This window comes from Enterobacter sp. SORGH_AS_0287 (assembly GCF_031453695.1).
Taxonomy (GTDB): Bacteria; Pseudomonadota; Gammaproteobacteria; order Enterobacterales; family Enterobacteriaceae; genus Enterobacter; species Enterobacter ludwigii.
The window spans coordinates 57,672-115,342 of sequence record NZ_JAVIZW010000002.1 but is presented as its reverse complement, the minus strand read 5'-3'; the positions used below and the strand labels follow the sequence as shown (position 1 = coordinate 115,342).

The 57,671-nt window shown below is 47.7% G+C and carries 46 protein-coding genes and 2 pseudogenes (1 of these 48 only partly in view); 23 read left to right on the top strand and 25 right to left on the bottom strand.

Annotated features, from left to right (window positions below; translation table 11 throughout):
- Window positions 1–1,367: 1,367 nt before the first annotated feature.
- The gene (locus tag QE396_RS23045) at window positions 1,368–2,357 is read left to right on the top strand and encodes a tyrosine-type recombinase/integrase (protein ID WP_134179995.1); all 990 of its coding nucleotides are present in this window, start codon (window positions 1,368–1,370) and stop codon (window positions 2,355–2,357) included.
- A 173-nt stretch (window positions 2,358–2,530) separates the two neighbouring features.
- Here the strand turns inward: QE396_RS23045 and QE396_RS23040 are convergent, their stop codons facing one another.
- Window positions 2,531–3,040 carry a phenolic acid decarboxylase gene (locus QE396_RS23040; protein WP_134179997.1) on the bottom strand — a complete coding sequence of 170 codons (510 nt, stop codon included), beginning with the start codon at window positions 3,038–3,040 and terminating at the stop codon, window positions 2,531–2,533.
- A 541-nt stretch (window positions 3,041–3,581) separates the two neighbouring features.
- Window positions 3,582–3,941, bottom strand: coding sequence for a hypothetical protein (locus QE396_RS23035; protein WP_134179999.1), 360 nt, complete (start codon window positions 3,939–3,941; stop codon window positions 3,582–3,584).
- A gap of 1,355 nt (window positions 3,942–5,296) precedes the next feature.
- On the opposite strand from QE396_RS23035, the gene QE396_RS23550 reads away from it, so the two are divergent.
- Entirely contained in the window at window positions 5,297–5,530 is a 234-nt protein-coding gene (locus tag QE396_RS23550; protein WP_134179815.1) for a type II toxin-antitoxin system YhaV family toxin, read from the top strand.
- Between the two features lie 156 nt (window positions 5,531–5,686).
- Here QE396_RS23550 and QE396_RS23030 read toward each other — a convergent pair whose 3' ends face one another.
- Together QE396_RS23030 and QE396_RS23025 are read right to left on the bottom strand one after the other, a co-directional pair.
- Window positions 5,687–6,295, bottom strand: a complete 609-nt coding sequence (locus QE396_RS23030; RefSeq protein WP_309952829.1) for an MFS transporter — start codon at window positions 6,293–6,295, stop codon at window positions 5,687–5,689.
- 31 nt (window positions 6,296–6,326) lie between these two features.
- Window positions 6,327–6,938 (bottom strand): MFS transporter, encoded by a 612-nt coding sequence (locus QE396_RS23025; protein WP_309952827.1) that lies wholly within the window; start codon window positions 6,936–6,938, stop codon window positions 6,327–6,329.
- 1,237 nt (window positions 6,939–8,175) lie between these two features.
- Here QE396_RS23025 and QE396_RS23020 point away from each other — a divergent pair.
- From QE396_RS23020 to QE396_RS22970, 11 genes are all read left to right on the top strand, one after another.
- A complete protein-coding gene (locus tag QE396_RS23020; protein WP_185791727.1) occupies window positions 8,176–8,814 on the top strand; it encodes an EAL domain-containing protein in 639 nt (212 codons plus the stop codon).
- A 252-nt stretch (window positions 8,815–9,066) separates the two neighbouring features.
- The gene (locus tag QE396_RS23015; RefSeq protein ID WP_104440529.1) at window positions 9,067–9,564 is read left to right on the top strand and encodes a spore coat protein U domain-containing protein; all 498 of its coding nucleotides are present in this window, start codon (window positions 9,067–9,069) and stop codon (window positions 9,562–9,564) included.
- Between the two features lie 2 nt (window positions 9,565–9,566).
- The gene (locus QE396_RS23010) at window positions 9,567–10,343 is read left to right on the top strand and encodes a molecular chaperone (protein ID WP_134179819.1); all 777 of its coding nucleotides are present in this window, start codon (window positions 9,567–9,569) and stop codon (window positions 10,341–10,343) included.
- Window positions 10,264–12,555 (top strand): fimbria/pilus outer membrane usher protein, encoded by a 2,292-nt coding sequence (locus QE396_RS23005; RefSeq protein WP_199802873.1) that lies wholly within the window; start codon window positions 10,264–10,266, stop codon window positions 12,553–12,555. The genes QE396_RS23010 and QE396_RS23005 overlap by 80 nt, the downstream gene beginning before the upstream one ends.
- On the top strand, window positions 12,546–13,499 hold the full coding sequence (locus tag QE396_RS23000; RefSeq protein WP_134179821.1) for a spore coat protein U domain-containing protein: 954 nt from the start codon (window positions 12,546–12,548) through the stop codon (window positions 13,497–13,499). The genes QE396_RS23005 and QE396_RS23000 overlap by 10 nt, the downstream gene beginning before the upstream one ends.
- Before the next feature lie 668 nt (window positions 13,500–14,167).
- Window positions 14,168–14,914, top strand: coding sequence for a winged helix-turn-helix domain-containing protein (locus QE396_RS22995; protein WP_134179823.1), 747 nt, complete (start codon window positions 14,168–14,170; stop codon window positions 14,912–14,914).
- On the top strand, window positions 14,911–15,390 hold the full coding sequence (locus tag QE396_RS22990; RefSeq protein WP_104440524.1) for a hypothetical protein: 480 nt from the start codon (window positions 14,911–14,913) through the stop codon (window positions 15,388–15,390). The genes QE396_RS22995 and QE396_RS22990 overlap by 4 nt, the downstream gene beginning before the upstream one ends.
- Before the next feature lie 706 nt (window positions 15,391–16,096).
- A complete protein-coding gene (locus QE396_RS22985; RefSeq protein WP_104440523.1) occupies window positions 16,097–16,366 on the top strand; it encodes a DUF1778 domain-containing protein in 270 nt (89 codons plus the stop codon).
- Window positions 16,367–16,370: 4 nt separating this feature from the next.
- The gene (locus QE396_RS22980) at window positions 16,371–16,901 is read left to right on the top strand and encodes a GNAT family N-acetyltransferase (RefSeq protein WP_134179825.1); all 531 of its coding nucleotides are present in this window, start codon (window positions 16,371–16,373) and stop codon (window positions 16,899–16,901) included.
- A 146-nt stretch (window positions 16,902–17,047) separates the two neighbouring features.
- Window positions 17,048–17,290 (top strand): hypothetical protein, encoded by a 243-nt coding sequence (locus QE396_RS22975; protein WP_185791726.1) that lies wholly within the window; start codon window positions 17,048–17,050, stop codon window positions 17,288–17,290.
- 831 nt (window positions 17,291–18,121) lie between these two features.
- A complete protein-coding gene (locus tag QE396_RS22970) occupies window positions 18,122–19,654 on the top strand; it encodes a cyclic diguanylate phosphodiesterase (RefSeq protein WP_185791725.1) in 1,533 nt (510 codons plus the stop codon).
- A gap of 28 nt (window positions 19,655–19,682) precedes the next feature.
- On the opposite strand, the gene QE396_RS22965 is transcribed toward QE396_RS22970, so the two are convergent.
- The 3 genes from QE396_RS22965 to QE396_RS23545 form a co-directional block, all read right to left on the bottom strand.
- Complete coding sequence (locus tag QE396_RS22965; RefSeq protein ID WP_104440520.1) at window positions 19,683–20,684, bottom strand: Kdo(2)-lipid IV(A) acyltransferase; 1,002 nt, start codon at window positions 20,682–20,684, stop codon at window positions 19,683–19,685.
- 620 nt (window positions 20,685–21,304) lie between these two features.
- The gene (locus QE396_RS22960; RefSeq protein WP_185791724.1) at window positions 21,305–21,577 is read right to left on the bottom strand and encodes a hypothetical protein; all 273 of its coding nucleotides are present in this window, start codon (window positions 21,575–21,577) and stop codon (window positions 21,305–21,307) included.
- Window positions 21,578–21,643: 66 nt separating this feature from the next.
- Window positions 21,644–21,820: a YnfU family zinc-binding protein gene (locus QE396_RS23545; RefSeq protein WP_234047622.1), complete on the bottom strand. Its 177-nt coding sequence runs from the start codon at window positions 21,818–21,820 to the stop codon at window positions 21,644–21,646.
- A gap of 154 nt (window positions 21,821–21,974) precedes the next feature.
- Here QE396_RS23545 and QE396_RS22955 point away from each other — a divergent pair, with 154 nt between their 5' ends.
- Window positions 21,975–22,208, top strand: a complete 234-nt coding sequence (locus tag QE396_RS22955; RefSeq protein ID WP_104440688.1) for a hypothetical protein — start codon at window positions 21,975–21,977, stop codon at window positions 22,206–22,208.
- A gap of 19 nt (window positions 22,209–22,227) precedes the next feature.
- On the opposite strand, the gene QE396_RS22950 is transcribed toward QE396_RS22955, so the two are convergent.
- The 8 genes from QE396_RS22950 to QE396_RS22915 all read right to left on the bottom strand — a co-directional run bounded on the left by QE396_RS22950 (window position 22,228) and on the right by QE396_RS22915 (window position 36,610).
- Window positions 22,228–30,810 (bottom strand): GH36-type glycosyl hydrolase domain-containing protein, encoded by an 8,583-nt coding sequence (locus QE396_RS22950; RefSeq protein ID WP_185791723.1) that lies wholly within the window; start codon window positions 30,808–30,810, stop codon window positions 22,228–22,230.
- A 171-nt stretch (window positions 30,811–30,981) separates the two neighbouring features.
- Complete coding sequence (locus QE396_RS22945) at window positions 30,982–31,146, bottom strand: YnfU family zinc-binding protein (RefSeq protein WP_265095328.1); 165 nt, start codon at window positions 31,144–31,146, stop codon at window positions 30,982–30,984.
- A gap of 63 nt (window positions 31,147–31,209) precedes the next feature.
- The gene (locus QE396_RS22940) at window positions 31,210–31,407 is read right to left on the bottom strand and encodes a hypothetical protein (RefSeq protein WP_185791722.1); all 198 of its coding nucleotides are present in this window, start codon (window positions 31,405–31,407) and stop codon (window positions 31,210–31,212) included.
- Window positions 31,408–31,974: 567 nt separating this feature from the next.
- Window positions 31,975–32,163 (bottom strand): hypothetical protein, encoded by a 189-nt coding sequence (locus tag QE396_RS22935; protein ID WP_104440518.1) that lies wholly within the window; start codon window positions 32,161–32,163, stop codon window positions 31,975–31,977.
- A gap of 560 nt (window positions 32,164–32,723) precedes the next feature.
- Window positions 32,724–33,131, bottom strand: a complete 408-nt coding sequence (locus tag QE396_RS22930; RefSeq protein WP_104440516.1) for an NUDIX domain-containing protein — start codon at window positions 33,129–33,131, stop codon at window positions 32,724–32,726.
- A 1,004-nt stretch (window positions 33,132–34,135) separates the two neighbouring features.
- On the bottom strand, window positions 34,136–34,600 hold the full coding sequence (locus tag QE396_RS22925) for a PACE efflux transporter (RefSeq protein WP_185791721.1): 465 nt from the start codon (window positions 34,598–34,600) through the stop codon (window positions 34,136–34,138).
- Between the two features lie 319 nt (window positions 34,601–34,919).
- On the bottom strand, window positions 34,920–36,188 hold the full coding sequence (locus QE396_RS22920) for a Y-family DNA polymerase (RefSeq protein ID WP_185791720.1): 1,269 nt from the start codon (window positions 36,186–36,188) through the stop codon (window positions 34,920–34,922).
- A 2-nt stretch (window positions 36,189–36,190) separates the two neighbouring features.
- Complete coding sequence (locus QE396_RS22915) at window positions 36,191–36,610, bottom strand: translesion error-prone DNA polymerase V autoproteolytic subunit (RefSeq protein ID WP_104440513.1); 420 nt, start codon at window positions 36,608–36,610, stop codon at window positions 36,191–36,193.
- Between the two features lie 924 nt (window positions 36,611–37,534).
- Between QE396_RS22915 and QE396_RS22910 the strand changes: the two genes are divergently transcribed.
- Window positions 37,535–38,275 carry a carbonic anhydrase gene (locus QE396_RS22910; protein WP_185791719.1) on the top strand — a complete coding sequence of 247 codons (741 nt, stop codon included), beginning with the start codon at window positions 37,535–37,537 and terminating at the stop codon, window positions 38,273–38,275.
- Window positions 38,276–39,088: 813 nt separating this feature from the next.
- On the opposite strand, the gene QE396_RS22905 is transcribed toward QE396_RS22910, so the two are convergent.
- The gene (locus tag QE396_RS22905) at window positions 39,089–39,574 is read right to left on the bottom strand and encodes a hypothetical protein (RefSeq protein ID WP_185791718.1); all 486 of its coding nucleotides are present in this window, start codon (window positions 39,572–39,574) and stop codon (window positions 39,089–39,091) included.
- A 1,040-nt stretch (window positions 39,575–40,614) separates the two neighbouring features.
- Between QE396_RS22905 and QE396_RS22900 the strand changes: the two genes are divergently transcribed.
- From QE396_RS22900 to QE396_RS22890, 3 genes are all read left to right on the top strand, one after another.
- Window positions 40,615–41,001, top strand: a complete 387-nt coding sequence (locus QE396_RS22900) for a DUF4354 family protein (protein ID WP_185791717.1) — start codon at window positions 40,615–40,617, stop codon at window positions 40,999–41,001.
- Window positions 41,002–41,404: 403 nt separating this feature from the next.
- Window positions 41,405–41,779 (top strand): hypothetical protein, encoded by a 375-nt coding sequence (locus QE396_RS22895; protein WP_185791716.1) that lies wholly within the window; start codon window positions 41,405–41,407, stop codon window positions 41,777–41,779.
- Between the two features lie 397 nt (window positions 41,780–42,176).
- On the top strand, window positions 42,177–43,001 hold the full coding sequence (locus QE396_RS22890; RefSeq protein WP_185791715.1) for a helix-turn-helix transcriptional regulator: 825 nt from the start codon (window positions 42,177–42,179) through the stop codon (window positions 42,999–43,001).
- A gap of 11 nt (window positions 43,002–43,012) precedes the next feature.
- Here the strand turns inward: QE396_RS22890 and QE396_RS22885 are convergent.
- The 6 genes and pseudogenes from QE396_RS22885 to QE396_RS22860 all read right to left on the bottom strand — a co-directional run bounded on the left by QE396_RS22885 (window position 43,013) and on the right by QE396_RS22860 (window position 50,721).
- Window positions 43,013–43,342: pseudogene (locus QE396_RS22885) on the bottom strand (cyclophilin-like fold protein).
- Window positions 43,343–43,782: 440 nt separating this feature from the next.
- Entirely contained in the window at window positions 43,783–44,301 is a 519-nt protein-coding gene (locus QE396_RS22880; protein ID WP_185791713.1) for a DUF523 domain-containing protein, read from the bottom strand.
- A gap of 445 nt (window positions 44,302–44,746) precedes the next feature.
- Complete coding sequence (locus QE396_RS22875; protein ID WP_185791712.1) at window positions 44,747–45,496, bottom strand: hypothetical protein; 750 nt, start codon at window positions 45,494–45,496, stop codon at window positions 44,747–44,749.
- Between the two features lie 12 nt (window positions 45,497–45,508).
- Window positions 45,509–49,546, bottom strand: a complete 4,038-nt coding sequence (locus tag QE396_RS22870) for a YadA-like family protein (RefSeq protein ID WP_309952808.1) — start codon at window positions 49,544–49,546, stop codon at window positions 45,509–45,511.
- A gap of 315 nt (window positions 49,547–49,861) precedes the next feature.
- Window positions 49,862–49,912: pseudogene (locus QE396_RS23540) on the bottom strand (ESPR-type extended signal peptide-containing protein); the annotation flags it as partial.
- Between the two features lie 212 nt (window positions 49,913–50,124).
- A complete protein-coding gene (locus QE396_RS22860) occupies window positions 50,125–50,721 on the bottom strand; it encodes a hypothetical protein (protein ID WP_185791820.1) in 597 nt (198 codons plus the stop codon).
- A gap of 346 nt (window positions 50,722–51,067) precedes the next feature.
- Here QE396_RS22860 and QE396_RS22855 point away from each other — a divergent pair, with 346 nt between their 5' ends.
- Both QE396_RS22855 and QE396_RS22850 read left to right on the top strand, forming a co-directional pair.
- Window positions 51,068–51,907, top strand: coding sequence for a winged helix-turn-helix domain-containing protein (locus tag QE396_RS22855; RefSeq protein WP_185791819.1), 840 nt, complete (start codon window positions 51,068–51,070; stop codon window positions 51,905–51,907).
- On the top strand, window positions 51,880–52,380 hold the full coding sequence (locus tag QE396_RS22850) for a hypothetical protein (protein ID WP_185791818.1): 501 nt from the start codon (window positions 51,880–51,882) through the stop codon (window positions 52,378–52,380). The genes QE396_RS22855 and QE396_RS22850 overlap by 28 nt, the downstream gene beginning before the upstream one ends.
- 133 nt (window positions 52,381–52,513) lie before the next feature.
- Here the strand turns inward: QE396_RS22850 and QE396_RS22845 are convergent, their stop codons facing one another.
- Window positions 52,514–53,062, bottom strand: a complete 549-nt coding sequence (locus QE396_RS22845; protein WP_309952803.1) for an ABATE domain-containing protein — start codon at window positions 53,060–53,062, stop codon at window positions 52,514–52,516.
- Window positions 53,063–53,190: 128 nt separating this feature from the next.
- Between QE396_RS22845 and QE396_RS22840 the strand changes: the two genes are divergently transcribed.
- On the top strand, window positions 53,191–54,117 hold the full coding sequence (locus QE396_RS22840) for an alpha/beta fold hydrolase (protein WP_185791816.1): 927 nt from the start codon (window positions 53,191–53,193) through the stop codon (window positions 54,115–54,117).
- A 214-nt stretch (window positions 54,118–54,331) separates the two neighbouring features.
- Here the strand turns inward: QE396_RS22840 and QE396_RS22835 are convergent, their stop codons facing one another.
- Window positions 54,332–54,715 (bottom strand): hypothetical protein, encoded by a 384-nt coding sequence (locus tag QE396_RS22835; RefSeq protein ID WP_104440682.1) that lies wholly within the window; start codon window positions 54,713–54,715, stop codon window positions 54,332–54,334.
- Window positions 54,716–55,398: 683 nt separating this feature from the next.
- On the opposite strand from QE396_RS22835, the gene QE396_RS22830 reads away from it, so the two are divergent.
- Window positions 55,399–56,229 carry an alpha/beta hydrolase gene (locus QE396_RS22830; protein WP_309952798.1) on the top strand — a complete coding sequence of 277 codons (831 nt, stop codon included), beginning with the start codon at window positions 55,399–55,401 and terminating at the stop codon, window positions 56,227–56,229.
- A 158-nt stretch (window positions 56,230–56,387) separates the two neighbouring features.
- Here the strand turns inward: QE396_RS22830 and QE396_RS22825 are convergent, their stop codons facing one another.
- Window positions 56,388–56,816: a MerR family transcriptional regulator gene (locus QE396_RS22825; protein WP_185791814.1), complete on the bottom strand. Its 429-nt coding sequence runs from the start codon at window positions 56,814–56,816 to the stop codon at window positions 56,388–56,390.
- A gap of 105 nt (window positions 56,817–56,921) precedes the next feature.
- On the opposite strand from QE396_RS22825, the gene QE396_RS22820 reads away from it, so the two are divergent.
- Window positions 56,922–57,671, top strand: partial view of an NAD-dependent epimerase/dehydratase family protein gene (locus tag QE396_RS22820; RefSeq protein WP_185791813.1) — the 5' portion only. The gene runs 204 nt beyond the window's last position; the window shows 750 of its 954 coding nt (coding positions 1–750); it begins with the start codon at window positions 56,922–56,924; its stop codon lies beyond the right edge, outside the window.

Genomic DNA, 57,671 nt, shown 5'->3' with positions numbered 1-57,671 from the left:
TATATTCTTCCTTCGTTTAAATCGTTTAAAATTGTATAAATCAAGTAACCACACCCAATGAATCCCCATAGGCAATATCTTAAATAATATTTAATAGTCATTTTGTATAAGTCTTAAGTGTTTAATTCACTATCATTCTATCTGAGTTTGGCGAGAGAGGCAACAACGGTTTAGTAAGCGAAGTATAATGCGCAATTAAAAATATAATTTATATGGCGAGATGTTTTTATAATGTGCTTACGTATGCTTCTAGGGTTCTATTAATATATCTGATTAGCCACATTATATATATAAACGATATGAACTATCTGTTCCTGATAGTAAAGATAGTTCATCTGGTAGCTCGTTCAGACATGCCTCAAAGATGAAAATGACTATTTGGTGTACTAGACAATTCATTACGGTTACGGCAGATGTGTTTGAACAGCAGGTCAAGATGCTCACCCCCTATCCCCGCGAGGCCGTGGCGAGTATACCGGCGGCGATGTACAGGAACGATACCATGTCCTGCCAGCTCCGAGGAGAATTCAGGTAAAGCCGGGGGACAGTGCAGTCGGGACATCCTTATACAGCGGAATGACGACTGCGGCAGACCCAGCTTAGTTCATCGCCTGGCCCGGTCCGGCCGGAAAACAGCTAACGAGTTGATTGAAAATGGAGGTTAATAATGATTTAACTTGCCCGGGCTGATAAAAGTCTACTTATTAAAAGTTCTTTTTTCGCGCTGATCCATCACTACATAAAATGGCATCTCATCCCGTCCAGTTATTCATTTCTCAGTAGTCCCGTTCCATAGTCATTATTTACTGAAGCACTGGACGGCCACGCTGGAATATTTTCCCAAGCTATCATTATTTTCTGGCTAATAATTAGCTGCCATATAGACACGCTGTTAAAGTACCGGAAGCATGTCTCGCGTTGATCAGATTTTTGCGTTATTTCGCAGTTTCGGGAAGCGTACCACGATCATGGAATAAGCAAAGCGGCCTTTTTTACCCCAGCAGGCCGGATTGCGGGGCAGGGGGGTAACACAATATGTAGATGAAAACGGCGCTGACGGCGTGTCACATGTTGTGTTTCCGCGCCGCAGCACGCCGGTGCGTTTCCGGCTGATCCGGAACAACCATTTTTCGGATCTCAGGAGAGGAAAAGAAGCTTAGCAGCGTTACAGAGTACAGGCACCTACCCGAATCTGACCATCAACAGCTGTTCGTGCTGCAATGTCCGAAGAATGGTTTCAGTCTCTTCTACTTATTAAAATGTACCTTTGAAAAAGTAGACTTTCACACAGCTCTTCTGGCAGGATCACTTCCCCCGTTTTTTTCATAGCGCACTCCGGACATTTGCCGGCTGGACGAGATACCGTAATGAATTTTCCGAAGGATGATCCGGAACTGAGCCGCCTGGCGGTGATAAATTATCCTGATCAGGAATACCTTCCCGCAGTGACAGGACAAAATGTCTCCCTGAATCCAGTCAGGGCATATCTGCTCTCGCTCAACTCCCCGCGCAGCCGGCAGACGATGAGCTCATTCCTCGGTATTGTTGCCAGATTACTGGGGGCGGAGAGTATCGATACCTGTGGCTGGGGAAGCCTCCGCCGACATCACGTAATGGCGGTCACAGAGCTTCTGAGAGATACCGGGCGTGCGACAGCCACCATCAATACCTATCTCTCAGCACTGAAGGGCGTCGCTAAGGAAGCCTGGATGCTGAAGATGATCGATGTTGAAAGCTATCAGCATATTATTGCTGTCCGCAATCTAAGGGGAACACGGCTACCTCGCGGACGAGCACTCAAGGCTGGTGAAATCAGGCGTCTTTTTTCTGTCTGTGAAACTGACAAGAGTTATATTGGCCCCCGTGATGCGGCTTTACTGGCGGTCATACTGGGATGTGGGCTGCGTCGTTCAGAGGCAGTAAGCTTAGATATAAGTGACATTGTCACTTCTGAAAGGGCGCTGAGAGTACTGGGAAAGGGAAATAAGGAACGACTGGCCTATATGCCTGCCGGGGCCTGGCATCGTCTGCAGGTCTGGATCGAAGAGGTGCGTGGTGAACAAAATGGGCCACTTTTCAATCGGATACGACGTTTTGATACCCTGACCAATGACAGACTGACCGACCAGGCGGTGTACCATATCCTGCAGGTGCGCCAGAAGCAGGCCAGCATTGCGCAATGTGCCCCGCATGATTTGAGACGAACTTTTGCGACCGCGATGCTGGATAATGGCGAAGATTTAATTACTGTTAGGGATGCGATGGGGCACGCGAGTGTTACCACCACACAACAGTATGACCGTCGTGGGGAAGAAAGATTACGGGCGGCGCGTGAAAGGTTGAATCTGTTCGGGTGAGGAAGATAAATCCACTTCCTGGGGGAGATAAAGGCCTGAATAACTAGAGTAGGGGAATGCTGGCGTTACTCCCCTTTTCCTTTAATGAGACAAAATCCACGGATAAAAACGGTGAGATTAAGGCTGCAATGACACAGCCTTTTTTAATTAGTTACATTAGTAATACTAAAGGACTATTTTTTTAGGTTATTTGGAAAATCATCGGGCAACTGATCAGGCGGGCAATTAATAACAGATTCATTATTCACGCCGCTGTCATTTACGAATGTGATGGTTGCAAACTCGTCAATGACTTCAGTCGGGTAGGCAGGACCAGCGCTGCGATACTCTTCCATTTTATCGAGGTGATCGTTCTGAAAACAAACCGTTTTTTCTGGATTGTTTATAACCCAGCGAGGGAAGAAAATGGTTCCATGGAAAAGCTTGTCTCCCAGATTGGCAATCAGACTCACATCTGTACCGGTTGGCTCAGTCCAGGATACCTTATAGCTCTCCTTACCGACACGAACGATGTAGACGTGCTGGTCCTTGACCCAGCGGCCGCCAACCATACCGCTGTGAATACGGTAATCAATAGTATTTTCATTTTTAATGTAAAGCTCATAATTCCAGCCGTTGTCATAAGTATAGACAAGATGTTTGCCAGTAAAGCCGGAGAGATCATCTTTATTAAAGTCTGTCATGTCACATCTCCTAGATACGTAAATATAGTACCCGCAATGGGAATTAATAGTATAAAAGCTTTTTGAAAAAAATCGTTTAGGTATGTAAGAGCATGTAAATCGCAGAACTAAATATTAGTTAGTATTGTGGTGTATATAAATTCATGCCGCTTATGTTATTGGATGAGTTGTTAGTAATTACAGTGCAAGAAACTATTTAATGAATGTAATTTTTCATCTTAAAAATTGGCTTTGTTGTTAAGGTTGATCCATGTCAATTATTTATCATGCCATCTTAACAGAATATCTTATTGTCTATAAGAGAGTAGGGGGGGATATTACATCAATGCTAGAAGGGGTAACGAACATTGTTATAAAGTACATATAGTGTACCGCAGGCATATTGCCGACGTTTGCTTGGTGACTTTCATAGTAGTAAAGGTGTAGTGAAGGAAGTCGAGAGGCTCTATCCAATATGGATCCACAATAACCTAGTGGAAAGATTACACTACCTTCACACCATATAACCGTCTAAGAATCCCTTCCTTTAGGGAGGGTAGTATCAATCGCGGAGATAAGATATATCGACAGGGAAAGTTTTTGTGAGACTTATCAGGCGGCAACTTACCAGTTTTTCCCTGTCTGCGTACCAGAAAGAAAATTGCCCGGTGGTCTGGTTAAAAACCATCTGATCAAGATTAGCGAATGGGAACATAAGAAGTGGTCCCTTGCGAAAGTGTCCTCCTCCTGTTTCAAACTGATTCACACCCCATGATTCCTGCGAGTGTTCGTAAAGGTGAAGTATGACTTCGATCTGGCCACGCATTGGGCAAAGCAACCTTACATCTGAATTTTCGAGGGATAAGGCATACGATGTTACTGAATAAAAAAAGGCTAAAGCGAGAGTGATTACGTATTTCATTAAGGAAAGTCCTTTGACATCCTCTCCGTCCTATAGGACGGAGGTTGCTACTGCCAGGCGGCGAAGCCCTGCCGCGAGAATGTTTTTTTGCGGCGGTTAGTGTTAACCAAAAAAGGATCGAACGCCGTTCTGGCGCTTCGCTCTGCCCTGAAAAGGAAGATGCTTCCCGCAAAAAATCTGGTGAAATTAAATTGCTGGCGATTTAAAAAAAGCCCTGCCGCCATACGCCCGCAAGCGGCAGGTTCTCATCAGCACGTTTTGGATGACAACATTGATGAGAATTAAAGTCCACCGGAGGTGGTGGAGACACTACGACGAGTTTTCATTATAAAAACCCCCGCCAGAGGCTAGCTAACAGGGAAGTTACTAAATGTCGAAGACCATTGTTACGCATGATGTCTGGTGGATTCAGACCAGACGGCAAGACTATACCGGTAAAGGTATTAAATAGGTATTGTTTATCTATTAGAAAAATTTAATCTTCGTAAAATCATGTAATTCATGTAATGAGATTGGAGCGAATGTTAATAAAAAATATAGAGTGGTAAAATGTTGCTATGTGAAAGATAATGTCAATTATAATTTCGCAAGAACGTTATGTGTTTTTTAAAAATTAGGGGTGTTAAACTAGATTTATATCGTTTGAGCTTATTTTCAGTGTTATGTATTAAGTGGTCTGATTAATCATACATCAGCCAAATATTGGACCCACCCAAAATTTTCTCCAGCATGTGATTCATTTCTCGATCGCATTTGCTGGCCCAGTTAGTCGTTCTAACTGGGCTCCGTTTGGGAAACAGAAACGGAAAAAGAAGCTGGCAGAAGGAAAGTATCGTCCTTTAAGATCTGCTGATGTTAGTCAGTACAAAAAACAACCTTAACGTACAATATTTTCCGTTTCCCAAACGGACCCTTAACTGCATGCTGAAGCTGTATTTTCGTCGCAAAGGCAAACAATATCTGCCGGTACGGAACCCATCGCCGCTGACCACACCTGAAGCGCTAAACTAGAGCGGGTCAGTCGGTTTATGCATATGAGAGACAACCCATCTATTTAACTAGTTGATTTTAAATATATAAAATAATGAATTTAACATAATCTTTGTTATGCGCACTGTTTGTGAGGTGGCTAAATTTACAGGAACATGGGTCGCTTTCACTTGTCAATCGTCGCTGTGGCCATCTTAACAACCGATATTGGATGCCGGGCCTCGCTGAACGTGCACTGTGTATGATTCGCAAAAGCTACACTGATTTGGTCCGACTTTAGCCTGCAAGAAGCTCGCCGAGATTCATGAGCTGTATCTGGCCAAAGTGACAGTACGCAGGCTGGTTTAAGGATCTCCACGCGAGTTATGGCCGCCACGTGTCCATCAGCAACGCCAGCGTCGGGCCTTTACCGGATGTGTTGGCAGATTGGTGCGGGACGTTATCGTTTATTTATCCGGTATAACATGGCTCAAAAAGTCATTGTGTTGGGTTGGATGAATAACGAAAGTACTCTGCGGGCTTACAACAGCAAAACGGACACGTACCCTTGTTTTGCAGCCATTATCCCCTTCGTCCCGTGCCACGAGCAGTCCAGTTAACAGCCATGCTATAACCGTTCCCGCGCCACGTTAAAGGCACCATCCAATCAATCAAATGCGTCTACACGCATCAGCCGTTATGGTTGTCCCATATGAACGAGAAGTGGTCATTTTGAGGCTGAATGCAATGCCCTGCCCTAATAGAATCTATCAGTATTATGGATCCTGAAGACGTGCAAGCATGCTGATCCTGCAGACATAGATAATTGTACAAAGCAGTACACTAAGTAAGGCGGTACATATAAAAACTCCTGCCCCGGTCATGGCCAGCATCACGCCACCAATTAACGGCCCGACAGCAACGCCCAGTGTGGACAACGTGGAGGCACCAAGATAGGCTCCGCGATGTTCAACGGGTGCCAATTGATCGAGCATAATATTGAGGTTTGGCATCAGAATTGCCTCCCCCACGCTGAACACAGCAGTTCCCATTAGCCATGCCCACATTTCCGTTGAGTGTGTGAAAAAAAAGCAGAGCTGAGAGATAGCGAAAATTATTCCCCCCAAAAGAATACGTTTGGGTAGGCTGACTTGCGTCAGAAAGCGCATAATAAAACTTTGAAATAAAAGTACCGTACAGGCATTCGTAACCAGAATTACGGTGATCAACTTAACCGCCGCATTGCCGTCAAGCAACATCAGGTATTGAGGCAAAACGGCTTCATAATGGATATAAACGACACTGCATAACATGCTGCACAGCAATGCTGCAATATAAATTCTGTCCCTGGCAATAATCCCTATCACCTGATGCAGTTTAATCACTGGAGCGCTGTTTTTCTGCTCGCCAGACAGTTTACCCGCAGGAATAAAAAAGCAGCACGTAGACAAAAAACGGCAGATAGGTTAGTCCGGTTAACAGGAATGTTCCCTTCTGCGAAGTCAAGCCAAAGACTATCCCTATCAGTGGACCAAACACTGCCGCGACGTTGATCAGGTAGTAACGCATTTGAAGGGCTAGCGCGCGACGACGGCTATCAACCAGCAAATCACTCATCAGGGCTCTGACCGGGGGATCAACCCACGCAAAACAAACTCCGATGATCATCAGGCCAGTAATAAACAGCCCCATCCCGGTGGCTTGCGCCAGAGTAATATAACCCACGGCGGAAAACCCACAGCCCAGCAGAAGTATAATCCGCCTTCCCAACCTGTCAGAAATCTGCCCGCCATACATACCGAGCACCACTGAGATCAGGGCGCTGCTGGTCATCACCACACCAATAGCGACAGGCGACATATGGTAATTCTTCGTCATGATGACTGCGATAAATGGCCATGCCATAAAATAGCTAAACCGTATTACAAATGTAAAAAAGAGCAGTGCATGGACAGTCGCCGGGAAGGTTTTTAGCGTTTGAAAAAGACCTGGTGCCACACTAACTTCAGCGGCAGGTTTTGTTGTCATAAGTTTTCCTAATCATTACCTATTATTAATAGATCAAGGCGCTATAGATTATAAGGGATTAATATTAATAAAGTTATCAGGCGTCAACCGCAACACAAATGTTAAAAAATTGTATAATATGCAATCTTATTATGTGAAGATGCTTCTTTATAGTGAATTATATATGAAAAGATAAGGCAGGCCACAAATTGCGATACTTAATACCAAAGCAACCGCTATCCTAACCAGGGCGCAGGCCTGCCGTTTCTCTGAGAACAATGATCCGGTATGGAACATGCGAAGATTTGTGACTTACACTGTTTGATAATGGCAAATCTGACATCTTTGTAAGAATAAATAACAGGATTAGGACGGATTAACAGGCGTTCATTTTTACCATGGCAATCAACATAGCTCTGGAATTGTAAACAAATAGCTCATTCAAATAATTTTTTAAATATCAGATGCCTTCCTCCACCTTAATAACCCTCTTTAATTTTACTGGTTGCCAGTAACTGAAGTAAAGCATTCTTGTTGTACTTATTAAACTTTACAAGATCAGGTTATGATAGATCCTACATAGTTATCTTCCTAAACTTTATTTAAAAAAATCCAGGTGATTTTCAATGGATCTTATTTAACTGCTAATGCTGATATAAACATATCTTCCACATTACTAAATAAGACCATGTTTACGATAATTAATGTATTTAGATATCAACTGTCGCAGGTCTCAAGTCTATAATCCCCTCCTTCATACATTCGATGTGAGTACAGCATCGGAACGTAGAAATTTTATTATTAATTAGATTTCAGTGGATAAGGGAGCTTCAGGCTCCATGTTTTTACACTGTAAATCTTGCCACGAATTAATTTCTTAATGAGCCGTTTTTATGGCTATACCTGTGGTGTGGTAATCCCGGCAATTTATGAAAACTTTCATTCAATATTATCCGCAAGCTTCAAACGTATTGAGGACCGCCATGAACATGGGAAATTGTGCAGAATGGGATATTGTTTATCAGTCCCGGGCAAAATTTGTGCGCAAATAGTCCAGTCAGGGAGGCAGGTCTCCCGTAACAGAGACTTGGTCTGCTAAAAAACACTCGTTGTTAAATTATAAAAAGCTTTAAAATGGTTTTTATGCGATATATAAACCTATATATTGTGTTATTTGTTATATAAAATGCGATTAAAGTGGCTTTAATGTAGAGTTTCTCGCTTCTGATTTGGCGGGCAGGAGTATTGTACTTTCATCATGTTAACTGGCTATAAATACGAATCCATCAGGATACTCAGTAGTGAAGACGTGATTGCGTGGGAGCTCCTCTCTACGGCAGAACCGCACGTTGATCTGGAAGAGCACTTTGGATTAATGGCCGTGCCAGAGCAAAAAAAACATTTTTTTGCCCAACTCAGTCATGCCACGTTTTCTGCAGAGGGTGAGAAATATCATCTTAATGCCACATCCTCTTTACTGCTGGAAACGGATTTCCTGGAACGGCTATGTGAAGAAACTCTTTACCTTGATAAACTGGTTATTGAGATCACCGATCTTGAAAACATGATTGAATCAGACCCTGTTCGTATTTTTTCATTACGCAAATGTATCGCTACGTTGCGCCAGAGGGGAAGCGAAGTATGGGCTGATGATGTAACTGAAACTATTCTGTGGAAATTGTTTGAATGTGCAATCCACTTTGATGGCATCAAAATTGACAAATATACCTTCTGGAATGGACGTAAAGAGCGGAATGAGTTTCTTCAACTTGCGCAGTGTTGCACGTATTTAACTAATAAGCTTCTGATAGAAGGTATTGAAACGGAGAGTGATTTGGCATTAGCGCGTGCTAGTGTTGCTGAGTTTGGTCAGGGTTATCTCTGGAGAAACGCATGAATGCCATTTAACTGTATGCCTGCTTTTAGGTAGGCAGAGTATCAGCCGTATCTTATGGTTTACCAGGAATATTTAGGGATCGTTTTTCTTGATATGCGTGTCCCGGTATATTTCTGAAACTGTCTGCTTTCATATCAGCGCGCAGTGAATATTTAACTGTCAAATCAGATGGAATTGTATCGCATTCGTCGTCGGCTTAAACAACCGACATCTAGTTGTCATTGTACTGTTGTTAATCTAAGGAAAAACATCATGAGAATTATTTCCGCTATTGTATGCGGTTCCATTTATCTGCTTCCTGTAGTCGCTAACTCTGCAGACAACACGGAAACTGCGTCAATGCACGTTTCTCTTGAAGTCGTAAAATCTTGTACGCTTAATGCAAATGACCTGAATTTCTCTCGGCATAGCTCGGATGAGGCAGGGGAAATTAAAGCCAGTACGCAGGTCGATATCATTTGCACCAACGGTACTCCTTTTACACTGTTTGCCGCTAGCAGCGACGCCAGCGAAAATGGAACCTTCTGGCTAAAACCCGAAAATAATGAGGCAGGTGCAAAAACTATTGCGTGGAAACTCTACGCTGACGAAGGTAAAAAGGCGCAAATCACCAGTATCCAGGGGCTAACCGATACCGGGACAGGTTCCAGACAAACAGAGACTTTGTATGGGGTCATTGATGCGGGCGCGCTCACCACTGCCCAGGCTGGCACATACGCTGATGATGTCACATTGAACCTGGTGTACTAAGCATGTTTCGTTTTCTTTCCCTGCTCTTTTTCTGGTTAGTGATATTAATCCCGCTATCCCGCTATACATCCGCCGCTACGCTTCAGGTTGCCCCTGTGACGCTTGAGCTGCAGAGTCAACAGAAAGCAACGGCGTTATACGTCACAAACACCGGGGCGACATCGATTCATGCGCAGATACGAGTCTATGAATGGTCGCAGGAAGACAATAAAGATGTCTTAAGGCCAACTGATAAGTTGATCAGCAGCCCTGCTATGACTTCTCTTTCACCGGGCGAGCGGCAACTGGTGAGGATCATCGTCCTGCAACCCGGGTCGAGTGTGAAGGAGCAAAGCTATCGTCTGGTGATCGATGAGTTGCCAAACAGGGCTTCTGGCTCATCCAATCCTAACGCTGTGCATTTCCTGCTGCGTTACTCGATTCCCGTCTTTATTACCGGACGCGAACATAAACCTGCAGAACAGGATGATATCAGTTGTGAGCAGACGAAGAATATAGCGACGATTCGTTGCTATAACTCAGGAGCACGTCACTTACGCCTCAGTAATCTTCAGGCTTTGACAGCTGAGGATCGCGTTGTTGGCTCTATCCATGGACTTGCTGGGTATGTGCTTCCGGGACAAACCACCCTTCTTACAATCAAGCAAACCTCTCAAGATAAGCTCAGCGCTCTGCGCGTATACCTCAATGATGACCATCATGCCAGCCATATTCCGTTGCATCCGATCGCCACTCGTGCGTCTGCTGTGGCTACCGCTGATTCTGCCAGCCCACGCTGAGCCTTCAGCCGTTGACCAGCAATGGCTGGCAATTACCGTAAATCACTCCCCGCGAGGGGAGTTATGGGCCTGTCGGGTGGTTGGGGATTCTCTCTGGGTTAGTCGTGCCGATATAAAGAAACTGGGACTTCACGCTCCGGATGGCCAAAGCGAATGGATTGAGCTGACGGCACAACCCGGTCTGAAAGTAAGTCTTGATGTACTTTCTCAGCACGTCAGCATCACCGCCGATGCGAAGGCACTCGACAGCCGGCAACATCTGCTTCTTGATACGCCAACGCTGCTTTATCCCTATCCTGAAGCGCAGCCAATACGCGCTTTTACACTTGGTTACTCGCTTTATGCCAATGACTCTCAGGGACAACGTAGTGTTAACGCCCTGACTACGCTAAGTACTTCTGGGGGGCTCCCGGGGGTAATCAGTAGCAGTTTTGCAAGCCATGCAGGAGATGAAAACCGCGCTGGAGGTGGGGCTAACACCCGTCTCGATACGAACTGGCAGTGGGATGACACAAAGTCATTAACCACGCTCGCGCTGGGGGACAGTATTACTACAGGCACCAGCTGGAGCCGGCAGGTACGTTTTGGTGGGCTGCACTGGGCACGCAATTTTGAAATTAATCCGCAACTTAACACCGAACCGCGGAGCCGATACAGTGACAGCGCAGTTCTTCCCTCAACAATTGATCTTTACGTCGATGGCCTCAAGCAGACCAGCCAGCATGTTACACCCGGAGATTATCTGCTGGACACCCTGCCCTCCTTTACTGGAAGCGGGCAAGCCCAGGTGGTCATCACCGACATCAATGGTCAACGTCGTACTGTTCAACTCGATTTGTATGGTGCGCCCGGGATGCTGGCTGAGGGACTCAGCAGCGGTTCGCTGGATCTCGGCTGGATGCGGAAAAATTATACGCTGCGTTCGGATGATTATTCCGCTTCGCCAATGCTTGATGCCGGATGGCGGTATGGCATGAGCAACCAACTGACACTGGCTGTGCATACCGAACAACAACGTAATCTGCACAACGTAGGCACGGGAACTGACTGGTTAATCTCGCCAGGGATAGGAATTATCAGCCAGCACGTAGCGGTAAGTGACAGCCCCTACGGCCAGGGGACTAAATGGGGACTCGGCTGGCAGTGGAATGGTAACGGGACCGGCCTTTCCGCCAGCACTGTTAGCACCGATGATACCTTTGCCGACAATGCCAGAATGAGCGGGGCTTTACCCGTTAAGCGCAGCAATACGTTATGGGCAAGTCATTCATTTAACGGTTTCGGTACGCTGGGGGCAGGCTGGGTACAACAAACTATTCAGGGCAGCAAACATCGCTATTTGAATGCGTCCTGGTCCGCTTCATTGCCGCACAATCTCTCAGCAACCCTGAACTTTACACGTTCATTCGAGGAGTCATCAAACTCTGTTCAGCTCATGCTTACGGTACCGTTAGGCCGCAGAGATTCGTTTTCTGTACAAGCCAACCGCAAGACGCCCCGACTTGACTATCGTCACCAACCGGATGGCCAGACTGGTGGCTGGTCATGGCAGTTTGGGAAAGGCGAACGCAGCGAAAAGTATGCCGATGTAGGCTATCTGGGGCGTTCTGGAGAGTGGCACGTTGGGCTGGAACATGGCGATAACCAGCGAAACCAGTATGCCTCCGGCGAAGGCAGCCTGACGTTACTCGATAATACTGTACATGCACTGCGTTACAGCCAGCAGGGAACGGGCCTGGCACTGATATCGACGAACGGCATCGGCCATGTACCGGTGAAGCTGGAAAATCGCCCGGCAGGTGAGACCGATGACAAAGGTTATCTTCTGCTGACGGATCTGCCGCGTTATCACAACAGTAAGGTCACCATCAATCCGCTGGATCTGCCTGCAGACATCGTTGCCCCTGTTACCGATATGTACGCCAGACCGGGGAATGGCAGCGTAGTAAAAGCCCATTTTAATATACATCAGGCGGTGACTGTACAGGCCAGACTGGTGGATGCCGGGCATCGTCCGTTGCCGCTGGGTAGCGTGGTTTCGACCCCTCATGGTGCCACTATCGTTGGACATGATGGATTCATCTGGCTTGAAGACCCGCCACAGCCTGGTCAGCTGGTCGTGAAGACTGGTGAGACAGCATGCCGGGTCGCCCTTTCTGCGCCACGTACAACCTCCGCGATACAGAATATTGGAGAACAAGTGTGTTATTGAGAATATCGTTATTATTTCTGCTGTTGCTTTCTTTAAAGGCAACCGCGGCGGGATGCTGGATAACTTCAGGTGCAACCATGAATTTTGGCGAGGTGGCGGCCGGTGAGGCGGCCTCTACAAATACAGAGGTAAAATTCAGCTGCCAGGCCGACTATGGAGCAAAAGAGTATATAAACGTCTGCCTGAGTAGTGTTGACACCCCTCCTTTTAAGATGCTGTCTCTTGGGGATACAGAGGGCAGACAATACCCTTTATTTTTTCGGATCTTTAATGGAATTGCCCGTTCACAGGAGCTGGGGACCGCTACCAGTGGTAGCCTTATCCAGCAAACACTGCTCGCCGAAAGTAATACTAACGTGAATGGCCGCTTTCCACTCGTTGCCACACTCCCCGCGGGACAGAGTCACCTCCCGGCGACACACTATTACAACTATAATATGAATCTGCGCATTTCCTGGAACAGTTCCTCCCGTCAGGAGTCTTTAAAAAGTTGCGCAGATGGCTCGGCGGAAGGAGAACAAATTCAGGGGGGGAGCCACGCAGAGGCCGTTATCGGAGCAAGTTGCAATATAGAATACGTCACACCGATGAACTTCGGCGTCATCACAAGTGCCGCGACGTTAAACCCAACGCGTTCAACGGCTACTCTAAGCATAAACTGTCCGGCCGGTATGTCCTATTCACTTGCTATGGGCAAAGGGAATCATGCCAATGGAAATCAGCGACAGCTGTGTAATATGGAAGGTCAATGCCTGCGATATGGGATCTGGCAAGATGCAGGTGCAACACAACGCTGGGGCGATCAAAGTAGTGGTGATACGTTAACTACATCCAATAATGCCGGAGGCACGAAAAATGTCACCGTCTACGGCGAGCTTCCAGCTCAAACCATGACCGGGACGGGAGAGTTTGCTGATGACGTGATAATTACGTTGACGTATTAACGTATACCCAGGCCCTCATTCTACTCGTTAGGATATTAAGATAAATTTGCTGAAAAGGCCGCCTGCGGCCTTATTCAGTTTTGGGATTATTGCATTTCAATTTCGAGTGAAATGGTTTAGTGGTAATTATATAATTATGTGCGGTTTTATAGCGTATATATTACCATCGGAAATTAAACATTGCTTAAACAAGCATTAGGTTGTTCTTGTTGCGAACATTAACGAGGTGAGAACTATTTTATAACATTGTATTGGTTAATGTTTTATCTTGTAAATTATAAATAACTGCGTTGTATAAAATATGTGACGCTGTAAATTCTATCCTGGCGATTTTCACGCCTCATCCGCCGTTTATTGTTTCAGCTTTGCCCTGCTCGTTCTATGTAATAAATCTGGCACTCTCTTTTTTGACGTAAAGTGCTATTAAGCTTGCTGGGTTAAGTACATTCATGTTTATATTGCAAAATAATAACTCATCATGCGCGGAGAAGACGGCAAGCATTGACAATAGTTAATGTAAAACATTAGCATATTATATTATTATTCAATTTAAAGTGTTGGTTTCAGATTGTGTCAAGATGGCATGCTTTACTTTCTCCAATGACTTAATTAATTGATTGAATGATAATCATTTAATACATTAAATTATCCCAGAAGAGGCTTGCTTTATGTACCACATCCTGAATAAAGAAGTTGTTTTTTCTCCGGATGATGGCGCTATCTGGTTGAAAGAAAAAGCAGATGATAAAATTATTTTGACACCTACTTTAAACCGTTTGCTGCAATGCCTGATTGAAAATCATGGAAAAGTGATCACGCGTGAAGAAGTTTTTCAGCATGTATGGGACCGCTGGGGAAAAGAGGGTTCAAATAACAGTCTGAATCAGTTTATTTCACAACTTAGAAAAATATTTCACAATTATGGTTTTTCTGACGATACAATAACCACGGTGCCTCGTATTGGATTCATTCTTAATAATGATATCGCAATTCAAACTCTGCATGAGCAAGTTCCCGCTCTTTTTAAAAAAAACGTAATTTTAAATACTAATCATAAGATTTTTTTTATGTGTTCAATGCTGCTGGTTTTCGCGAGCATGTTTTTCAAACTTTACCCACAACAGTCTGATAACCTTAATCTTTCTCCAAAATTTACGGGAGCTATCGATAAATGTAGGGTATATGCATTAACTGAATACGATGATTCACTATCGGATACACTTATTAGTAATATACAGCGCTTTATTACCCAAACACATTTTTCGTGCAGTTCTCCGGGTACCTTATTTTTTTTCCTTGATTCAAAGGTGCTTGCAGAGCAATCCGGAAATTTATACGTCTCCACCTGTCGTGGAAATGTAAATGACTTTTACAACTGTACTAACCGTATGGATAGCAGCTGGAGGGACGAATGAACCTAATGCCTCTCGCCATTCAACGAGGGTGGCTTATAAGTGTAGCCATGCTGCTGCTAGCGGCAGGGATCTTGCTTCTCCCTGATAACCACCGCTCACCCGAGTTGAAATGTAATACTTACCTGGAACAGTCAGGGGGAGATGGTCAATATCTAATGAAAGCAACCTTTATGTTTCTTCTTAACGGGGATGGCACAGGCGTGTTCGTTAATGACGGTACAATTACCTACAAGGGAAGTGTCCATATTCTTCGCCGGGAAGCTAAAGTCAGGATTGCACCAATAAACGCCGCCCCTGCCGCATGGAAACTCACAGAGTTTAAAGAAACGGTGAGCAGCAGTGATACCACCCCTGATGAGGTGTATAAACGTTTTTTCTTCGATGGAAGCGAACGTTCCGGGCGTTATATAACGATAAATAAAGTGGGTGATCACTGGCTTATAGGCAGCATTCGCACACCGGCGTTCCTGTGCTAAAGGATGTTTTAGAACAGTGCTGCTGACGATATGAATCCGGTACGCTAATAAACGTTACCAGCGGCCCGGCCCGGAGCGAAGGTGATGAAATAGAAAATGAATGCCTCTGTTTATTGCTACCTGAATACGACGGGAGGCGGGTAGCTCAGACGCAGATGGCGCTGTCTGAAGGATTCCCGTCCGGGCTTACGGAAAGTATTTTTGATGAGATTATCTGGCAATGCAGGCTTCTGACCAGCAAATAGTGCGATGTTCCTGCCTGGCGGAATGCTGCCTGTTCTGCAATGCTGACCGGGACTCAACGTTAACAGACTGTAAATTATTCAGGTGCAAAAGCATCATTAAGGCCCCTTTCCTGCTAAGCCTTCTGGTCAGTGCAGCAATTTGCCTTTTCCTGTACTGATAGCAGCGCTGGACAACATTGAATCCTTGCAGTTACTTGTGTTTAAACGCAAGAGATACCTTGACAACTTTGTTACCGATCCTGCACAACAACAATTCGTGCTGCTCCTGGCTTTGTTTGTAACTTGTGGTTGAAAAACGTCTACCTGATCCCTATCATGTGTGTACGGATAAATTCCGTACATTATTGAATGCAAGGCCGCTTACAGGCAAGAAACATAGACAAATATTGTAAGCCTCTGGCTCACATGTAACGAGGAGTTGACCGCCCTTCCTGCATCACGGGTGGTCGAGGAGATAGACTATGTCAGGACTGAAGAAACAGCGTATCGATCTTAGATTAAACGAAGACGACAAGAGCATGATCGAGGAAGCTGCAGCAATGACTAACCAGTCAATTTCACAGTTCATGGTTAGCACTGCCTCTGCACGTGCCGCGGAAGTTATTGATCAGCATCGTCGCCTGATCCTCAATGAGGAATCATGGAATCTTGTCATGGATGCACTCAGTAACCCACCGGCACCGAACGACCGCCTAAAACGAGCTGCTAAGCGTCTCCAGAATTTGGAGTAATTATGTGGACGGTTTAAAAGTAGAAATTTTTTCTGAAGAAGTTGAGTATGATGTAAGCAACTTCGATTGCGGCGAAGAGTATCTTAATACTTTTCTCACTGACCACCTGAAGCGTCAACATATTGGCAAGTTTTTACGTGGTTATGTGCTCGTCACGAGAGAGGAAAAACCACGTGTTGTGGGATATTACACCTTGTCCGGGAGCTGCTTTGAAAAGGAGTATTTCCCGAGCAGAACTCAGCAAAAACGTGTGCCCTATAAAAACGTTCCTTGCGTCACATTGGGGCGTCTGGCCATCGATAAAAGCATTCAGCGTCAGGGATATGGAGATTTGCTTCTGACGCACGCCATGAAGGTTGTGTATCAGGCATCCCTGGCTGTTGGAATTCATGGAATGTTCGTTGAAGCACTTACTGACGACGCCAAAAAATTCTACCTTGGTCTTGGCTTCATACAGCTCAAGAAAGAAAATAGTAACTCTCTCTTTTATCCCACAAAGGCGATAGAAGAATTGTTCGAAGCTCAGGACGAATAAACTAAAGCCCTGGCTACAGACGGGCATGCCAAAAATCTCCGTATGGCGACAGAGCCTCAGCGTTATTATCACCTATCACCACGCTATGATGTTTTATCGGCTTGGCCAGTCATCGGTCACGGAAACATTGGAATTTCCTGGCAGAGGTGCAAACGGGCTATGGCGGTCAGGGGCAGTACAAACTATTACCTGATCCACCGGATTCAACGACGGCACTGGATAAAGCATGGCTCAGTAAGCATCAGGTCGAAGACATGATTGAAGACATTCTCTGTGCGACGCCGGGTGTCATTGACCGCGTATCCAGCCCCCTGCCGGAGGGGGCCCCGTCCGGGCTTGCGGAACGTATTATTAATGGGAACATCAAGTCTGGCCATAAAATAGCGTGACGTTCTTACAAGGGGAAACCGGCGGTCCTGCATGCTGCCCTGAACAGCCCCCACTGTACAGGTGTAAAAGCCAGATAATCCCTATCCCTGCTAAGCCTTCTTTTCACGACAGCAATGGCAATGTGTAGTTACAACATTCATAATATTACAGCAAGGTCTTTCCGGCCCTTCGGGCCGGGGCGGCGGCGCTTTGCAGAGGATAGGTTTTTCACAGGTGTTTCCGCTTTGCACAGGTCTGAAAAAGGCGGTAGAGAGGGGCTCCGGGTAACAGAATCATGAGAGAGTTTCAGGTGCGTAAGTTTGACCGGCATAATGTATGTTGTAACTAATGATAATCGCCGGCATTAGGCTTTTGCAGGTTCCGGCAAAATAAGATACGGGGGCTTTTCTTGTTCTGACATGAGCACTCGCAACGTACAATGAAAACATTGTGGATGCAGGACACATGTATGGCGAACGAACCAACTGGTCCGAGAGTACCTGTTTCGATAAAGCACTATTAACGCTTACATTAGTTGTAGCTTGCTGTTTCCAAATCGCTGGCGATGACCAGACTTCCTGCGATAAGGCGTAGTGCTCTGGACTAATGCTCCTGTTTATTCATGCCATGCTGTAATATCATTACGTATCAATCCTTACCTTTGACCTGAATATATCTCTATGGCAACAGTCATTGTCGCTATTAGCTGTGGCATGACGAAGGTTAATAGCCACTCATCGCAGATGTCTTGTCAAAGTACAGACGAAAAACTGACGGGGTTTATTCAAATCAGCATCTTGCTGAAACCTGTTTAACGGTGTTTGATAAGTCTAAACGAGTAAGTGAGAGCGATGAGAAGACTGAGTAAGAAAACACTGGTTATTAGCATTTTTCTCCCTGCTTTGTTGTTTACCCTGCTGTCAGGGGGAATGGCAGTGAGACAGCTTAAACGAGATATATCGATAATAGCGGATATTCTGATGAGTCAGGTCGACCATGTTACTGCCATTGCTCGGCATGCTACTCTCGTCACCCGCGACATGGCAGCTCAGCCCTGCGAAACAGTCCTTGATAAGATGACGGCCACAGGTGCTCTAACGCCCTATATTCGCAGTACCGGTATAGTACAGGATGATATTCTCATATGTTCTTCTGTCACAGGCTCCACAACAAAGAATGTCTTAGCGGTTTACGGAACACGAATTTTTGCACATACGAAGGATATCAGGATAACGACTATCGCAGGTACTAGTGCGGTCCCCGGGCAGGAGGCGATCATCTTCGCGTTACCTGCAGGCAACCACATGACAGCGTTCAGCGTGGTGGACGCAAGATATCTTACAGACCTGATGGAATCTCTGGATGATGAAAATCATTCGGTGCTGAAATTACGATTCAGCGACGGTCCCGTTATTATGATGCCAGAAACAACAGGCCTACATGGCAACTTCTTTAAGGCAAAATTCAGTTCTGCTTTCAGTCAGGCACAGCTTGAAATTGAGACCCCACTGTTGTCGCTTCGCCACTATTTCCTGCGTAATATGCTGTTTCTGGGGCCGCTATCAGTTCTATTGTCTCTGACTGTATTGTTTTTAATACGACGCTGGCAATCAAGAAAGATGTCTCTGGCGGAAGAAATCAGGAAAGGGATAACTGAAGGGGAGTTTTATGTTCATTATCAGCCGGTGTGCGAAACGACATCCGGCAAATGCACCGGCGCCGAAGCCCTGATGCGCTGGCAACGCGAAGACGGACGAGCCATCTCTCCTGCCGTATTCATTAGTGCTGCGGAAGAAAATGGCATGATCATCAGCCTCACCCGACATCTGTTTAATCTGATTGCAGAGGATATACAAAACTGGCACGTCAAGGCGCCCTTTCATCTCGGTGTCAATATTGCTGCGGCACATTTAGCTGACAAGACATTTGTGACAGATGTACTCCGGCTCTGGGTTTCGCTCGACCCGTCCATTACGCTGTTACTGGAGATCACGGAACGTTCCCTGGTTGAAGATACCCGTACGGCTGCCAACAAACTGAACGAACTTCGGCAAAAAGGGTGTCACGTAGCGGTAGATGATTTCGGAACCGGCTACTGCTCCCTCAACGTTCTTCAGCATCTGCCTGTGGATTACCTGAAAATCGATAGAAGCTTTATCGATACCCTGAGTTTTGCCGGTGCGGATACGCCCGTTCTGGATACGATTATCGGTCTGAGCAAACGACTGGGCTTCGCAACCATTGCTGAAGGAGTCAGCACAGCCCAACAGGCAGACTGGCTGACAGCAAACGGTGTACCTTATGTTCAGGGGTATTTTTATGCCCGTCCCCTTCCCGCGGTTGATTTTTACGCGTGGTACAGCCGACAACAGGATATGAGCTGAAAACCGCGTGTGGCCATCCTCCAGGCAGTCAGGACTGCGGACTGACATCATCTGTCAGCCTGCCGGAAGACAACGTCGTATTCACATCCGCTGCCTGTTCCTTTCTGGCATACAAATTCGGCTGTCCCGCGGGGCGTGTTTTGAACCGGCGGTGTAGCCACATATATTGCTCCGGCGCCATCATGACCGCCTGCTCTATTGCCTGGTTCATACGTGCCGCGACCGTTTCTTTACCCTCTCCCCTGAGTGCGTCACTGATATCGTTGAGAATAAGCAGCTCGTAACCTGTGCCATCCGCTTTACGTCGCGGTACAAACGGAATAACGGCCGGACTGGCACTTTTGACCAGCATGTAACTCCCGGCAGTGGTGGCGGTATCCGGAACGGCAAAAAAGGGCACAAATACGCTATTGGTTCTGCCATAGTCATGGTCAGGTGCGTACCAGAGAATTTCATTCTGCTTTAGCGCCCGTATCATCCCTTTCAGGTCATAACGATCCAGCATGGATTTATTAGAGCGCATGCGGCCACGGGTCTGCAGCCAGTCAAGCAGAGGATTATTGTTTGGACGATAAACCCCAATCCCGGGATTCAGCATGCCAAATATACGTGCCCCGAGCTCCAGCGTCAGAAAATGCATCCCGATGAGTACCACGCCCTTCCCCCTCGACCGGGCCTTTTCCATATGCTCATAGCCGCTAACACTGAAATGTTTACGTACTCGCCAGTCTGGCCAGAACCATGCCATACCGGTTTCAATCACCCCCATCCCGACCGATTCAAAATTTCGCACCAGCAATATCTCACGTTCCTCATCACTCATCTCCGGAAAGCAAAGAACCAGATTCCGGCGGGCTATATCGACACGGCGGGGTAAAAGACGCATGGCCAGCCGGCCAAGCGTATGGCCCATTTTAAGCAAAAATGGATAAGGTAACTGCACCGCGACCCAGAGAGCCGCAATACCCGCCCAGCTTAGCCAGTAACGGGGATGAATAAAAGCAGAGGAGAATTGAGGTAATTTTGTCATGACTAATTATCCTTTTAACCATTCAGTCGTTCATTTTTCCTGTGTCGGGGTTCGTGTTTATCCATATGCATTGGGGAGGAGAATTATAATGACTGAATCAGGTTTTTTTTGGCTTTTTTTGCGAAACCGGGCTCTGGTACTCATGTGGAGAATGCAGCCATTGTCGATTTGTCACGCGATAGTTTTTTCGAAAACTGTGCGTATACACAAGCGAGTATACGTGTTTTATTTTAGCAAGTTATGTTCATTTTCCTCGAAGGAACCTGTGATGGTTACTGGTGAAAGCGCTTCACTCATCGATTATGTTTTATTTTCACATCCGATGTACGACTGATTCACGCATTATCCGAAAGCGATTGCGGGCATAGGGTCTCAAAAAATCGGTTAACTGAATTCAACCCGATAATATTTTAAGGAAAGGTTGGTTGTCAGGGAAAGTGTCAGGTACACGCCGTTTTCCATTTCAGAAGTAGCACACTTATGATTTAAGGATCATTCAAAACTTACGTAACACGACCATTGAATGTTATAATCTGAAGAAGAATCGGCACTGAATTTTTCGGTCTCAGTGCGCTCACAGGATTGAGAAAGTAGCGAGTGCAAATATTTATTTCGGCGCGTCAAACATATGCATTAAATTGCCTGGCAGATTCTTTTTCTTCAAGATATTCAAAACCAAGAAGTCGAATGTTGGTCTCGTTAGAAAACCATTTATCCTCTAGCCTCTGAATCATATCCCCTGAACAAAGGCATTGTCCGGAGACAAGCCGAATAAGGGCATATTTATCATTGGTAAATTTTACCCAATGGATACAATAAGGTTGATTTATTTCACCAGACTTACGGACGCCGATGATATGTCCTTTAATTAGCACGTCTTTTTTACTTTTCATGATAATCACCTTAACATCATTACTAAAACAGATGCAGGACTCATCCCTGAAACAAACTCTTCCTGCTCAACCGCCGATACACCAGCACTCTGACGGTTTGAATAAAAGCGCACAGGCAGAGCATTGTAAAACGGCGTTTTTTCGTAGTTTAGCTGCTTTCTGGTCTGTTCTGTGCCCGCACACCGGACAGGCAACATGTACAGGCCGTTCTTTAAAATGCCGGAGACCTTTAGTATAGGTCATAAAATAATACCCTGTGGAATATGGTAATTAGTATACACCTATATAAAACCATCTTTAGATAAAATTATGTGGATTCATTACTGAATCCTGCTCACATCTCGTTGCGAGGCTGGAAATAATTTATGATATAATGCACATTCAGGAGAAATTTAAGATGAAATCAGAAGACACCCTTGACTGGTACCCCGCCCAGTTGCCCCCAGTTAAAATAATTCTTGGCGAAGCCGTACTGGCGGTGGGCAAACAAGGCAGGCCCATTAACACACGAACTTTGCTTGAGTATCTGCAGGTAATGCAGGCCAAACAAAAACGCAGGGACGATAAAGTCGCAATGAAAACCGCAATAGATGTTCTCAGAGACAATCAGCGCATTAACGGCAGGTGTTAATGCGCCTTTTACCAGTGGGTCAGTTTTGAATGATTTGAATGATATGAACCTTCCCGTCGTCTTTCAGCAGGATCCTGTCATCAGGGAGGGTAATGCCATCCTGAGTCACCAGATAGGTTCCACCGCCACGTGAAACACTAATTTGAAACTGACTGCTGCCGTATTGATAAGTCATACTAAAAGATGACCAGCACTCCGGCAGAAGAGCATGAACGGTCAGGTAGCCACCGTAACGCTTTATTCCCAACAGCTCTTCTGTCAGTAGACGGTACGCCCAACCTGAGGACCCGGTATACCAGCTCCACCCTGCACGACCAGTATGTGGTGCGATGCTGTACACATCTGCACTCATGACATAAGGCTCCGCTTTATACCTCTCCACACCTTGCGGGTTCAGCGTGTGGTGAATCGGGTTGATCATCCCCCACAGTTGCCATGCACGCTCCGCATTCCCCATTCGGGCAAATGCCATCACCGCCCAGATGGCACCATGGGTATACTGCCCGCCGTTTTCACGCACACCCGGTAAATAGCCCTGAATGTATCCTGGATTCGGACCATGGCCGTCGAAGGGAGGGGACAGTAACTTTATAAGACCGGCCTCTGGATCCACCAGGTGCTTGTCCAGCGCCTGCATTGCCATACTGGCACGAGCGGGGTCAGTCGCCCCGGATAATACTGACCAGCTTTGCGCTATGGCATCAATCTGGCAGTCCTGCGAACGTCTGGAACCTAACGGCGTTCCATCGTCAAAATAGCCACGTCGGAACCATTCACCGTCCCAGGCGGCAGCATTAAGGTTAGTTTGCAGGCGCACCGCCTCCGTACGACACAGTGATGCGACATGCGCATCCTGAATCCGATCTGCAAGCGACGCGAAACGCTGTAAAATATCGAACAGAAAGAAACCGAGCCAGACGCTCTCCCCTTTTCCATCGATGCCAACCCGATTCATGCCATCATTCCAGTCTCCCGTGCCTATCAGCGGCAAACCATGTTGGCCAAACCGTAGTCCACGTTGAATCGCTTTCACGCAGTGAAGCCAGAGCGACTCTTCGATCTGGCTTTTGAGTGGCGTATCGTATATTGATTCCTCCCCGGGTTCGAGCTGACGCCCTTCCAGATAGGGGATAGACTGGTGCAGTATTCCAATATTTCCGACGGTGTCGATATAATGACAGACGGCCAGTGGGAGCCAGAGAAAATCATCCGAACAGCGTGTACGAACACCGTTACCGCAGGGGGGATGCCACCAGTGCTGCACATCACCTTCAATAAACTGTCTGGAGGCACAAAGCAAAATTTGTTCACGAAGTCGTTCCGGTGCGGAGTGGCTCAGCGCCAGCGTATCCTGAAGCTGATCGCGAAAACCAAACGCTCCACCCGACTGGTAATATCCACTACGGGCCAGAAGACGACAGGCTATCGTTTGATAGAGCAGCCATCCATTGATCATTACGTTAGCGGTGCTGTCCGGTGTCTTGACCTCGATTTTATCCAGCATGCTATGCCAGTATTGGTGAACGGCATCAAGTTCACGACGAACAATATCCTCATTCAGATAGTGACTGAGTAACGCCTGCGCCCGGTCAGAATTTTCCTCGCAGCCAAGGATAAAAATCATCGTCTTCTGATCGCCATCGATCAGGGTTACGACTGACTGTATTGCGCCGCATGGATCAAGACCTCCCCCCGTATTACCTGAAAGCCGGCGTATCTTCATGGCCGCCGGGTTTTGCAGAGAGCCATTACGGCCGATAAACTCTCGGCGGTCGCCCGTTAGTGAACAATGGGGGTCGTTGACGGCGAAAAAGGCGGTGCGTCCTTCTCCGTTAGCGCCGTAAAAGTTATTGGCCAAGATACCGCTATAGCCCGACATGCCTGCCGTATGCGTCACGATATGAGGGGCAGAACGCATGCGTGATTCGCCAAGTGTCCACTCCACATATCCTGTGACCGATAATTTTCGCATACGACCCGAATTGTTGCTGAGTGTCAGAACTGCCAGTTTCAGCGGTGCCTTTTCGGCGACAAAAATTGTCAACTCGCTGTCTATGCCGCTCTCACGGTGGGCAAACACGCTGTAGCCGAAACCATGTCGGGTCAGATAATCACCGTGCCCACGTACTGGCAAGGCGGCGGGCGACCAGAATTCTCCGCTCTCTTCATCACGAAGATAGAACGCTTCCCCACTGCGGTCGCTCACCGGATCGTTTTCCCAGGGCGTCAGGCGGTATTCATGGGCGTTTTCCCACCAGCTGTAGGCCTGTCCCGCTTCAGAGATAACGCTACCGAAACTGGCATTCGCCAGTACGTTTGACCACGGTGCAGGCGTCGGCTGGTTTTCTCTCAGGACAATCTGGTACTCCCGACCATCTTCAGAAAACCCACCCTGACCATTGAAGTGTTGCAGCCTATTGGTCTCCGGCGCCCAGTCCGCATGTTGATGACTCTCTGCCGGGGTAACCGGAACAAAGGGCCTGAGCGTTTTTTTTGTTGCGCGGATCCGCTGGTTAAGCTGCTCGTTAAGCCCGCCTGCACGATCGTCAAGATAAAGACAGGAAACACTCATCAGCAATTGCTTGTCTTCTGCCGACACATGCTCACCGTTACGAACAAAGATTCCACCCGATTTATCCAGCAGGCTCGCTTCCGACCCCGCATAGATTAAATCCATAATCTGTGTTTGTAGTACCTGCTGGTAGCCGCCTGGACTGTTAATGAGGATCACAAGATCCACTTCAAGCCCTTTCAGCCGCCAGTAGCGATGCGCCTGAATCAGCCTGGTCACGGAATCCATACTCTCATCGCTTGCAACGCTGAGCAGTACGATCGGCAGATCACCTGATATAGACAACCCCCACAGACCGGGTTGACCGCGCCTGTTACGGCTGATGACCTTACCTTCGGCACGTAATTCCGGACAAGGATAGAGCACGGCACTGGCGAGACGGTTAAACAAAGTGGCATCATCTTCACTGGCGTTTATCTGCCGTAACACTACCAGGCTGTGCGACCACGCCAGCTCAAAGACGCGCTCGGCGATAGGATTATCGCGGTATTTTTCCAGCAACATCAGGCTCTGTTGTCGGCTTTCGCTGATGCCATAAATAATGTCAATCGTTACAGGTACGCCGGGCTGTAAGGTCACAACCTGGCGTATCGCCAGAATGGGATCCAGCACAGCACCCGATGAATTGCTTAAAGGACCCTTTTCGTTGACTGCAGCGGCATTAGCAGGGCTTCTGCCTCGACCGATAAACCTTGCTCTGTCGGTTTCAAAGGACGTACCTGTGTCGGCATTGCCATGCACAACCATCGTGTGAAAAAGATACGGACTCGGTTCATCCGGCGAGCGCGGGCGTCGATGGCAAAGAAGAGCGTCCCGGCCAGGTTCAATTTCAGTTTCGATAAACAAATTGCTGAACGCCGGGTGCGCCTGATCGCTGACGTCCGGTGCCATCACCACTTCCGCATAGGTCGTTAATTCAAGCGTCCGGGGCAGGCGGCCACGGTGAACCAGAGTCACTCGCCGCAGTTCAATATCATCTTCAGGAGAAACCACAACCTGTGTTCTGATGTGAAGGCTACCAAAGGTGCGTCTGAATTCCGCCCCCGCATCGGTGAAGATCATTTCATCATTGCTGTGGGGGAGTTCCCCCATGGGCTGCCAGGTATTACTCCAGACTTCATTCGTTTGTGGATCACGGATATAACAGAACGATCCCCAATTATCGCGGGTCGTATCGCTGCGCCAACGGGTAAGGGAAATTGAATTCCAGCGGCTGTACCCGCCTCCGCTCGGGGTGATCATGAGATGATAATGCCCATTAGAAAGCAATTGTAACTCGGGCGTCGGGCTGTCCGGGCGGGTAAAGACACGCGGCTCATAGCGAGCCGGTTTAACTCTCCCCTCATGGGATTCAAAATGACGACGGGGGCTGTAGAGATCCACAGCATCCGGAACACGTTCCTGAAGCAGCAAGCTTGCCGACATGAACGCAGGGCTCGTCATAAATCGCTCAGTCATCGGAGCCCCAAGTAAAATATGCGCCAGCGCCTGAAATCCCATTCCTTGATGGTGCGCCATCCAGGACTGCACCACCGCGTACAGCTGCCCGGTCGCTAGCCGTGAGGGCGTATAGTCCAGCGCTTCATAAAATCCATATTCGCCACAGGCACCGCTCTGCTCCAGCCTGAGCAAGTTTTCACAGGCCTTTTGTGGCGAAACCATCAGCGCCAGGAGTGTAGCATAAGGCGCAACCACCATATCGTCGGCAAGTCCGCGACGAAGACCCAGGCCCGGTACACCAAAAGCCTGATACTGATAATTGCGCTGAACGTCAAAAGCATGATATCCGGACTCAGATACCCCCCACGGTACCCCCCGTTCCTTGCCCCAGTTAATTTGACGCCTCACGGCAGATTTACTCATTTCATCAAGCAAACTTCCATACCATATCGGCATAACCAGATTCGGCATCAGATATTCAAACATCGAGCCGCTCCAGGACATTAATGCAGTTTCGTGGTCGATGGTGGTGAACAGTCTTCCAAGCGCGTACCAGCTTTTTATCGGTAGCTGATTCGTCGCGATGGCGAGAAAACTGGTCAAACGGATTTCAGAGGGCAGAAGGTCGTAATGGCTTTTGTCGGCCGTATTTGTGTCACAGTTATATCCGACACTCAGCAGACTGGTGGCTTCGCTGTAGAGAAATGCAAAATCCATCCGTGCATGGTCACTCAACCGTTGTTCGAGTTCGCTGATCATCTCCAGCCGCAGTCGTGCATGAGTAATCACCGATGGCGGAGGTGTCCCGTCACCTGCACTGATGGCTCCCGCCAGCCAGTTCAGGGTCGGCAGAGTTTCGCTATCGTATGCCGGGGGCAACCACCCGAGCAGACAAGACCATTCGCGGCATAACTCAACCAGTTGATTATCAAGATGCGCGATCCATCGCACCACCACGTCACCTTCCTGCTGACACGAGGACGTAAGATGCTTACATTGCGCCTGCATATTTTTAAGTTCACTAAACAGCGCCCCCGGCGGTAACATTGTTGCGCTAACACACTGTTTGCGCAACGCTGTAAGCGTATCCGGTGCCCCCGGTCCCCAGTGTTTTTCCAAGAGTGACAACGTATCGTTTAGTCCAAAAAATATCCTTTCGCCGTTCAATATGGGTTCATTACGCATGCCTGACAGCCCTTGTCGCAGCGTCAGCAAATGGCCGGCCATATTGCCACTGTCAACGCTTGAGACGTATCGTGGGCTGAGCGGCGCAAGCGTGCGGGTGTCATACCAGTTATATAAATGACCGCGGTAGTGTTCCATCTTATCCAGCGAGTCAAGCGTGAGCATGATACGTTGCAACACAGCGCCGCCAGGTAGATAACCAAAGTCCCAGGCAGTCAGGTTAGCAAGCAGCGAGAGACCTATGTTGGTGGGTGAAGTGCGATGTGCAATCGTCGGCTGAGGGATTTCCTGATAATTGTCAGGGGGCAGCCAGTTCTCTTTCGCAGTTGCAAACGTCTCAAAAAAGGCCCAGATTTCCCGGCTTGTTTGTCGCAGTAACAGTGTCTGATCCTGGTCCGGCAAAAAGCCCTTACGCACAGATGGGCGGCTCAGCCAGCTCATCAAAAGAGGCGCCAGGCACCACGCGATGCCTGCGGGTAACGCAATCAATAGCAGCAGCGGAGCAAAAAAAGCCGTCAGTGCTGTGAGGCCCACGCCACAGACAACGTTAAGCCACATCGCGCGGTAAAAGCTAAAAACGGATCCCCTGACCTGCCCATCCTCCTGACTGTGGCTAACCCATTGGGTGAGATTGCGCTGGGTGACCCCAAGACGCCAGAGGGTCACGGCGATCGCATAGAGCGAGTAACCGGCTTCATGTGGCACTATCACAAACGTCAATCCGATACGTGAAACCCGCTTCAGCGCGCCGGTTGCGACCAGTATCAGATGTTTTCGCAGGGGACGGCGAAGCGGTTTATGAACGAAATCCCATGCCGTGCTTAAGGCTGCAGGCAGCAGCCAGATAAGGGTAAGCACACCAAGCCAGTACAGTGGATTGGGTACCCATAGCAGCGTGCTAAACAGTAACAGCAGGAATGACGGTGCCACCAGGGTGCGACGCAAATTATCAAACAACTTCCAGCGGGAAAGCATGGAGAGCGGATTTTTATCCCGGGTTCCGTCTGCTTTCCTGACCTGAAGTCTGAGCCAGTTAAGTAATTGCCAGTCCCCGCGGATCCAGCGTGTTCGTCGTGCAACGTCAGAGAGATAGTTATTGGGGTATTGTTCGTAGAGTAAGACTTCGCTAAGAAGCCCGGAACGGGCATAACAGCCTTCCAGCAGGTCATGGCTGAGAACCAGATTTTCCGGACAGGCGTTAACGGTGGACTGGACAAAAATATCCACATCATAAATACCTTTGCCAACAAATGATCCCTCATTAAAGAGATCCTGATAGATATCCGAGGACATCATCGAATAAGGGTTATTGCCCGGTACGCTGCTGCGCATGGCGGCATAACGCCCCTGGCCATTGCGGGGCATCTCTTCCGCCAGGCCTGGCTGCAAAATGCCGTACCCTTTGATGACTCGCTGACGCACTGGATCGTATTCCGGTTTGTTCAGCGGATGCGCCATCGTGCCCACCAGCTTATGTGCAGTGTCGCGTGGCAGGAGCGTGTCACTGTCCAGCGTAATAACGTATTTAATCCGTCCGGGTAACATCTGGGGGGAAAAATCTGCAACGCTTGAAAACTGTGTTCCCGGCTGTTGTAACCAGTTATTCAGCAGTGCAAGTTTACCCCTTTTGCGTTCATACCCCATCCATATCCCCTGCGAATCGTTCCATTCGGGCTGCCTGTGCAGTAAATAAAAGCGAGGTCGCCCCCCGGGATAGCGCCGATTGAGTCTTTGAGTTTCTGCAATCGCCTGGTTTAACAGCGCACTGTTTGTCGCATTATTTTCGGTGGCTGAATCTGCGAAATCTGTGAGAAGTGCAAAGCAGAGATGCTCATCCTGATTCCCCAGGTAACACACTTCAAGACGGGTAAGCAGCTTGCTAAGGCTTTCATGGCTTGTGAGCATGCAGGGGATCGCAACCATGGTCGCATACTCAATCGGAATGCCAGCAGAGAAGTCCATTCGCGGCAGTGGGATAGGGGTACGAAACCGTGTAGTTGCCTCGCTCAACAAATCGTTGACAAGCTGACTGACAGCAACAATCAGGGGGAGCGCAAGTGGTATCAGCAGCCAGTTCATCTCCTGTTGCGCCGTTTCATATAATACGGCAGCCGTCGCGGATGTGGTCAAAAGACTCATGCTACCGAGCCACGACAAAAGGGGCTGTTTGTTTAAATTCTGCCTCAGCCGTTTTAATACCGACCTATCAGGTGGCAGCAATTTTTCGAGGCGCAGCCGTCCCTCCCCCAGCAGAAAATAACCGACATGCCGTTGCGCAGGATCTGCAGTCGTTTCGCCTGACAGCGCAAGCACGCGGTCTGCGACTTCCGGTTCACTTAAGCGGCTATCCCTGGCCAGCGTCTCAATCACGTGACGATAATGGTCCCGGGTATCGAAGTGCATGCGAGGGTATATACCTGCAGGGTCGCGACGTAAGGTCTTCTCCACAACGCTAATATTCTCAGCGAAATCCGCCCAGTTTGTTTCACTCAACAAGCGTAAACCGGCAATACTGTTGCTGACAGAGAGCTGGCTGGCAGCGAGTTGCTGATTGAAGCGATGAATCAGGACTTCGGTTGTAACACCCTGTTCTGCAAGACGTTGGTCAACCCAACTCAGGGGAAGAGCCAGGGCGTTGCCATGCCCCTGCAGACGCCGAACCAGCTCTGCGACAAAAGCGCTGCTTAGCGGGGGGTGAGAACGCGCCATATCGGCGATAACCATGATTAAATTGGCGGGAGCGTTCTCCGCACATTCAAAAAGTTGTGTTATCCACGTATCTGCAAGATTCCTTTCCTGCTGGGCCTGAGCCACTTCGCAACTTACCCGCCGCAAATTTTCAATCATCGCCAGACGCAGCATGCCGGGTAATGCCCAGATCTCCCCTAACGTCAGCGGCGTCACCTGTTGATAGGCGGTAAGATAACAGGTCAGACTGGCAGTATCCCAGCGCCCGTCGCCATGGGCGATGGCCTCTGAGGCAACATCATAAATACGGAGACATTGATGTGGAGAGGACAGCGCCGGAAGGCCTTTACCGAAGCTTTTCGGCAGATGCTGGCGGACCATGCGAATCTGCTCTTCAATCAGGTAGTAATTGTCCAGCAGCCACTCCCCTGCTGGCATAATACTCGCTTTGTTACCCGCGTTGAGTGCGTAACAGCTTTGTGTAATCACAGCCTCATTGTCACTGAGTCGTTTAAGAAGGTAATAAGGGAGCTTGTCCGGAGAAAGCTTATGTGAGCGAGCAAGCTTTTGGCCAAAGCGCTCCATCTGGGGCGTCGAAAACAGCTCCGGACGTAAGCTGTTTTCGCCCCCTGGATCGTTCGCCGGGAATGGGGCATATTCGCTGTCGACAGAAAGAAGACGAAAGCGTTTGAGCCAGCCGACAGATTTTATTTTCATAAAGATGCTCTTATGCGACGTTAGCGCGCAGGAGCAGTTGCGAAATCAGATCAGAAACGTTCTCTCAGGATGGGCGTGAGGCATCGGGGATTTAACAGCTGCTGGTGAGAGTGATGATAGTAATTAACTCAGTATAGGCCATCTGTTTGAGTTACGACCTGAACGCCTGGGCTAGCGAGGTGCCACAAACAGGGCCTTGCATCCAGGACAGAGCAATGCCTGTTTTGAACGTATTCTGGAAATGGGGTGGGATGACTTTAATCCACATACGGGACAGGTGACATTTGACAAAAAGGTCCCCCTGAAGAACTTCATTGCGTAATCGGCAAAAGACATAATGTATTAACCTTTCAATGAATGTGCATCATCCTACCACAACTGTTTAAATTTCGAGCGTCATTATTTGTTCGCCACCGCATAGCGGATCGGCTGGGAATGCTCAACGCCCTGCGCTTCTTTAGTCGGTGTTGCAGCACAAATGGACTCCGCGATGTTACCGTCAATGGCGGGTGCTTTAAGATTGAGTAGTGGTGGGTTAACGCAGCCTTTTCCACTTTTAGGGCCGTCCGGGCGGAACGGATTAATGTAATCGGGCACATCATAAAAGGAACAAATTTCTTTATTGCAGAGCCCGGATGCCGGGTGCCTCCCGGTGAATTTGCCTCAGCCAGCAAACCCGCAAACGTTAGTATTGTGATGGCTGATTGCTCCGCCGCACAGGGGAATTCATCCGGGCAGCAAAATGGTTGTCCTCATTCTGCCCGCATAAAATAATTCACTACGATATGATTTGCACGATAATTACTTTTGTTAAGCCCTGCTTAAATAGACGAAATAAAATTAGCAGGCTTTAACTTATGATTCGAACACAAGATACTGCGCTCCGGGATGTTCAGGGTTTTCGCATGGAACTGACCCGATCTCTGGAGCATCTGACGATAACTTCGATTATTTATGCAGCTGTGTAATCAGGATAATATGTTGTTTGCAACAATATTCATTCTTTGACATATCCTCATTTGAGACAACTGAAAAGAAGGGGCCAACCTGTAGAACCCAGCCATAGAGTCAGCAGATGGCGCTATCTGTGCCCGGGATTGAGCTGAAGTAAACGCGCGTTCTCCAGTACGGCCTGACACGGAAGGGTAGGATTTTCGCTGTCACTCAGACTGGTTGCTTTAATGGGCCTTCAAGTACCTCGCTTTCACCATCATGGCAAATGTCGTCTCCCCGGGTTAAATGCCATACGCCAGTGAGCGTTTGACCCGTCTCCAGATCATATGTCGTGTCATTGGTATAATAGGCAACCTGCACAATACCGTTATGCTGGATCCAGTAGTAACCTTCTGTCATGTCCAAATCCTCTTCAGTTTTAAGGGAGTGTAGCGGATTTAACGCTCAGGACGTAAAAATTCGGGTGGCTGCACAATCAGTTATCTCCCCTCCAGCGACAACTCAGGCAGAGGGTTTGGCACGATACAAAGATATTAAAGGATGGATGATAAATACCAAAAAAAGACCAACGATGCGCTGTTGGTCAGGGTCATGCAGCTGTCTCTGCGATGTGGGAGAACCCCGACGACAATATAATTATTCTATCGAGAGCATTATCAAATGCTGAATATGAATATAGCTGTATAAGCAAAGACAAGCGAAGAACCACAGCCAGGATTTGTCCTAAAATATCTGTATTCTGCTTTATCAGGCGAATTCCGGGCCACTGCTCCCCTGCTGGCAGAACGTCGCCCTGGACTATCAAGGTTAACCCTATCCGAAAAAGCCGAAAAGAGCCGTAATCGACCTTAAAGATCAAGTACGCAGGCGAGATGCAGTTTTTATCGCTGCATATCACCTTCCCTCTTTCACGGCGCTTATACCTGCTCCTCTGTGTAACAGAAGCGGCCCGCACTTTTTTACCGGCTCTTCAGCAAAGGCAGAAGGTGATTTTCTGTAAGGGGGGCAAGTTTCAGGTGCTGAGGCTGGTCAGGCTGATACCAGATGACTTCTTCAATTTCTGCTGTCGGTTCAAAATCAGTTTTTTCTGTTGATATCGCGAAAATTTCGGCACATACCAGATGCCCGGGCTCATTTGCAGCGTGATCCCTGAAATGCCCCACCTTCACCAGTTCTTCAGGGGAAACAATAAAGTTCAGTTCTTCCTGAAGCTCACGCATAAGTGCCATTTCCGGAAGCTCACCGGCTTCCTGTTTCCCTCCTGGCTGCATGAAGTATGGCGTACCGCGTTTTCTGACCAGTAAACAACGTCCTTCGGCATCCGTAATAATGGCCGCAGCAATATGAATTTCACTTTGAGTTTTCACTACGCTTATATCCTTCAGATTAAGGTCATTCCCGGCTTAAAACTAACGACAGAATCTTCATCATTTCTGCGCGTCGTTAAGACAACATTACATCAGAATGGTCAGGTGAAATCACCTCAAAAGTCATCTCCCGTCACAGCGGATATCGTCCACGCACGTCCTTACTGTATGAAATGCAACCATAAAATGCACAAAGGCTGTAGCGTTAGGCCTTCGTTCAGCTGAACAGAAGCCGGACAAAGCCAGTGTCGTTAAATAAAATCAGCCCCTCATCACACACTCATCGTTCAGCAGGCAGCAGGGTTCAGCCAGAAATGAAAATTTTGTTTTTTTTCACTGATATAACCATGATGTTTTTACCTTAAGGCTGGCAAAATGCATTTCAACGTTAAAGCCTGATGCTAACAAACACGTATGGTCAGTGCGGGGCTATCTGATGATTTTTACCCCCTCCCCGGGAACGATGCTTAACCGTCGTGTCTGCGTGTCGTGATCCCCGTGTTTGCGATAATTACTGGACAGATGTCCGTCCCGGTCTGGATGACGATTTGCAAGCAGCCTGATGCAATAACGGAATTGCTGAAGCACAATGCAGGGTTACTTCTGTGATGCCCTTGTCAGGAAGCCACGCGAACGAGTCAATGGGCTAACGCTGCCTTTGACGACGATGGATGAAGGATATGACCCCCATTTTCTTCAGATGCCTGGGCCCCAAAGCGGTTTTAATTTGGCGAACAGTGCGGCCTGCCCTTAGTTGATATGCCACTTCTTAGCACAGACGCGAGTTATCTGAGCATTTCCGCTCCATTACTGGCAGGCAGTATATGCGGGTAGAGATGATCGGCATCTGATGATATCTGGCACAGTGTCTGAGGGTTAACGATTTACAACACAGAAGGTCCAGGCGACAGCCCTCGCTGACTCAACGATGAAAAGGGCTACTTGGCCTGAGATAAAACCGTAATGGCGGCCTCTTTAGCCCCTTCCCCACTACCAGCGATGATTCATGGCTGTCTGGCATCTTTCCCGGCAGTAATCACTTTTCGTCCTACGCAAACCCAACGCAGATAATCATAGATCCAGTTGAAGAGCATTGTATAGGGGAGAAAGAACAACACTAAGCCGATCTCGACAAAGAATGCCTCGACAATGGACAAATCAAGAATGTACATGGCAACCGGAAGTAACGCGACAATCAGTCCGGTCTCAAAGCCAACGGCATGCAGGGCTCGCATAACAAAAGTACGCCTAAAATGATATTTTTTTTGTAACTCATCAAAAATCTTATTAAAAATAAAATTCCACGTCGTAGCGGTGAGTGCCGAAATGACTGAAAGCGATCCTGATGTCAGGACCGAAACGTTCATAATCCAGGCCAGAGAAAAAGCAATAATGACGTTTGAAATGACTTCAAACAACACCGCATGAAATATTCTTTCTTTAACACTCTTATTTAGTTCAATTTCCATATACGTATCTACGCGTTTCAGTTGCGTTTATACTATCACTCACACTTCAATATTTCTTAAATCGTATGGCATTGTTGCCCGTGTACTTTATCCTGCCAACGCTAAATCTCATGGAATGGCAGTGACACGCACCATGTTACTGGCAACGGCCATCTGGCTATGTTTAAAGGGCAACGTTATGCCAAAAGACGTGTTCGCCGGCACAGGTACTTTTCTAAGTGCGGGACTGTCTACAGGATCCGCGCTCAGGAAACTCTCCGTGGTCACTAGATGTCATCTCGCTGAGATTCGTCAAACACCTGAGGGGCAGGACCAGGTTTTACCGGATAACGAGTAGATCCGAAAACCTTGTCGTATACCGGGGAGAAAGCATCTCGCGCTTCATCTGCCACGATGGGCGGGTCCCCTGGCCTGCAAAGTACAGTGTTCCTCTGCCGTCTCTGGTATTCAGTTGATCCATAACTGCCATTAACTTCTCGCTACCCGGACGCGGCGAGTTATCATCGAAAAGATTCAGCTGCGCGACACCCTGACTGAAAAAGTCACCCAGCATGACACCGGCTTTCTGATAGCGGTGCCCTTCCTTCCAGATTTTGTCCAGACATTTCACCGCAGCATGAATGATACCTCTGCTGTCCTGCGTTGGCGTAAGTAATTTTACAGAAGCGCTGTTACCATAATACAACTCGTTTAACGCAAACGGAGAGGTCTTCACAAAGACAGAAATGAAACGACAATACTGATGCTCTCCACGTAATTTCTCAGCCGCTCGCGCAGCATAGCTGCACACCGCCTGCCGCATTTCCTCGTAGTCAGTGATACGCTCACCAAAAGATCGTGAGCACACGATCTCCTGCTTCGTCGGAGCAAACTCTTCCAGTGCCAGGCAAGGCTCACCCCGGAGTTCGCGTACCGTTCGTTCCAGTACCACATTGAAATGTTTACGAATAGTCCAGGTACTTTGCTCAGCAAGATCCAGCGCCGTTTTGATGCCCATCGCATTGAGCTTTATACTGATCCGCCTGCCAACGCCCCAGACATCTTCCACCGGTACCAGGGCCAGCAGCCGGCGCTGGCGATCAACGTTTGAGAGATCCACAACTCCCCCAGTCTGCCGGTGCCATTTTTTGGCAGCATGATTGGCCAGCTTAGCTAACGTTTTTGTTTGCGCTATCCCGACACCGACCGTCAGGTGAGTATGCTTCAGCACCGTTGTGCGGATCTCTTTACCAAACTCGGTGAGGTCCCGACAGTTTCTTACGCCCGTCAGATCACAAAAAGCCTCGTCAATGCTGTAAATTTCGACGCGGGGACTCATTGCTTCCAGCGTCGTCATCACACGGTTCGACATATCAGCATACAGCTCATAGTTACTGCTGAAACAGACAACACCCACGCGCCTAAAGAGTTCCCTTTGCTTAAAGAACGGCTCCCCCATCTTTATACCGGCCGCTTTAGCCTCGGCCGATCTTGCAATAATACAACCATCATTATTGGACAGTACGACGACCGGACGTCCTCTCAGGTCTGGCCTGAAAACGGACTCGCATGATGCGTAAAATGAATTGACATCACAGAGCGCAAACACGGTCAGCTCGCCACTTTTACGATGAATGTCACGACACCAAACACATCGAGAGTATCCTCACTCCCCACCATGATCGGGCTGTAGGCGCTGTTCATTGGGATGAGTTGCACTGTTGGACGCAACTGAAGACGCTTTACCGTAAACTCGCCCTCCACTGCTGCGATTACGATGTCTCCGTGATCTGCTGTTCTGGCACTGTCCACGACCAGCAAATCACCATCGCTTATGCCTGCCTCAATCATCGAATCACCTGCAGCTTTAACAAAATACGTTGAGCTGGGATGTGACACCAGCAATTCATTGAGATCAATACGTTGTTCAACATAATCAGCCGCCGGGCTGGGAAATCCGCACGGCACCAGGTCGCTGAAAAGAGGAACAGCAATAATCTCGCGCAATTCTGCAGGCCTGTAAAACATCATTTTCGTCACCTGTATACTGTTTTTATATACAGTAGTTTCAATTCTGCATGCGCGCAATACGTGGGTTAAATGCTGTGTGTACAAAGCTTCACCGCTTCGCTTGTAAGTTTCTCTCCTGCTTCACATTATGAATTTTGTAAATTTCGCATTTACCACGCCATCTGATCAAAATGAAGTCAGGTTTACACGAGAACGTTTTTGAGGGCAGTTGATCACCTTTTAAATGGGCATCCCCTGCGAGGTACATTCCTCGGTCAGTCTGTGGGTGAAGTGCAGAAAACATGTGGGAGGCCGTACCCGGTCCGGGCAGCCTGTCGTCAGTGGTTGAGGTTAAGACAGCATGCATACATTTAAAATATCGCCTCTCGGATCGTCCTCCTGAGGTCAATGCCTGGAAGAAGAATGTCTCTGCCGGAAAAAGGAGATCACTTATTAATATTCCAGAATATCTGAACGTAAAAAGAACCATTATCATCCCAACATGATGAGTTATGAATAACAGGATTTCAGTATTTATTTGCTCAGGAAAAACGATATTGTCCGGATTATGTACAATTTGTTCCGGTTTAAGGCCTGAAGGAACGGCTTCACAGAAAAAGCATCATCACACAGAGTTGATAACACTCTATCACTGAAGTTGGGTTATTTATCCGCTCGCAACGGACGTGAATCTCGTTCCACTATAACGGCAAAGTCAAATACCATCAGTTAACACAAGAAATAATAGATTCGAATTTTAGTTACCCGGCTCTCCAGGTTAACAATGAAAGCAGTTGTAATTGTGTATTTTACTGATGTGGCCTGTATCAATTCGTGAAGAACCCGCTCGTGAATACCTATATAGTTTGCGTGGTTATGTATTCATTTACCTTTTGCAGGGTATCATCCATTTTTTTCGAGCAAATCAATCACCAGGAGCACATAATGAAACAACACCCGCCAGCTCAACTTTCACGACGAACAATACTGAAACAAACGTTTGTCATTTCTGCCCTGTCAGTCACAGGATTGGCAGCGTTATCTGTCCCTTCGGTCTCTTTTGCAACATCACTGAGCAAGGAAGAACGGGATAGTATGTCGCCAGACGCTGTGATCGACCATTTCAAGCAAGGTAACCTGCGATTCCGCGAAAATCGTCCGGCGAAACATGATTACCTGGCACAGAAGCGCAACAGTATTGCGGGTCAATATCCTACTGCCGTGATCCTTAGTTGCATTGATTCGCGCGCGCCAGCGGAAATTGTGCTGGATGCGGGGATCGGTGAAACATTTAATTCCCGCGTCGCGGGTAATATCAGTAATCGCGATATGCTGGGGAGCATGGAGTTTGCTTGTGCTATTGCGGGTGCGAAAGTGGTACTTGTCATGGGGCATACACGTTGTGGCGCGGTACGCGGGGCTATCGATAATGCCGAACTGGGTAACCTGACGGGCCTGCTGGATGAAATAAAACCCGCAATTGCGAAAACGGATTACAACGGAGAGCGTAAAGGGAGCAACTATGATTTTGTCGATGCGGTAGCCCGGAAAAATGTAGAACTGACCGTTGAAAATATACGCAAAAATAGCCCCATACTGAAACAACTGGAAGACCAGCAGAAAATTAAAATCGTTGGCAGTATGTATCATCTAACTGGCGGTAACGTTGAGTTTTTCGAAGTATAACAGCAGCATGTCGTATGTGAAAAACGCCTGTCATATATTAAGCGCCCTGAAAAATTGGCTCCCTGGCATGCCTGTCTGTTTCGGTAAATGCTGAGGTTTTCTCAACAATAAGACCGTTGGTTATCATGGCTTTTTAAGGGCTCCCCCCCTTGTCTCACATGCGACCAGGAGCTACGCCTGGACACAAATTCTCCGCGCTGTCGGCTGTGAGATCGTTCGTTAAGAAAGTACTTTCAGGTATAACCCGACCGGAACGCGTGAACGGCAGCAGCTCCTGCTCTCTGAAGATACGTTGATGATACCCCTGATCCGCAGCATAAGGACCTGCGGGGCACTGGGTATCCGGTATCAGCAAGACCTAACGGACAGCTCAGCAGACGGGTTTCTGAATTCACGCTCAGTATGGGGGGCCCGATCTGCCTGGGGCTTAACTCACGCTGAAAGCACATTTCGGTACGTATGCCATACGGTACGGTTACCGTTGCTGTGAAACCCCAGGGCGTTGTTCAAATGGCCTGCGTCGTCCGATGAAGGTGCAGGTTTTTTACCGTACCAACCGATTGGACCGGCAGCCAACGCGAGTAATTCCACGCGTTGTCGGGGATGTCACGGGGAAGCGACGCTGGAAGACGCGCTCAATATGCTGAAATCAGGGCGTTGTTGAACACACGTCTGGCTCCGGCCCGGACTGTAAAAGGGCGCGACAGGATGCCGGCGGTCAGTCTGCACATTTTAGTTTATTGATTTGCTGTCATCACAACTGCGGCAGAAGGGATTGCATATGTCGCGGGATAAATGGGAGCCCACGGTCATCTAATGTGCACACTCCTTTTTGATTTCATCTTCAATGACATTATCTGCTGCATGCTCAACGAGATGTTTGAATTTCCGTTTAAGCTCAATGCCAGAGGGAGTACAGCTTTCAGCATTAGCGATATCGACAGCTGCACTGTAGGCATTATAGCAACGATTCGCATCCACAACATGGATGGTACATTCCTTGAAGTAACTATAGGTAAAATCAGGGTGCAGTCTCATGTCCTTTATTTCAGGATTGTTTTTAATTGTTTCTATTATTTTCGGTAAGGCGATGTAATCCAGAATACCTACAAACAGAACCATGCAACCGATCATAACCTTGAATGACATAAGATTACGCTTAAAAAACGTCATTTGTGCAACCACCCTGATTTTCTTATCGTTCATCTCTGTTTTATTCATGCTATTAAAAACGGGGAGTTTCTCCATAACATTCAGCCGCGCTACGTTGAATTCATCAAAAGTGACAGTGTGCAACACGGGTCTTTCGTTCCAACTGAATGTTCAGTCACTTCAAATGTTCATTTAGTGCAACAGACCGGCACACGGATACTCAGAAAGAACCCCCAGTAAAAGCCCCTAATCCACTCACCCGCGCACAATAACCATAAATGAAGTTACCGTCTCTTTAAATTTTAATTTTTCGTCTGCAGAAATGGGGGAATGTTACCCTGTGGGGATAAATAGTGGCCATGTGTTTGTTGTTAATATGCGCAACATTTGTGTAAATTGTAAATCTGGCTCTATTGGCTTAAGAGTCCTCAAGCAGAAGCGTGAAGCAAGAGATCAGTTTGATAACTCACTTTTTGACGTGACGGCTTGTCTTGCCCCCAAACTCCCAGTGTATTATCGAGCACATACGGGATCACTGGCTCTCTGCATGAAACCGCAGCCACATCAGATAGATTTATTTAACCGGATAGTCGCAAGCGAAATACATACAGACAGACTGTATTGATGCTTCGCGCTTATCTCTTACGTGAGCATCTGAAGTCTGTCGTCTGCCATTTGCTATCTCACACATAGTGAGTCATTGTGCACGATATACTGCCGGGGTAGCGCGTCGTTCATTGCAGTTCCTCCGCACCCACACGGAAGTAACGTTGCCGCTAAATGGCGTCAAAATGAGCAAAAGATTACAATCTTATTCCTTGAGACATCCCCCTGCATGCGATTTCATTGCCGGTGCTGCCCACGAGGGAAACCAGCTTATCGGGAAAACATGGTTACCGAAGATTTAAATGCCTCAGGTTGTAAAGTATAAAGCAATACGGAACCGACACGATCAAAAAAACCACCTCTGAATGCTGTTTTACGATGTGAATGAGGACTGTTTACATTTACTTTTATGTTGCAATTATACGAAACCTGATGAACCGGTACCTGGACCTGACTAATCCGGTACGTACTGCACGATCCTCTCGGCCTTAGTTTTTAGGCGTTGACCTCTCGTTTATATCAATCCTGTAAATTGTCTCTTATCATGAAGCAGAACATGTCTCGTTAATAGGGAACGTAGAATGAAAAAAGTTATGTGTTGTGTTGGCTTGCTGTTTTCTTGTTCAGCAATGGCCTCAAATATTGCTGATGAAATTATTATCGAAGCAACACCGGCTTCTGAAGGGACCGTCGTTGTATACGGAAAAGCTCAATATCAAAAGACTTTTGATATTGTGGTTACGTCGAAAAGCAAAACACCACTCAATCTGGTAAAGAAAAATGGCTGCTACAAAGCTTTTGACACAAAGAACAATGAATTTAATGCAAGAACAATTCACTTATCTCTGCTTGGAGAGTTGACTAACGGGGCTGCTAAGGAAGGTTCAGTTACCTTCGTCAGTGATACCGATTCTGTGTATGGCGCGCAATTTGTTAAGTGGGACGCACAGTGTGGTAACTCTGACTAACCCCAGAACGTCATCCATGAATGATATTTGAATCTTTCTTCACAAGCCATTCTCTGACCTTGATATTTTACAGTTTAGAGGGTGGTGAGTTACGCAAACAGCAAACGAACCGAAACATATATTGTTCTCATTAAACTCTTGTCATATCAGCCATTTTCAATGATGCTATGAATTCGTCTGATACTGGCTTACAAGTCAGGATCTGTACAGATCGCATGAACTGATGGACAGAAAGAACATGTACTTCTCGCGAGCGTTCGTATCCTGAATACTCTTCTGTCCCTTTCATAAGGGTTACAACTATCATAAAGGGCAGCTGGCGATAGCATTCAGCATGGCACATAACGAATGACCTGCGTTGTGTCATGATAAGCGTGCGGAACAGATATCATAGGGTGGAAGTATGTTTATACGATGGACAGTAATTTTTTCGCTTGGTCTGCTGGCAGGCTGCGTTGATTTAGGTAAAGTTGGTTTACATCCACAACTTAAACAATTCTGGTTTTCGGCCAATATGGACAGTACTTACCGTTGCCTCGACGGTGAAGCCATGATCAATGGCTTGCGTCTTGAAGAGGATGATCCGCTCCCTGGTGGCAGCAGACGATTTAATCTGGAAGACAGGGATAGCCTAGTGGTGGCGTGGCTGGATATGACCCCTTTCGGTCAGTCAACGCATAAACAAACTTCGGTCGACCTTTTCTATGGCCGTAATGATCCGCAAACCGAGCAGCAGTTGATGGCGATGATGACTCAATGTAAAAAAACGCTGGATTGATTCACATACATCGCACTCTTTTAAGCTTTCTGAAATTTGCAGGGAATAACGCCATTAAGAGTGACACAGTAACAATACAATTTAACGACGGTTACTGCGTTTTCGCTGAGTGACATTACAGAATGTCCAGGCGAAAAATAATTTACCCAAACCAAGCTTTGCAAATTAACGAGAAAGATATCAGCCCCATTTCAAATAAGCCACAGTCATTTTTCTTGCTCCATCGTTACAGATAATTAATACACGCATGTCTTTTAAAATACGGGAACCCCTCTCGACGCTAAAAATAGCCACTCTCTGAAACCCCTTCAAAAAGGATGCTCCACACCATTCTTGATCATGCTGCAAAGGACGACTAAAATTAGCATAGCAAAGTTTTTAAGGGTAACAAAACGAGATGAAAGACAGTATCAGGCTATATATATTATCCTGGATTGAAAATAATAATTTTTCGATCTTACATATCGATGATCTTGTTAATGAAGTAGGTTATAGCAGAAGGACCATTGAAACATGGTTCAGGGAAAAATATAAAATGCCTCTCGGAGAATACATTCTGCGGCGGAGGTTAAGTCTGGCCGCAATTATGCTAAAAATGACATCTATTCCGGTTACGGATGTCGCTTATCTTTTGCACTATCATAGCAGTCAGGGTTTTTCCAGGGCATTTAAAAAATTGCTGGGGCTAACCCCCACTGAGTACAGGAGTGTTAAAGAATGGAACTTTGATATATTACAACCCTCTTTTTTATTAGAGGACTTTAAAATATCCGACATAACAGTATGTGAGTTAAATGAATCATTTACCTATGACAATGAGATTCTGGAACATGATCATCTTTTTGATACTTCAGTATATGATATTACAAAAAAAATAAAACAACTATTGATTGAAAATCACCCAAAAATTCACCAGCTCGCCCTTCTGCCTCGCCGCCCAGAACTGCTGGGGAAAAGCAGATCATATTTGGTGGAGGTTCAAATTTTCTACTCAGGAAATAGCAATAAAGCAGGAAACCTACAACGTCTATCCATTACAGGAAAAATTGCAAAAATGCGATTTGAGGGTTCCTGGGAAAGTTATAGCGCCTATAACAAAATTGCCTTTGTCAGGACAATGGTTAAGCATCGCTTAACGTTACGCGATGGAATACATGTAATGAAGTTTATCTCTTATAGCCCGAGCCATGTGAGCTTTGACATTTTCATTCCCATCTTATAACTCAGCCTGCCTCAGGAAAAAACTGACGTTGACCTCATTTTTCCCACAATACGACTCAATCCCTCAGTGCCTACGATTTTACCAATTAGTGAATAACTGTATGACGTTTTGAATGTCTCGTAAAAAAGCACTAATGTTTTATGGCCATAGAGCATGATATCGCCCCTGTGAATGATACCCGGGCTGCTGCTGGAAACGGGTAAGGTTTTAGAGAAATCACCAAATTTCTAATTTCCATTTAGTTCTTCCATTATCATCGTGAACGGCAGTTTGTCGAAAAATGCCCTCGCAGTAGGATTTTTTTCGAGACTAACCTGGAACGTTTTGTTATTGATGCGCATATAAACTTTCATCGTATTTCCTTCATCAGATTGCGCTGCCGCATCGGCAAATGCGGAGAAAGCACTCATGACAGAAAAGGTAAGTGAAAACAGAAATTTAATTTTCATAAAAGGCACTGTGAGCAGATTACGCGACATTTATTAAACATAGTCTGGCAGAGGATATCATTGCAATACCTCGTTCGGTTGTAAGACACTCTCACGCAGTAAAAGTATGGTCATAGATTAAGTTGGAGTGGCCACACAACAGTTGACAAATCCTGTCCTCACGACGAGGCCTGTTCGAAGGCCTCCGGACGGATGCCGCAATGAGCTGTTACCTGCCCCAGTGCTATAACGCGCAAGCGCTTTCGAAGGGTAACCTTTTTCGATGCAACAAACGTAGAAGATGCAAGGCAAACAAAATTTCGTGGCCCGTTAGCTCGTCCTTAGCGTATATATCAAGCTATTCTGGTTCCGATAAGCTTTCCTTCCCTGTGCTCAATCCAGTTAATAAGGTCTGCAATTTGCGTATCTGAAAACACCGCAATACCATGCTCTGAAAGTAGCGATGCCGCAACCCCCATACCCACCGTTTGTATTCCGCTAAAAGAACCATCATAAATAATATGACTACCACAAGTGGGACTGCCATCGGTTAATAGCGCAGCAGTACACCCCGCCTCCTGCGCTGTACGCAATGCCAACCAGGCAGCAAGCTGGTAGTGCTCCGTAACATCTTGTCCGGTAACGTCATATATTCTGGCTCTTCCATGCATGACATCTTTACCATCAGCAAACATAATTTCCGCCGGGGGGCGTGGTACAGGCAAACCTGCAGCCAGCTCCGGGCAGTGAATCACCAGTCTTTGTTCTTCGTGCCAGCGAGAAAGCTGAGCAATCATATGGGCTTTCTCTCGCCCGTTATAACGGACTTTGAAACCCATCAGGCAAGCACTGACCAGAATTTTATTTAGCATGACTACCTAATAGCGGAGATAAAGTGGTAGCAGGATTGTAGCATTTCCACTGCAAAATAAATCTGTTGAACCATAAGTGAGTATTTGATGTATCCCTCCATTTTGAAGATAACCTATTAAACTGTCCTGACGGCGTTGTATCGCGAAAGTTTCATGTAGGGGTGAAGGCCAGGCTGGAGTTAAGCGTGTAAACTGACCACAGGCGTCTTTCGAATGTCGTCCTGGGAAACAGCGCTTCACAGGGGCGTTTTAGCAATGATTCTTACTCCTGCAGATAACAGTCACTACCGAAAAACCCTGACTAAGCCGAGGAGTGTGACTGTCTGTCCCAGACAGCATCCTCTCTTATCTCTGGCATCATGTTTTATCGCGTTTTGATAAGGGTTAACCTTCCCGATAAGGTGAATAAAAAAAAGGGCCGCATGAGCGGCCCGAAATTTAGTGTCTAAAAGGGTTTTTGTTTTACAGTAAAGCGATAACTAAAACCTTTAATTTCCTCAGCACCTAACCACTGTGCTCCATTAAACAATACATGCATCCGACCATCTTTAATATAATACTGATAGATTGGCTCATTTGTGCCCGGTTGATTATATTCAGTCAGCCTAAATTTGGACTTCAGCGCCTGCTCGATCAACGATGGAGCGTAATTTTTAAACTTATCGCGTACCCGTTGTCGAAAGTCTTCTTCCGAAGAGTAATCAGAACGATGACTAACTTCGGCCACGAGGCTTGCCATATGGTCAATGACAGCTTTCACTACCGGAGTTTGCCGGTTCATTATTTCTGTCAGCTGGTCCGTATTATTAACGGTTTCCCCGCGTGCTTGTAAGGGTGAAGAAAGCGAAGCCACAAGCCAGGCTGCACAAGCCTGAACAAGCATGGTTTTGTCAGCGGTTGACACAAACCGGAAACCATCATCCATCTCTGCCAGTTTCTGGATATCCACGCCGCGTTCAGAAAACCAGCCGCGAAATTGGTCAGGACTAAGACGCCCCTCTGCGACTTCGCAGATCTTATCCATAACAGGAGCATTCCATTTGCTGGCAAAAACCGGGACTTCTCGGGCAATAACATCTTGCATTACCGGAAGTGAGGCAATATGAATGCCGTTTTTCTCCTCTGATTTTTTTGGGGTATCATCACATCCGAACAAAAATAGCGCGCTACATATTACTGGAATAAAGAATTTCATGTACGTCCCTACCTACCACTGGAAACCAATACCAACTGAACCGCCAAAATCGCTTTCTGTATTACCGCTGGCCTGCAGTTTTGTAATCCATCGTCCATTTTCAGAAATATGGGAGAGCCCAACAGCTATAGCAGAGGCATTGCCATAACTACTCACTGCCGCACCAAGAAGACTGGAATCCGGCTGATACGCCTGAGGTATCCCCGAAAGTGCCATGGCGGAGGCTATTCCGGCAGTAAGTTTATTTTCAACGCGCTCAATACGTTTATTTACCTTGTTAATCTCATGGTTCGTATAATTTTGCAGACTGGCAAAACCATCATTCATCTGCCCCACAGTAACGACATCAGAATTGTTCACACCACGGGCCACGTTGGTGATCCGCCGCTGATTAGTCGAAGAACCAACAGAAACCGTATTTTCTTCACTGGCGACAGAATCACTTCCCAGGGCCACCGCATTTTTCGCTGTAGCGTTGCTGCCATTGCCCAGCGCAAGTGACTGGCTCCCTTTGGCACTGCTACCATTTCCTAATGCAACGCTCTGCTCCCCCTGACTGGATGCACTGGAGCCTATTGCGACACCTGAAGTGCTCCCGGCACTGGCATTTGCCCCAAGTGCGATGGCGTCTTTACCATCGGCTTTCGGCTTTGATGCTGTATCTGAATTCATCGCTACCATTGAAGCGCTCCCCATTTCGACCTTGATGCTTTTAAGCTGCGCGACAGTTGCGGCATCATCATCGCTTATACCGTCACTCACACCGCTTATGCGACGGTTACCATCAGTGCCGTCCACAGAAACGGTCTTGCCGCCACTGTTGTGGGCTATCTCAACGACCGCATCCGACTTTTCTTGCTGCACCAGACCAGACTTTCCACTTATTACACCCACGACACTGTCTGAAAGTTGATTAATATCAGTGGTGTTTTTAGCGACCTGCGCGTTTATTTCATGAAGCTGGCTGCCATTCACCGCATCTGTGCTCGTGGCGCTCACTTCGCCATTAGCCACACCGGTAACCACCCGAGAACCTGCATTGCCCGCCACATTCAGAAGCTTGCCACCACTGTTACTTGCAATGGTAATAATGTCGCCCCCGGCCCCCAGTTGAACAAGACCATGGCTACCGGACATCAATCCATTAATAACATTACTGTTGTCAGTCACAGCCCCATCGAGGACATTGAGCGCATCACTCACGGTATGTTTGTTCTGACCCTGAACGGTAAATGTCGGTGCGATAAATCGGAAACCGCTGTTTCGCCGTGTATCATCACCGATATCGACTGACGATCCCCCCCCTAAAGCTTCCGCCAGTTGATTCATATGGGTATAACTCTGGAAAAGCTGGCTGCCAGTTACCGCCTCACTGCTGCCGGCGGCCAGGTTTGCATCCTTCACCCCGCTTAACGTACGCGCCCCGTCCGTGCCCGCCAGGCTGACCGACCGTCCCCCGCTGGCTGCGGCCACGGTGATCGCCCCGCTCGCCTCGTCCTGGCGCACCAGGCCCGTGGTACCGCTGTTCAGGCTGAGCTGCAGATCACCAATGTCCCGGGTGTTGCCCGTCACTGTCGTGTCCAGCGCCCGCAACGCATCACTCACGGTGTTCTGGCTGGTCCCCTGTACGGTGAAGGCCGGTGCCGTGAAGCTGCCGTCCGCATTCACCGCGGCCCCGCCTCCCAGGCTGGTCGCCAGCCCGCGTAGCTGCCCTCCCTGCTGCGCCAGCGTCGTCCCCTGGGCGGCAATGGTCGCGGTGTTGGCACCGATGGCCGTCCTGTTCGCGGCAATGTCGGCGGTATTCACGCCAATGGCATCGGCACTGGCCTTGACGGCGGTATTGGTGGCGAACAGCTGGCTGCCGGTCACCGCCTCACTGCTGCCGGCGGCCAGGTTTGCATCCTTCACCCCGCTTACCGTGCGCGTCCCGTCCGTGCCCGCCAGGCTGACCGACCGCCCCCCGCTGGCTGCGGCCACGGTGATCGCCCCGCTCGCCTCGTCCTGGCGCACCAGACCCGTGGTACCGCTGTTCAGGCTGAGCTGCAGATCACCAATGTCCCGGGTGTTGCCCGTCACTGTCGTGTCCAGCGCCCGCAGCGCATCACTCACGGTGTTCTGGCTGGTCCCCTGTACGGTGAAAGCCGGTGCCGAGAAGCTGCCGTCCGCATTCACCGCGGCCCCGCCTCCCAGGCTGGTCGCCAGTCCGCGGAGCTGCCCTTCCTGCTGCGCCAGTGTCGTGCCCTGGGCAGCAATGGTCGCGGTGTTGGTACCGATGGCCGTCCTGTTCGCGGCAATGTCGGCGGTATTCACGCCAATGGCATCGGCACTGGCCTTGACGGCGGTATTGGTGGCGAACAGCTGGCTGCCGGTCACCGCCTCACTGCTGCCGGCGGCCAGGTTTGCATCCTTCACCCCGCTTACCGTGCGCGTCCCGTCCGTGCCCGCCAGGCTGACCGACCGCCCCCCGCTGGCTGCGGCCACGGTGATCGCCCCGCTCGCCTCGTCCTGGCGCACCAGACCCGTGGTACCGCTGTTCAGGCTGAGCTGCAGATCACCAATGTCCCGGGTGTTGCCCGTCACTGTCGTGTCCAGCGCCCGCAGCGCATCACTCACGGTGTTCTGGCTGGTCCCCTGTACGGTGAAAGCCGGTGCCGAGAAGCTGCCGTCCGCATTCACCGCGGCCCCGCCTCCCAGACTGGTCGCCAGTCCGCGGAGCTGCCCTTCCTGCTGCGCCAGTGTCGTGCCCTGGGCAGCAATGGTCGCGGTGTTGGTACCGATGGCCGTCCTGTTCGCGGCAATGTCAGCGGTATTCAGGCCGATCGTCGATTGATTCGCGGCAATCGCTGCGGTATTGGTGCTTATCGCCGACTTGCTGGCGGTAATATCTTTGGTGTTGCCGGACATCGATGTGTCCAGCGCCCGCAGCGCATCACTTACGGTGCTCTGGCTGGTCCCCTGTACGGTGAAGGCCGGTGCCTTAAAACTGCCGTCCGCATTCACCGCGGCCCCGCCCCCCAGGCTGGTCGCCAGCCCGCGGAGCTGGCCCCCCTGCTGCGTCAGCGTCATGCCCTGAGCGGCAATGGTCGCGGTGTTGGTACCGATGGCCGTCCTGTTCGCGGCAATGTCAGCGGTATTCAGGCCGATCGCCGATTGATTCGCGGCAATCGCTGCGGTATTAGTGCTTATCGCCGACTTGCTGGCGGTAATATCTTTGGTGTTGCCGGACACCGATGTGTCCAGCGCCCGCAGCGCATCACTCACGGTACTCTGGCTGCCCCCCTGTACGGTGAAGACAGGCGACTTAAAGCTGCCGTCTGCATTCACCGCGGCCCCGCCCCCCAGGCTGGTCGCCAGCCCGCGGAGCTGCCCTCCCTGCTGCGCCAGCGTCGTGCCCTGGGCGGCAATGGTCGCGGTGTTAGTACCGATGGCCGTCCTGTTCGCAGCAATGTCGGCGGTATTCACGCCAATGGCATCGGCGCTGGCTTTGACGGCGGTATTGGTGGCGAACAGCTGGCTGCCGGTCACTGCCTCTGTGCTGCCTGCCTTCAAAACACCATCTGCCACGTTGGTAATTTTACGTTCTGCTCCTTGCGAGCCCACAGAAACTGTATTGGCAACATCTGCGACAGAACCAGCTCCCAGCGCCACGGCATTTTTCGCGCCGTTTTTTATAACGGCACCATCCCCCAGCGCTACTGAACTATCAGCTTCAGTACCAATCTTTACGTTGTGACCAACCCCTACCGCCATTGCAGAATCGACATAAGTGGACTCATCTCTGTTAAAATCGGTGTCAGTTTTTCCAGCCTGTGTGGCCGCACTACCAATAGCAATTGAGCCCTGTTTCCCAGCGTAGGCCGAATAACCCATTGCTACAGCACCGTTTCCATCCGCAGTAGAACTTGCACCATAGCTAAGTGCTCCCATTCCTCTTGAGGCTGACCATGCACCTAAAGCCATAGCACTTACCGAATCGGCAGCGACATAGGCACCAGGTCCAAGTGCCAGAGCGGTGCGTGACAAAGTGGTAGCAACTTGACCAATAGCCATACTGCCCACCAAGTTGGCAACAGTATATTCGCCAATGGCCATTGATCCTGAACCTGAAGTACTATGGTTGCCTATATTTAAACCTCTTAAAGCAGTCGGTTGGGGCAGAGTTTTGTCATATCCAAACCCCAATCCCGTGCGTCGTTCTGCAGCATTCGTCAATACATTCCAGGTTCCTTCGATGGCCGCTTCATTACCTAATTTAATATCTGCATCTTCAGCAGCAATTACTGCATCAGAACAGATTGTAAGTGTCATTAGCAGCAGCACGCTCTTGCTTGCTTTTGATTTACCTTTAGCAAACTCAAAAACAGCAATAAATGACTGCGTTACTTCACTCCATATTACCTTATAAGTTTTATTCATTTTACCTTCCTAGCTTTGACTAAACAATTTGCTGCTCTAAAACTTCCATGCATAATTCATAGCAGTGACGGCATGCTTATGCCGAAATGTTTCTTATTATTCAAGTTAAATAACGGCAGAAAGGTGGATGTATTCAAACCACTGTTAATTTAAAATTAGCATTTTAAAATCTGACAGCAGCATCAAGATTCTTCTCCCCACCCAGCCCTCTTTTATAAAATTACTCTCCCGGCCTTCTGTAGTGAGAACATAAGATAAAAAAAATAAACAATTTGAACTTGAGTGGCTTTATTGAATCCATATAAACCCATTTTTTTTGACAGAGTACAGAGCCTGCCGCTAATTGTTTTCTCAGATGAATTAAGCTGTTTAGCCAATTCACGACTGGATACCCCCCTCATAAGATGAATGATTATATCCCAATCGGAAGCCTTGACTTTTCCCTGTTCAACTCTCATTACTCCTGACGAAGTTAATAAGCATTTTCTTATTGTTTTTATAAATCTAAGCAACTCCATCTTACCAGGCAGGATAAAAATCCCGCATGCGTAAAAGACACGAATACGAGACAACCATTGCACTGGTTCAATGAAAATCGACACACATCTTTTCTTCATAATTTCTTTCAGAACTCTGAGCAAGAGATCCTTGCATCCTATATTAAGCACTACAACCGCTTCATCAAAATAATTATCTTCATGTCCTTGAGCGATCATTAATCCTGATTCAGGTGTCACAACCACACAGTTCGTGACATCTAAAAATGCTGCACCATAGAAATGATTATCACTGACAACAACCATTTTCATTTATCTCTGCCCCTTCGATATACAAATATGACACATCAATGACTGCCTGGTTTTAGTTATGCTAGCTTCAAATCATTAATTTAAGAAAATGAAAAAACCATCAACCATAAAAAATGAGAATCTGAAATATCCGTTACGAGAGAAATGAATGAAACAAATATTTAACATTTCCGTTCACTTTATCACCACTAGTGATACATAATCGGTTAAGAATCTTAACAAAATTACTTAAACCGTCTATTTTTCATGAAGTTACGATAACCCTTGCGTAAGTATTTTCCTACGATTAATCTGAATGTTGATGCTAATCAAAACTCTATTTTCAACTTCATAGTTCGGGGTTAACATGAATATTAAAGCGGGTGGACATGAAACTCAGGTTACCTTTTACAAAATAGAAGAGGAAATCCTCTTCTTTCCAGCCGAACACAGGCTATACAATGAAATAAGCGGGGTGTCGGTGACGTTGTTAACGACAGCATCCGAATGCCTTCAGGTTCTGATTGACGATCAAGGTAAAATAGTTTCAAGAGAAGAAATTAAGGAACGGGTATGGGGAAAAAGAGGAGTGATTGTAAGTTGTAATACGTTCTATCAAACCATGCTCAACCTCAGAAGAGGTCTAGAGAAAGCAGGTGCGCGAAATCACATTATATCCACTTACTATGGTAAAGGGGTATCTGTTGAAAATCACATTAATATTGTTCCAGGGGAAGGCCATCTCGAACATTGCTTAAGTGCGTCATCTGATGAAACTGAGTTAATTACACACGTGACAAATGATGTCCAGCAACGTAGTACTGAACTTCAACATGAACCAACGGTAAACAACATTAATTTTTTTAATTTTATACAACACCCTTTAGTCTTGTTTTTGGGAAACCTTGTCTTTATCATGTCTTCTATACAAATATTTTATACTGGAAAACATTTACACCAAGAGAACTATTTTAGTCACTACTCCAGGTCAGATATGAAAGTGAAAAACTGTGACGTATTTATTGATGAGGCGAAACTCGATAAAAATGAGCTTAACCGTTTTCTCATCCAGAATGAACTTGATTGCAAGGATGATGAGAGGTTGTTTTTCTCATCTATTTATCCAGTACAACGAATGTCCATAATTCGTTGCAATGGAGACTTTTCTCAGGAGGACATGTGCGAGTCAGATTATTACCTGAATTAAAAAAAATATTACAAATCTCAGCAATATCAATGTTCGCTATTTTTCTTGGGCTTTCATTCTATAACTGGTTGAAATGGAGGGAGCTTCACTCAGCTCCTTCGTCGTGTGAAGCGGTTATAAATGTACATAAGGACAGGCAGCAGCTCTCTATTCGGTTGAAATATGCATTTCTTCAAGAGGAAGGGTCTGCAACATTATCCGGTATACTGCTAAATGATGGTGAAGCTGCCGCACAAGTTAGTCGCCAGATTTTCTTTAACTATAAGCATGTTAATGAAGCCGTTTACCTGGAAAATCAAAAAACCGCAATATCTATGCAGGACACGGCAGGTTACGATGGGTTAAGAAAATTGCTTCCCGCCTTCTATATGAAATCAGGGGAACGTACCAGTTTTCTGATATACCCACAAAATCCGGATGGATATGTCTTTGTCAAAGACTTTATCCCCGCATTCTATTGCGCTAAGCAATAACAACTAAGACATAAACTTGTTGATACAGAGATCATAGTCAGACAGGAAGTGCGGCTAATTTAATGAAAGAAACAATAAACGTTATAACAAAATGGCCGGCGCGGAAGTACAGCACAGGGCTGGCGCACCAGCTCTATGAAGTTTTCTTTCTCGAACGAAAAGCCGCTACTTTCATGCGATTGCCACAGGTTGCCATGCTGCACCAGCGTCGGCGATGGGATTTACTTAGGTCGTGAAAAAGCAGAATACAGTCAGGAGCCTCGCATTTGCGAACGAATTCGAACTTATCGCTGATAACCAGACTGATTAAAGCATCGGCAATCGGCCAGAGAAGACCAGACGGGTTTCCGGCACTTTGATAAATGGCAATGCGGAATTGTTGCTTGTTGCCGTCCCATTCAAGTTTCCTGAGAGGGCGACCCACTTCAAGCACTCGATTGATTACACTCAGATCTACCGGAACCCTGTTCATGGCAGCATTCACAACGTTTCTTGCAGTGTCGCGAAGTTCACGCGCCTCAGTAAGCAATCCGCCGGGAAGTTGCTGCTCCTCAATGTCAGCCAACAGCCCGACTCTTATCAACCAGCCTGTGACGCTTTGATCATCGATAAAACAGTCATGGCGTTTACCATCCACAACATATTCGCTGTTGATGAAATCGAGGGCCAGATTATCACCCACTAACGGGGCACCGGAAAAAGCGTTTTCAGAACTCATGATGTTATGTAACCCAAAAATATTTACTTGTCAGGTTACCAAAAAGCCATGTAACCCTCAAACTAACTTATAAATGGTTACTTGAGGTTATCATGACGGCTTCTACATCAATCTCCGCTGCGGCACTTTCAGCTTCTTTGCGTGACGGCACTGTCATCAATCATGTTCATTACCGCTATGAACAGGTAGATAACGTGAAGATTTTCTACCGGGAAGCCGGTAATCCAGAAGCGCCCACATTATTGCTGCTTCACGGCTTTGCGGCCTCATCATTCATGTTCCGCGACCTTATACCCGCACTTGCCGATAGCTATCACGTTATTGCACCAGATCTGCCGGCATTCGGCTTTACTGTAGCCCCTGAAAAAGGTGAGTACCCCTATACTTTCAACCAGCTGGCGAAAACTATTGAGCAGTTCACCGAACAACTTAAGCTCAATACCTTCGCACTTATGGTTCACGACTATGGTGCCCCGGTAGGCTGGCGTCTCGCTGTTTCACATCCGGAGCGTGTGACAGCCATCATTTCCCAGAACGGCAACGCATATGAGGAAGGACTGGGAGAAAGCTGGGCACCCATTCAGAGATACTGGCACGAACCTACAGAACAGAATCGAAATGCACTGCATGACTTTCCAACACCGGCCTCCATTAAATGGCAATATCTGGAGGGTGTAGCCGACAAGAGTTCGGTTTCACCAGACGGGTACACCCTTGAAGGGCTACAAATCTTGCGACCGGGAAATGCGGATATTCAACTCGACCTGGTACTGGATTACGCCACGAATGTGGCAATGTATCCTGTTTTCCAGGAATACTTCCGTGAGTCACAGCCCCCTCTGCTGGTAGTTTGGGGAAAGAACGATCCTTTTTTCCTTCCAGCAGGCGCGCAGGCATGGAAACGCGACCTTCCTGATGCTGACATTCGTTTCTATGACACCGGACACTTCGCGCTGGAAACCCATAGCAAGGAAATCATTCCTGCTATCCGTGAGTTTCTGAAAAAGAATATTATGTAGAGAGGACGCAGGGAACACTGCCAGGGCTCTGGCTCAGAGCGGTTGATTACGCAAAGGTGTTCCCGGTCTACGCCATCTGACGGGAATTTCATTACGTTTCTCCAAGCCAGAAGAAGGCCAGAAGGACTGATATTATGCCTGATAGCCTGTTCGGCTGCCTCCCGGCAAGATTTGAGTCGGATGATATGTATGACCTGTCCGGCAGACGTTCAGCTTAGTTGCAACGTGTAGTTGAGCCAACCACGTTACATTTAGTTATATTGCCGTGACCGTCATTAATGTAGGTGGTATTGCCTATAGTTTTTATTGTGCTGCCATCGCTGCCAACGATCGTGCTACCGACCTTGTTGTATGTCGTGGTATTGCCGTGGCGATCCCTGACATAGGTCGTGCTGCCGACCTTTTTCATCGTGCTCCCGTCGCTTCCAACAATCGTGCTACCGACCTTGTTGTATGTCGTGGTATTACCGTGGTCATCCCTGACATAGGTCGTGCTGCCAATTTTTTTTGTACTGCTCCCGCCGCTGCCGTAAGTCGTAGCGCTGGCTGCGCCAGTCACCAGTGCCAGGGCTGCAATAATCGTTTTAAATAACGTCATTTTTTATTCCTGTTTCCAATACTTGAGAGCGCAAAATGCCCCGCCAGGATAGCGTTATGCGTTCGGATCCGTGCCATGAACCAACACCACACAGGCGATGACAGCCAGCACGATGGCGATAAACAACTATTTTATCAGAATTTCCGCCCTTCCCGGCGTTTGACTCACGCACCATTTTGAAGAGCCACCGCCTTGCCTCAATTACCTTGCTTTTAAACATCACGCCTGGCGCTATAACAGGGGCAAAATGTACGGTCATCGTTTCAGGAATAACCCCCCTCTGCCCGGCATCCCCTTACATCTCACCCCGCACTTCCCCTTCTACATGAATTATGTGCGATGGAACGAAGTGAGTGAAAAGCAGACTTACTGATTTAACAAGCCCCTGCTTTTTTGAAGTCAATACCATGACTCCAGTCCATCGTGTTCTTTCCTTACTGCGATAACAGAGTAAGAAATCCCTGCTCTCCCGGAGAGGTTGTTTTTTTGTCATCTACAATGAAAGCCCTTAAACAACCTCATAACCCTCATTGACCTTCAAGTTGACTTTAAATCTATACTACATTCACGGTTGATTCAGAGCCGGTTACAGGGCCGGTACTTATCCGTTCGTTCTGCCCTTTACGAAGAGTTGAGCGGGATAAGCACAGCCCATTGACAGTTTATCTGAGTGGAGAAGTGACATGGGTTATATAACAACTCGCGATGATGTTGAAATCTTCTACAAGGACTGGGGTCCAAAGGATGGTAAGGTTATTTTTTTCCATCATGGCTGGCCTCTGAGCAGTGATGACTGGGATGCCCAGATGTTATTTTTCGTCAATAAAGGCTTCCGCGTTGTGGCACATGACCGGCGCGGGCATGGTCGTTCAGAACAGGTGTCGGATGGCCATGACATGGATCATTATGCAGATGATGTTGCCGCCGTTGTGGAACATCTCAGTGTACAAGGCGCGATGCATGTTGGCCATTCAACCGGTGGTGGTGAAGTTGTACGTTATATTGCCAGATATGGTGAAGATAAAGTTTCAAAAGCCGTATTAATTAGTGCCGTACCGCCATTGATGGTTAAAACCGACAATAATCCACAGGGAACGCCGAAATCAGTATTTGACGACCTGCAGGCGCAACTGGCTGCTAATCGCGCCCAGTTCTATTACGACGTTCCTGCTGGACCATTTTATGGATTTAACCGCCCCGGTTCAGCTCCTTCTGAAGCTGTCATTTATAACTGGTGGCGACAGGGTATGATGGGTGGTGCCAAAGCGCATTACGATGGGATAGTTGCTTTTTCGCAAACCGACTTTACTGAAGACCTTAAAGGAATATCCATCCCCGTACTGGTTATTCACGGAGATGACGACCAGGTTGTCCCTTATGATGATTCCGGTAAGTTGTCGGCTGTACTGGTCAAAAATGGGAAACTCATTACGTATGAAGGGGCTCCCCACGGCATCCCCACAACCCACGCGGATCAGGTTAATGCAGATCTTCTTGCATTTATAACCAGTTAATCCAGCTAATAAAATATCTGTGTTCATGACTCCGTCACCGGTATTTTATACCGGTGACGGAGTCATGATGCTGGTAAACAAGGGAACTGAGACTTACAAATCAGGTTTCGTAAATTCACGCTTCGCCCAGAAACAGATCCGATGCAACGTCTGTCAGATTACTTAGCAGAATGAAGAACAGGTGCATCGACCTGCATGAGCGCCATTACCCGCAGCATATTTTCCTGGCATGAAATCCCCTCCGGCCTGTTTTCAATACCGCTGATTAAATTCAGGATCATGGTCTGATTATCCCTGAGTTGCTGCTGCAGGAGTCGGATCTCCTCAACCCTAGATTCAAGAGATGCAACTAATCCTTCATGGTTCCAGCTTCCTTTCCCCTTAGGCAAAAGCTGACGGATTTGCTCAAGCGTGAACCCAAATTTCTGTGCCCGATCAATAAGCATCAGTATCAGTGCGGTCTCAGGGGGATAATGGCGATAACCATTATCGTGTCGGGGAGGGGCACTGATCAGACCCTGTGCCTCGTAATAGCGGATGCGGGAAGGTGTAAGTCCCGTCGTTTTTGCCAGATCGCCTATCTTCATTTCCTCTCCGGTGAGCCTCTTGACATTAAAGTTAACTTTAAACTTATACTCTGAAAAAAGTCAAAGTCCCGCGACGCCTACCAAAAATTGTAGAAGAGGAAATAAATGCAAACGATTCTGGGAGCAAGCGGACAGATTGCCCGGGCACTGGCCCGCGAATTAACACATTCCTTCAGTGCTGAACTGAGGCTTGTCAGCCGCAATCCGCATAAGGTCACTCAAAGCGACACTCTTATATCGGCTGATTTGCTTGACGGCAGTCAGACTCTGGATGCGGTAAAAGGAAGCCGCATTGTGTATTTTGCGGCAGGCCTGCCACCGGATTCTTCTCTCTGGGAGGCGCAGTTTCCGGTAATGCTTCAGAATGCACTGAATGCCACCCGGCAAGCAGGGGCTCATTTTGTCTATTTTGACAATACCTATATGTACCCTCAGGACAGCAGACTGCAAAGGGAAGACGCGCCGTTCCAGCCATCAGGGAGAAAAGGACATGTCCGGGCTATGATGGCGAACATGGTCCGGGATGAGATGCAGCGCGGTGATATTCCTGTCCTTATTGGCCGTGCCCCTGAATTTTATGGGCCCGGGAAAACCCAGAGTTTTACCAATGCCCTGGTTTTAGACAGACTTAAAGCGGGCAAAAAACCACTCGTCCCATTGCGTGATGACACATTACGTACGCTCATCTGGACACCTGATGCAAGCCGGGCCTTAGCACTGCTGGGCAACACGCCCGATGCCTACGGCCAGACATGGCATCTGCCCTGTTGTGAAGAACAAATCACCTATGCACAGTTTGTTTCTCTGGCGTGCCGTGTATTTGGAAAAGAACCGTCATGGTCAGTTCTCAGCAAA

Coding starts and splice junctions, on each gene's coding strand:
- QE396_RS23045 (WP_134179995.1), top strand. CDS start 1,368: ATGAATTTTCCGAAGGATGATCCGGAACTGAGCCGCCTGGCGGTGATA.
- QE396_RS23040 (WP_134179997.1), bottom strand. CDS start 3,040: ATGACAGACTTTAATAAAGATGATCTCTCCGGCTTTACTGGCAAACAT.
- QE396_RS23035 (WP_134179999.1), bottom strand. CDS start 3,941: ATGAAATACGTAATCACTCTCGCTTTAGCCTTTTTTTATTCAGTAACA.
- QE396_RS23550 (WP_134179815.1), top strand. CDS start 5,297: ATGGCCGCCACGTGTCCATCAGCAACGCCAGCGTCGGGCCTTTACCGG.
- QE396_RS23025 (WP_309952827.1), bottom strand. CDS start 6,938: ATGACAACAAAACCTGCCGCTGAAGTTAGTGTGGCACCAGGTCTTTTT.
- QE396_RS23020 (WP_185791727.1), top strand. CDS start 8,176: ATGTTAACTGGCTATAAATACGAATCCATCAGGATACTCAGTAGTGAA.
- QE396_RS23015 (WP_104440529.1), top strand. CDS start 9,067: ATGAGAATTATTTCCGCTATTGTATGCGGTTCCATTTATCTGCTTCCT.
- QE396_RS23010 (WP_134179819.1), top strand. CDS start 9,567: ATGTTTCGTTTTCTTTCCCTGCTCTTTTTCTGGTTAGTGATATTAATC.
- QE396_RS23005 (WP_199802873.1), top strand. CDS start 10,264: ATGCCAGCCATATTCCGTTGCATCCGATCGCCACTCGTGCGTCTGCTG.
- QE396_RS22995 (WP_134179823.1), top strand. CDS start 14,168: ATGTACCACATCCTGAATAAAGAAGTTGTTTTTTCTCCGGATGATGGC.
- QE396_RS22990 (WP_104440524.1), top strand. CDS start 14,911: ATGAACCTAATGCCTCTCGCCATTCAACGAGGGTGGCTTATAAGTGTA.
- QE396_RS22985 (WP_104440523.1), top strand. CDS start 16,097: ATGTCAGGACTGAAGAAACAGCGTATCGATCTTAGATTAAACGAAGAC.
- QE396_RS22970 (WP_185791725.1), top strand. CDS start 18,122: ATGAGAAGACTGAGTAAGAAAACACTGGTTATTAGCATTTTTCTCCCT.
- QE396_RS22965 (WP_104440520.1), bottom strand. CDS start 20,684: ATGACAAAATTACCTCAATTCTCCTCTGCTTTTATTCATCCCCGTTAC.
- QE396_RS22960 (WP_185791724.1), bottom strand. CDS start 21,577: ATGAAAAGTAAAAAAGACGTGCTAATTAAAGGACATATCATCGGCGTC.
- QE396_RS23545 (WP_234047622.1), bottom strand. CDS start 21,820: ATGACCTATACTAAAGGTCTCCGGCATTTTAAAGAACGGCCTGTACAT.
- QE396_RS22955 (WP_104440688.1), top strand. CDS start 21,975: ATGAAATCAGAAGACACCCTTGACTGGTACCCCGCCCAGTTGCCCCCA.
- QE396_RS22950 (WP_185791723.1), bottom strand. CDS start 30,810: ATGAAAATAAAATCTGTCGGCTGGCTCAAACGCTTTCGTCTTCTTTCT.
- QE396_RS22945 (WP_265095328.1), bottom strand. CDS start 31,146: ATGTCTTTTGCCGATTACGCAATGAAGTTCTTCAGGGGGACCTTTTTG.
- QE396_RS22935 (WP_104440518.1), bottom strand. CDS start 32,163: ATGACAGAAGGTTACTACTGGATCCAGCATAACGGTATTGTGCAGGTT.
- QE396_RS22925 (WP_185791721.1), bottom strand. CDS start 34,600: ATGGAAATTGAACTAAATAAGAGTGTTAAAGAAAGAATATTTCATGCG.
- QE396_RS22915 (WP_104440513.1), bottom strand. CDS start 36,610: ATGATGTTTTACAGGCCTGCAGAATTGCGCGAGATTATTGCTGTTCCT.
- QE396_RS22910 (WP_185791719.1), top strand. CDS start 37,535: ATGAAACAACACCCGCCAGCTCAACTTTCACGACGAACAATACTGAAA.
- QE396_RS22900 (WP_185791717.1), top strand. CDS start 40,615: ATGAAAAAAGTTATGTGTTGTGTTGGCTTGCTGTTTTCTTGTTCAGCA.
- QE396_RS22895 (WP_185791716.1), top strand. CDS start 41,405: ATGTTTATACGATGGACAGTAATTTTTTCGCTTGGTCTGCTGGCAGGC.
- QE396_RS22890 (WP_185791715.1), top strand. CDS start 42,177: ATGAAAGACAGTATCAGGCTATATATATTATCCTGGATTGAAAATAAT.
- QE396_RS22880 (WP_185791713.1), bottom strand. CDS start 44,301: ATGCTAAATAAAATTCTGGTCAGTGCTTGCCTGATGGGTTTCAAAGTC.
- QE396_RS22875 (WP_185791712.1), bottom strand. CDS start 45,496: ATGAAATTCTTTATTCCAGTAATATGTAGCGCGCTATTTTTGTTCGGA.
- QE396_RS22870 (WP_309952808.1), bottom strand. CDS start 49,546: ATGGCTATTGGTCAAGTTGCTACCACTTTGTCACGCACCGCTCTGGCA.
- QE396_RS22860 (WP_185791820.1), bottom strand. CDS start 50,721: ATGAAAATGGTTGTTGTCAGTGATAATCATTTCTATGGTGCAGCATTT.
- QE396_RS22855 (WP_185791819.1), top strand. CDS start 51,068: ATGAATATTAAAGCGGGTGGACATGAAACTCAGGTTACCTTTTACAAA.
- QE396_RS22840 (WP_185791816.1), top strand. CDS start 53,191: ATGACGGCTTCTACATCAATCTCCGCTGCGGCACTTTCAGCTTCTTTG.
- QE396_RS22835 (WP_104440682.1), bottom strand. CDS start 54,715: ATGACGTTATTTAAAACGATTATTGCAGCCCTGGCACTGGTGACTGGC.
- QE396_RS22830 (WP_309952798.1), top strand. CDS start 55,399: ATGGGTTATATAACAACTCGCGATGATGTTGAAATCTTCTACAAGGAC.
- QE396_RS22825 (WP_185791814.1), bottom strand. CDS start 56,816: ATGAAGATAGGCGATCTGGCAAAAACGACGGGACTTACACCTTCCCGC.